The organism is Microbulbifer salipaludis (genome assembly GCF_017303155.1).
Classification (GTDB): Bacteria; Pseudomonadota; Gammaproteobacteria; order Pseudomonadales; family Cellvibrionaceae; genus Microbulbifer; species Microbulbifer salipaludis.
This window is the reverse complement of sequence record NZ_JAEKJR010000003.1, coordinates 1-57,671: the sequence shown is the minus strand read 5'-3', so window position 1 is coordinate 57,671 and position 57,671 is coordinate 1. Positions and strand designations below refer to the sequence as shown.

The window sequence follows — 57,671 nt, the reverse complement described above, 5'->3', positions numbered from 1 at the left end:
TTGGGGATCGTTCATGGGGGCTCCACGCGTCAGATAGCGGGATGTTACCAGCCGATGGCGCGCGGATACATTCTTCACCAGAATCCCCTGAATCCTGCTTGCAGGGGCCGTTGCAATCCATTTGAATGACTGGTGAGTATAAGAAGGTCTGAGCTGGATTGTTTTTACGTTTTAAGGTGGGGTGCCTTTTGTTGCCAAGGTGTGTGAATCGCGCGTTTTCTCTCGTTTTCGCCATGACAGTCCTGCTGGCTGCCGGGCTTGGCAGCACTGTGGTCTCGGCGCAGGAGACCGCCAGCGGCGATCACGTCAAGGTACGCTGGCTGGCGCCCGAGACTTTTGGGCCGGGACAGGAAACCATCGGGTTTTATTTCGAGGTGGATCCCGGCTGGCATGTCTATTGGCGCAATGCGGGAGATTCCGGCGCCGCGCCACGGTTTGACTTTGTGGGCGCCAGTGGCGAGGTGGGGGATATCCAGTGGCCGTTCCCGGTGCGGCTGCCTATCGAGCATCTCACCAATCTCGGCTACGAGGGTGATGTGGCCTATCTGTTCACGGTGACACCGGCGGCGTCACGCATGGAAATTGTGGTGAACCTGGAGTGGCTGGTGTGCAAGGTGGATTGCATTCCCGGCTACGGCAATATGACGCTGTCGCGCCCGGTGGGTGAGCGTGCACAGTGGCCGGCTCAGGACCGACAATTGCGCGATCGCTTTGCCGCGCGTGTGCCCCAGCCAGCCGCTGGGCAAAGCTTCCCCTGGGCGGTGAGCAACCTGTCCGCCGCCGCGCAAGGCGATTCCCTGCAACTGATTTTGCAAGCGGGCGAGGGCGCCAGTGAGCCGCCACCCCCGCAGGTATTTCCCCTGGATGGCGGTCTGCTTACCGCCAAGGCGCCGCAGCTCGAGCGTTCGGGCGACATCATTCGCTATACCTTCGAGCGTGTGCCGGGTGCCGCGCTAACCCCCAGCACCGGGTTCGTGGTCAGCGATGGGACACGCGCCTGGCAGCTGGATGACCTTGCCATCCAGCCTGCTTCCTCCAGCGCACCGGGTTCGCAGCCCCAGTCCGCGGGCGCTGGTCAGCCTCTGTGGCTTCTGGTGCTGGCCGCCATTGCCGGCGGTGCGATTCTCAACCTGATGCCCTGTGTGTTCCCGGTACTGTCGATCAAGCTGTTCGGGCTGATGGGCCCGGAAGCCGCAGCCGCCGGGCGGCTCAAGGAGGGCCTGCGGTATGCCGCCGGAGTACTGGTGACGTTTGCTGCACTGGGCGGGTTACTGCTGATATTGCGTGCCGGCGGTGCGGCCATTGGCTGGGGCTTCCAGTTGCAATCTGCGCCGGTGGTGCTTGGGCTGATTTTGCTGTTCTGGGTGATGGCGCTGTCCTTTAGTGGGCTGTATGAATTTGGCCACCGCCTGATGAATCTTGCGGGCAATAGCCGCGGTGGCGCCTTTGTGACAGGCATCCTTGCGGTGTTTGTCGCGGCACCGTGCACCGGGCCGTTTATGGGCGCTGCGCTGGGGGCGGCAACCCTGCTGCCGGCCTACGGTGCGATGGCGATTTTCCTCGGGCTCGGCTTTGGTCTGGCGCTGCCGTTTGTCTTGCTGTGCGCGTTTCCCGCCCTGCTCAACCGACTGCCGGCGCCCGGCCCGTGGATGGAAACTCTGCGCCAGTTCCTGGCGTTCCCGCTGTACGCCACCGTGATCTGGCTGTTGTGGGTATTGGGCCGGCTTGTGGGGGAGAGTGGATGGTTGATCGGCGCACTGTTGATGTTGGCGGTCGTGTTTGCGTTCTGGCTTGGGCGTCACCAGTTCCGCGGCAGCCGCTGGATTGCCTGGGGGTTAATGCTGGTTGCGCTGGTGGTGAGTTTTGGTGCGGCCAACCGCTTGCAGGATGCGGGCGTGAGCCCGGTCGCGGTGGAGTCGCAGACGGGTTGGCAACCCTATGATCGCAATGCGATCGGGCAGGCGCTGGCACGGGAGCAGGCGGTATTTATCGATTACACCGCGGCCTGGTGCATTACCTGTCAGGTGAACAAAAAACTGGTGCTGGAGTCGGATGAGGTTGAGGCCTTGTTCCGTCAGCACGATGTGTATCTGGTGCGCGCCGACTGGACGGACCAGAACCCGGAAATCACCCGCGCCCTGGGTGAGCTGGGTAGAAATTCGGTACCGGTATATGCATGGTATGCGCCCGGTGAGCGCACGCCGGTGCTGCTCCCGCAAATCCTGAAGGCGGATATGATCGAGGCCCTTTTTACGGACGACTAGTGGAACTTTCAACCAGAGAGGATGCGTAAACGTGAAGACTAAAACTCGAAGTGATAAAGATTCAATGCGTCAGTTGCTGGCGGGCATGCTGGGTGGCGCTGCGCTGTTGATACTGCCGAGCGTGTCGCTGGCCGCGGCGGTGCCGGGTGCCAAGGCCCCGGATTTCAGTGAAGTGGATGCCGCGGGCAAGACCCACAGCCTGGAGGACTATGCAGGCCAGTGGCTGGTGCTGGAGTGGTTCAACAAGGACTGCCCCTATGTGAAGAAACACTACGGCAGCGGCAATATGCAGGCGTTGCAGAAGAAGTACACGGACCAGGACATCAACTGGCTGACCGTGATTTCTTCTGCGCAAGGCAAGCAGGGTTATCTGGAGCCTGCGCAGGCAATGACGGTAGCTGAAGGTCACAACCTGAGTGCAACCGCGCCGTTCCTGCTGGACGCTGACGGCAGCATGGGGCGCGCCTATGGCGCCAAGACAACACCGCACATGTTTATCATCAATCCGGAAGGGCAGGTGGTGTACGCGGGGGCCATCGATGACAATGATTCGGCCAATCCGGCGGTAATCCCCAAGTCTTCGAATTATGTCGCCGCAGCACTGGATGCGTCCATGGCTGGCGAGGCGATCGCGGTTGCCTCGTCCCGCGCTTACGGATGCAGCGTTAAATACTGAGTGAGTGACGCGCCCGGTTTACGCCGGGCCGCCATTATTTTATGCGGGCGAGTGTAGTGGTCATGGCGCCAGTGAGCTGGCTCAGATCGCCGGTGTCGATGACGTAGGGTGGCATGGTGTACACCAGCTTGCCGAAGGGGCGCAACCAAACGCCCTGTTTGATCAGGCTCTCCTGCAGTGTCCTGTTGTCCACCGGCTGCTTCATCTCCACCACACCGATGGCGCCGAGAACGCGTACATCGGCCACACCGGCGGCGTCGTTCAGTGGCGCCAGCTCTTTCTTCAACTGTGTTTCGATTGCGCTGACCTGTTGGTGCCAGTTTTGCTGTAGCAGCAGATCGATACTGGCATTGGCTACGGCACAGGCCATCGGGTTGCCCATGAACGTGGGCCCGTGCATGAAAACGCCCGCCTCTCCGTTACAGATTCCATCGGCGACTTTATCGGTACACAGGGTTGCGGCCAGGGTCATGGTGCCACCGGTCAGTGCCTTGCCGAGGGTGAGAATGTCGGGCGATATTCCGGCGTGCTCGCAGGCAAACATTTTTCCGCTGCGGCCAAATCCGGTGGCGATTTCGTCGGCGATCAGCAGCAGGTCGTACTGGTCGCAGAGGGCCCGTACCCGCTTGAGATACTCGGGGGAATAAAAACGCATGCCGCCGGCACCCTGCACGATCGGCTCGAGGATGACTGCGGCGAGGTGCGCGTGGTTTTGTTCGATCAGTCGTGCAAGCTCAGTGGTGTGCTGTTCGTCGCAGGGCTCGCCGAATTTGGGTTCGGGCGCCGGGGCGAACAGGTGCTGGGTGAGCTGGCTGGCGAACAGGTGGTGCATGCCGGTGACCGGGTCACAGGTGGCCATGGCGCCGAAGGTGTCACCGTGGTAGCCGTTGCGCAGGGCCAGCAGTTTGTTTTTTTCGGGTTTGCCCTGGGAGTGCCAGTATTGCAGGGCCATTTTGATGGCGACTTCGACGGAGACGGAGCCGGAGTCGGCGAGGAAGACTTTCTGCAGTGGTTCCGGCGTGAGGGCGACGAGCTTTTTACAGAGTTCGATGGCGGGTTCGTGGGTGAGTCCGCCGAACATGACGTGACTCATTTTTTCCATCTGTGCCTGCATGGCGGCGTTCAGCTCGGGGACGTTGTAGCCGTGCAGGGTGCTCCACCAGGAACTCATGCCGTCGATCAGCCCGCGGCCGTCTTCCAGATAAATCCTGACCCCTTCCGCTCTGGTGATGGGGTAAACCGGCGGGGGATTGATCAGGGAGGAGTAGGGGTGCCAGATGTGGTTTTTATCGAACTCTAAATCCATCATTTGGGTGCTTTGGTCTTGTTTAGTGGCGGCAAAGCACCGGGGATGGGGTTTCAGGACCGAGCTAGGCGCCCCCCTGTGAATCCATCCCTGGGCGCTGCGGCGGCGACGTCCTGTCGCCGACGCCCCTGAAACCCCATCCCCGGCGCTCTGCCTTCGCGTTGTACTTTATTGCTTCGTAAGCTTTCTTCTACCGTCATTCCGGCGCAGGCCGGAATCCAGCACTATGAAGCCGGTAATCAAGCCAATTCCCGCAGAACTTTAAGCGGCGGCTGACTAACCGCGCTGCGACACGCCAGCGTACCCGCAGTGCCAACCAGCAATGCCCCAACCAGCGGCCCCAGCAGCCAGAGTCCCGGATGGAAGTTAAACGGCAGCTCAAACACCCGCTGCGAAAGCACCGCCAGCGTGGCCTCGGTGCCAAACGCCGCAAGTAAGCCGGCCGCAATGCCCAGTAATCCGAATTCGATCATCAGGCTGCGCACCAGCAGTTGCCTGCGGCCGCCCAGTGTGCGGATGACGGCGGCCTCCTGCAAGCGTTCGGCGATACTGGCGCGGACGCCGGCGATCAGTACCAGGACCCCGGCGATGAGCATGAGGGCGAGTACGGACTCGATGGCGATGGCGACCTGGCCGATGGTTTCGCGGATATTGTCGAGGATTTTGTCCAGTTCGATGATGCTGACACTGGGGAAGTTTTTCACCAGCTCGTTGACGAACAGTTTGTCCTCCGGCGGCAGGTAGAAGCTCTGGATGTAGGTGGCCGGGAAGTTTTCCAGGCTGCCGGGGGCGAACAGCATGAAGAAGTTGGGGCGCATGCTGTTCCAGTCGAGGGTGCGCAGGCTGGTGATGGTGGATTCGGTTTCCAGTCCGCCGATGGAGAAGCGCAGCACGTCGCCGAGGCTGAGGCCGAGGCGTGCGGCGACTTCGACTTCTACCGAGACACCCTCGGTCAGGTCTTCGCTCCACCATTCGCCGGCGACGATCTTGTTGTCGGCGGGGAGGGTGTTGGTCCAGCTGAGGTTGAGTTCGCGGCGGATAGCGCCGTCTTTGTTTTCACGTTCGGTCACCGGGGTGCCGTTTACGGCGATGAGGCGGCCACGCACCATGGGATAGAACTCGGTGCCCTCCAGGTTTTTGTCGGCGACGCGCTGCTTCACGCCGTCGAGTTCGTAGGGGGCGATGTTGACCAGGAAGTGGTTGGGCGCGTTTTCCGGCAGCTGCATTTTCCACTCGTCGATCAGCGCGGTGCGCGCGTAGAACATGGCGAGCATGGCGAGTAGACCGGTGCCAAAGGCGGCAATCAGCAGGGTGTTGAAGCCGGCCCGGCGTTGCAGGCTGCCCAGTGCAATGCGCCAGCTGCCGCCGAGGGCGGCGAGCCTGCCGCGTACCAGCAAGCGGTTGACCACCGCGCTGCCACCCACCAGCAGGCCGAGACCGGCGAGCAGGGCGAGGGTGGTGGCGAGGCTGCCGGAGAGCCACCAGATCAGCAGCAGCATGGATAGCGGGCCGGGAATCAGGCCGAACCACTCGCGCTTGTCGGGGTTGCTCCAGTCCTGGCGCAGGGTCTGCATGGGATCGGTCTGCGCCAGGCGGAACAGTGGCGGCAGGGCGAAGCCGATGACACAGGCGAGGCCGGTGGCGATGCCCACCAGCAGCGGTTGCCAGCTGCTGGGTGGCGGGGTGACGGGGAAGAAGCCGGCGAGCAGGTTGACCGCCTGGGATTGCACAATGGAGCCGACGGCGAGGCCGATCACCGTGGCGATGATGGCGAGCGCGCTCATCTGGCCGAGATAGATGCCGAGGATTTTGTGCTTGCCGGCACCGAGGCTTTTCATCACCGCGACGTAGTTGGCGTGGCGCAGCCCGTAGCGGCGCGCGGCGAGGCCGACGGCGACGCTGGCGAGCAGTACCGCGAGGCTGGCTGCCAGGTACAGGAAGCTTTCCGCGCGCTCCAGTGCCTTGGCGACCCGCGGCTGACCTTCCTTGAGGTCGGTGATGTGCTCGTGCAGGGTCAGTTTGGGCCGCAGCCACTTCAGGTAGGTTTCCAGCGCGGCATCGTCGCCGGCGAGCAGGTAGCGGTAGTTGACGCGACTGCCGGGCTGCAGGATGTTGGTGGCGGCGAGGTCGCTGGTGTGCATCATCACCCGCGCGCCCATGGAGAAGAGGTTGGCGCCGCGGTCCGGCTCGTGGTCGATGATGCCGCTGATGGTGAAACTGCCGTCGCCCAGCTGTAGCTGGTCGCCGATGTTGCGTTGCATCAGTGGCAGCAGGCGCGCTTCCAGCCAGACTTCGCCGGGTGCCGGGCCCTGCTGAACCACGCGGGGTTCGCTGTCGGCGGCGGGGCGCATTTCCAGGTGGCCCACCAGCGGGTAGTCATCGCTGACTGCCTTTACCGAGGCGAACTGGAATTCGTCGCCGGCGGAGAGCATCGAGGCGAAGGTGACCGTTTTGGCCCGTTCCAGTCCAAGTTCATCGGCCTTGTCGAGCCATGCCTGGGGGACTTCCTTGCTGCTTCTCAGCACCTGTTCGGCGGCGAGGAAGCTCTGCGACTGAATGTGCATGGCGCGGGTCAGGCGGTCGGAAAAGTGCGCGATGGCGGTGACACAGGCGACGGCGAGGACCAGCGCGCTGGCGATCAGTGCCAGCTCTCCCCCGCGCCAGTCACGGCTGAGTAGTCGAAGTGGCAGCATCAGGCAGACACCTCCGCCTGGTCGCCCAGGTACGAGTCGGGAATGTCGGCGGTGGTGATTTCACCAGCGGTCATGCGCAGGTGGGCGCCACAGCGTTCGGCAAGGCGCTGCTCGTGGGTGACCAGCACCAGGGTGGTGCCGTTTTCGGCATTGAGGTCGAACAGCAGGTCGATGACTTTTTCGCCGTTGTGGGCGTCGAGGCTGCCGGTGGGTTCATCGGCGAACAGAATGCCGTTGTTCGCGGTCGAAGTGGTACCCGCGGTGCCGCGTTCGCCGGCCGCAATACTGCAGAAGGCGCGGGCGATGGCCACTCGCTGCTGCTCGCCGCCCGACAACTGTCGTGGATAGTGGTGCAGGCGGTGACCCAGGCCCACCCGTTCGAGGAATTCCTCGGCGCGTTTGCCGGCGTTGCGCTCACCGCGCAACTCGCTCGGCAGCATCACGTTTTCCCGCGCGGTGAGGCCCGGCAGTAGCTGGAAGGTCTGGAATACGAAGCCCACGCAGCGTGCGCGCAGGGCGGCGCGCTGCTCTTCGTCCATGGCGGTGATTTCTTCGCCAGCGAGCCAGATTTTGCCTTCTGTGGGGCGGTCGAGCCCTGCCAGCAGGCCCAGCAGGGTGGATTTGCCGGAGCCTGACGCGCCGGTGATGGCGAGACTCTGGCCGGCGGGGAGCTGCAGGGAGATGTCGTTCAGTAGGGTCAGCGGGCCTTCGCTGGTGCTGACGCGGTGGTGGAGATTTTCGGCTTTGAGCATCACTGACATGGCAAGTCCCTGAAATTTCTGCAAAATGCGCTTTAGATTAGTTGTGGAGAGTATGACATGGCGGCGGTTTTTTTCCGGTATCTTGGGCCCGGTTTTATCTCGCGTGGCCTGCTGTTGATCGTGTTGTTTTACGTCGCGGGTGCCAAAGCGGATGAACGGGATACGCTGCTGGTGCTGGGCGACAGTATCAGCGCGGCCTACGGGATCGATGAGCGCGAGGGCTGGGTGCAGTTGCTGCGCGACCGCCTGGCGGAGCAGGGGCTGCCGGTGAAGGTGGTGAATGCGAGTATCAGCGGGGAGACCACGGCCGGTGGGCTGGCGCGTTTGCCGCGGCTGCTGAGCGAGCATTCGCCAGCGTGGCTGGTGCTGGAGCTGGGCGGTAATGATGGGCTGCGCGGCTACCCGCCGCGGGCGTTGCAGCAGAATCTGGTGCGGATGGTGCAGCTGGCGCGGGCGCAGGGTACGGAGGTGTTGTTGTTGGGGATGCAGATGCCGCCCAATTACGGTAAGGCGTACACCCGGGCGTTTGCGGCGGTGTTTCCGAAGGTGGCGGAGGCGGAGCAGGTGCCGCTGGTGCCGTTCTTCCTGGAGACGGTGGCGCTGGAGGAGGGTGCGATGCAGACCGATGGTATTCACCCGACGGCGAAGGCACAGCCGGCGCTGCTAGAGCATGTGTGGCCGTGCCTGGAAATCATATTAAAAGGCAATGAGGACGTGCGGTCCGATAGCCTGTGCACTTCTTGATCGGAAAGCGTACAATCGCGCCCTGATTTTTGCTGGCCCAGGGCTTCGTCGCTTGGGCTAGTGGCGGCGCTGCCGCCGGGTAAACCTTTGCGGGACACGCTACGAGTTCATCCATGAACGCTCGGCTGTGGCCATCCATGGCCACAGACGGTCCCGCAAAGGTTTACCCGGCGTCAGCGCCTTCGCATTCAACTGAATTACTTCGTAGCCGGCGCCAGCGAACCGTTGTCGCTCGGGAGTTTGAGATTTACCCCATGTCTGATCTGGAAAACCGCCGCGAGCGGCTGGAATTCAACAAGCTGCAAAAGCGCCTGCGTCGCAATGTGGGCAAGGCCATCGCCGACTTCAATATGATTGAAGAGGGCGACAAGGTGATGGTGTGCCTGTCCGGAGGTAAGGATTCCTACGCGATGCTGGAAATCCTGATGAACCTGCAGAAGACGGCGCCGGTGCACTTTGAGCTGGTGGCGGTGAATATGGATCAGAAGCAGCCGGGGTTCCCGGAGCACATTCTGCCGGAATACCTGCAGTCGATCGGGGTGCCTTACCACATCGTGAACAAGGACACGTACAGTGTGGTGAAAGAGGTGGTGCCGGAGGGTAAGACCACTTGTGGCCTCTGTTCGCGGCTGCGACGGGGTACGCTGTATGGTTTTGCCGAGGAGATTGGGGCAACCAAGGTGGCGCTGGGGCATCACAAGGATGACATCGTCGAGACGCTGTTTTTGAATATGTTTTACGGTGGCAGGCTGAAGGCCATGCCGCCGAAACTGCGCGCGGATGACGGGCGCAATATTGTGATTCGCCCGCTGGCTTATTGCCGCGAATCCGACCTGATTGATTTTGCCGAGCACAAGAATTTCCCGATTATTCCGTGCAACCTGTGCGGCAGTCAGGAGAATTTGCAGCGGCAGGCGATCAAGGGGATGCTGGCGGAGTGGGAGCGCAAGTTCCCGGGGCGCAGTGATAATATTTTTGCGGCGTTGACGCGGGTGTCGCCGTCACAGCTGGCGGATCGGGATCTATACGATTTCGAGAGCCTGGAGCTGGATCGCTCTAAACCCGCGCCTGAGTTGAACGGACGTGCGCTCGAGCAGTCGGTGGATTCTTGGATTCCCGATGACGCCCGGGAGGAGCCGGTTGAGCCGGCACCGCCGATGTATATCGAGGCGCGCAATCTCTAGTCGGTGACAGTTCACCTTCCTCGATCAATAGCGTATCGTGCGTTGCAGCCGTGGCCTTTGCCGCGGCTGTTTTGGTTGTCGGGGCGGTGTTTCTCTCGCTAATCAGTTTGCTGTAACTGTCGACGAAATCCCGCAGGCTGGCACTGGGCCCGTGGTGAAAATGTTTTTTCCACAGCTTTGCCATCTTCGGCAGGTTGTCGCTCTCCACTTTTTCGACACCGGCCGCGCGATAAATGAGCCAGGCGATGGCGGTGGCGTAGCGCAGGTTGGTGGCGAGTTCGACGTGGGGGTGCTGGAGAAAATCCCGCTGGCTGGCAAGGCCCCGTACTTTGGAGGCGAGCGCCGGGAAGTTGATCAGGTATTTATCCCAGATCTGCCGGTGTGTGGTGGGGAGTATCTGGAATATACCCATGCCGCGGCGGCCACCCAGTTTAAGGTGGAACCCGAGCTCGGATTCCTGTGCGGCGGTCCCCAGCAACAGGGATTCCATCCCCGGTGACCAGGCGCGCAGCTGTTTCAATGTGGGGCGAACCACGAGCAGGCGCAGCTCGTCTAAACAAATACCCATAGTGCTTTCGCGATTCCCTGACAGCAACTTGACTGCATTTGGTGAAATGGCCGTTCCGTGGCCATATCAACGGATTGTTTTCACGCAACTTACCCCCTTGGTTTAGTTTGTGGATTGAGCAAACGCCAGCAAATGGGTAGATTTACGCGCAATAAAGACCAATAACGACGGATTGAGCCTATTCTTCAGCAGAGAGTGGCTTTATCTGCCAATTCTGACGGGGAATCCCACATGTCCGGACAGTGGCTTGTCGCCTTAACGTTCATCGCCTATCTGGCCCTTATTCTCGCGATCGGTGTCTACGCCTACCAGCGCACGAAAAATGCCAGTGATTACTTTCTCGGCGGTCGTTCACTGCCGCCCGCGGTAGCCGCACTCAGTGCCGGTGCCTCGGATATGAGTGGCTGGTTGCTGCTTGGGTTGCCGGGGGCTGCCTATGCCAGTGGCCTGTCTTCCGGATGGATCGCCATTGGCCTGTTCAGCGGCATTGTGCTGAGCTGGACCACCATGGCCCGGCGCCTGCGGATTTACAGCTACGCGCTGGATGACTCCCTCACGGTGCCGGCCTACCTGCATCGTCGCTTCAATATGGGTCACCCTTACCTGCGCACCATCTGCGCATTTTTCATTCTGCTGTTCTTCTTGTTCTATGTGGCGTCGGGGCTGATTGCCGGTGGCAAGCTGTTTGAGACGGTGTTTGGCTGGGATTACCAGTGGGCGGTGGTAATTGGTGCGGTGGCGGTCATCTCCTACACCCTGTTCGGCGGATTTCTCGCGGTGAGCTGGACCGATGTGTTCCAGGGGCTGCTGATGAGTCTGGCGCTGGTGATCGTGCCCGTTATGGTGATTTCCGACCACGGTGGGCTGGGAGATGCGGTGGCTACCATGCGTGCGCAGCACCCCGAGTTGATGCACTGGATGACCGACAGCTCGGGAACGGCGCTTGGGGTGGCTGCGATCCTGAGTTCGCTGGCGTGGGGCCTGGGTTACTTTGGGCAGCCGCATATTCTCGCGCGCTTCAAGGCGCTGCGTCACCCGGACGATATGCCGGTGGCGGCTTCCGTAGCGGCGGTGTGGTCGCTGGCGGGCTTCCTTGGGGCCATGTGTGTCGGCCTGTTCGGCCACTTGGAACTTGCGCAGACGTTGCCCGACGGGGAGCGCATCTTTATGGCACTGGTGGAGGCGCTGTTCCATCCGCTGGTGGCCGGTGTGCTGCTGGCGGCGATCTTGTCCGCCATCATGAGTACCGCGGACTCCCAGTTACTGGTCTCGTCGGCGGCCCTGGCGGAAGACATCTACCACGTCTGGTTTGGCAAAAAAGTATCCTCGGAAAGTCTTGTGAAAGTCGGCCGCTGGGCGGTGGTGGCGCTGTCGCTGATTGCGGTGGCGGTGGCGATGGATCCCTATTCGAAAGTGCTGGATGTGGTGGCGTATGCCTGGGCGGGACTGGGTGCGGCGTTCGGCCCCACGATACTCATCAGCCTTTACTGGTCACGAATGACGGGCGCTGGCGCCATCGCGGGCGTGCTGGTAGGGGGTATAACCGTTGTTGTCTGGAAACATCTCTCGGGTGGCATCTTTGATATATACGAGCTGTTACCGGGTTTTGTGCTCTCCGCAGCTGCTATTGTTTTAGTAAGTGCTTTGACGCATTGCCCTGACGAAATATCAACGCGCCACCGTCAGTTGCTGGGGCAAAAGCGGTAACGATCATTGCACGTGCGCAGGGTTGCGCTTCTGACCGGTGGTGCCTGTGGTTGGAGTATAGGGAGTGATCGAAGTACACCTCGGTGATATCACTCGGTTGCACGTGGATGTAATCGTCAATGCAGCCAACCAGAGGCTCCAGGGAGGTGGCGGAGTCGATGGCGCAATACATCGCGCTGCAGGCCCCGAATTACTGGAAGCCTGCCGCCGTATCGGCGGTTGCCCGGTGGGAGACGTGCGCTCAACGCCGGGCTACCACCTGCCGGTCAAGCGTATCTATCACACGGTTGGCCCGGTGTGGCGTGGTGGAAACCTCGGAGAACCGGAACTGCTCGCCGCCTGCTATCGTCAGTGTCTTGCCATGGCACGTCGCGATAACGTCCATTCCATTGCCTTCCCCGCCATCAGTTGTGGTGTCTACGACTACCCGCCAGAACTGGCGGTAGAGGTAGCTGTGGAGCAGGTGCAAAATCACCTCGACAGAGACGGAGGGCCACGCCACGTTGTTTTCTGCTGTATTGATGATGACATGGCCGAGCTTTACCGGATGCAGCTGGATGCCTGTGTGCGGCGCTGATGCAGAGCGGCTGTTCAGTGCGTGACAGGTTCGCGGGTGTACCAGTTAGCGGTACAAATCAGCCCACAAGGAAGTTGCGCCGCGAGCGTTAATTGGGACCGCCGTAGCAGTCAGGAAAAATTGCAAAAATAATCGGCTTTTTTTCCATGGTTTTTAGCATTTCACTTAAAGCCCGGCTTTGCCGGGCCCCTTGCTTCTTTTAGAATTTCTCCCTAAAGGATTTACGTAATTGGCACTGCCGTTCCGGTTTTGCGACTGGTGTCGTTGCGTATGGAAAGGGAAATTTCATGCAGGTGTATATAGAAAATAAGTTTGGCCAGCGATTTCGGGCTGTTGAAGGTTGGCAAAGCCCCGGCACGATATTCGAGAACGATGCCTCCGCCGAGTTGCTGACGTCCTTCCCTCCCACGGCTCTGGATCAGATATTCGAGCAATTTCTGGCCCACAACCAGCAATGCATGGTCAGCGCGCTTTCGGTGGGCGAGACGTCTTCGCTACACGTCGCTCAGTTCCCCGGTATCCCCGCGCATTTTTCTGAAGAACACAAAGCCGTGTACACCGCCGTGCGCCGACATCAGATCCTGATTGAAGAGGCGCCACTGGGCGAGGCCATCCTGGAGGAGCGGCAGTCTCATATTCGGCAAAAAATTCGTCTGTCTTTGCAGAAGATTGTTGCGGAAGAGCGTATCGAAGCAGCGCATATCCAGGCCGTTCATGAGCAGCGCGGTGCACTTGAAAAAGTGGGGGCGCATCTTTCCCGGGGCGCACAGGGATTTGGTGACGCCGTGTGGGGGCTTGCGGTATGGGCAAAAGACCTCGCCGAAGTGGCGATGGTGATCAACCCCATTCGTATGCAAACCCAGGTGCTCGGTGCTACATACGATTATTTCGTCCATGAGAAACGCTTCGGGGAATCCGGTAGAGAATACCAGGGGGAAGTCAAAAAAGAAGTCGTGGATGTGCTTGGATTCGACCCTGCCACGATCACCGCAGAACAGCTAAAACAGGCCTTTGAAATAGCTCACCTGGTCTGCGACGACGCAGCACTACGCGGAGCCATCGGTCGCTTTGCCAAAGACTATGTAAAAGCCCAGCATAGTTTGGAAATATCAGAGTTCGCCGGTGCGGGTGTCTTTGAAATTGTGCTCACCATTGTTCTGGCTGCTTTTACCGGGGGTGTTGGCGCCGCCGCAGCGATGGCAAAAAACGCCCGCCTGATGTTTCGTTTCAAGGATGTAGGCGATCTTATGCTGGATTTTGCCAAGTATCAGAAGCAGCGCAAGCGGTTAATGAAAGCAAAAGGAGCGAAAAATGGGAGTCCTGATTACTCAGAATTTGAGTCGATAGATCCCTCAGGAGCACGTCTGAACCCTATTTCCTCTACACCAAAGTCTAAGCCTCGACGAAACAGTAGAGTTCCGATTCGTCAAGAAATAAATTTGGCTAAATCCAAAGGGCGCTCGCCGGAGCACATTGCTGCCAGATCGAAAGTGGCACGACACTACCTTGAAAGTAATGGATTCACTCAAAACCAAATTTCTGACGCTATTGGGGATCCTCTTGTGGGCAGTAAGGGGGGGGTTGACTTAAGGGAGCCTGTTTCAATAGTGGAATTTCCTCCACCTGATGTCATGCACCAGTATGTACGAGAGGGAGGGCGTGCTGGAAATTGGCTGGATCCAATTGGTGGTCAAACACCTGATAGTTTGGGTATTAATGGTGAAGGAAGAAATGTAGTTTCATTTAAGGTTCCTAATGGAACAGGCTTGCAAAGTGTCTCTAGGCCGATACTTGATACTTGGACTAATCGGAGTAATCCTGTGCAGACCAAAGGTGGCGGTACACAGTTATTTGTCAGTGATGCCGTGAAAGACAATCTTTTAATGCTTAATGGACATTAATTTATGAGTTTTCAATCGTTGTCGCTAGCGGCGGATCAAGCTCTTCATTCTGTGGAGGGTTTAATTAATGTTTATGGGACGTCATCCTCGTTGGAGGCTATCAGGAATCAAATGATTTTCATTAAGAGGATGGCTGACTCTAAAAAAAACCCGGTTTCTGAACTGGAAGATAACGACGAGTTCACTTATGGAGTAATTTCATCCCGAGAGTTCTCGACCGGGGCTGAACTGAACACAAAAAAACTGTTGGACAATGTAACCAATGAGCTTCGCAGTTTGTCGCGCGGATTTTAAAATGGAAGTGTAGTGGCACACTGAATTTGGCCATTAGTCAAAGAGAAGTTGAATCGTGTGGCCAGGTTGCTTTTTTGAAGTTGCCACCGAAGAAATACAGCTGCTGCCTCAATTTAATGAGATGCCGGCTCGTGACCGCTTGGTCTATTCTGGTTCTGCGGTAGTATTCCCGACAGCCAAACCCAAATAACAATCAAGGCGAGGGAAAACCATGCGCACAGCAGACCAGTGGCTTAATGAATACGGCGAGAGCCACCAAAACCCCACCAATAAAGCCATCCACTGGATGGCGGTGCCCCTGATTTACCTGACGGTAGTCGGCCTCTTCTGGTCCATTCCGCAGCCCCAGTGGATGGCGGAGCTGGTGTGGCTGAACTGGGCGGTGGTGGCCCTGATCCCAACGATGCTGTTTTACCTGGTGATGTCGTTCCCTCTCGCGCTGGGAATGGTCGCGCTTTCCTTGCTGTGTCTGGGTGCGTGCAGTGCGCTGGAGCGGAGTGGGCAGAGCGTATTATGGTGGTCCGTAGGGGTGTTTGTGGTGATGTGGGTGTTCCAGTTTATTGGGCACCATATCGAGGGTAAGAAGCCTTCTTTCTTCAAAGACCTGCAGTTTCTGCTGATCGGCCCGGCCTGGGTGATCGGTTTCCTGTATCGCAAGCTCGGTATTTCTTACTGAGTAAACCCGTGAGCGATGACTCACTTACTCTCGGGTGCCAGCGAATGCGACGTCGGCACCCGTATCCCAGTCTCTAAGTCCTCTGTGCTTTTTGCGAGCACCTCACTGGGCGTGGGAGGGTCGCTCCGGATCGCCTTCCGTTACTACCGGCTCCCCGGTCTCTCCGCCGTGCACCTTCTCGCGCAGACCCTGAACCGTCTTGAAGAAGATCGGCACCAGCAGCGTACCCACCACGCACGCCATCAGTGTGCCGCCCATCACCGCGGTGCCCAGGGACACCCGGCTCGCGGCCCCGGCGCCGGAGGCAATCACCAGTGGAATGGTGCCTACGACAAATGAGAGCGTGGTCATGATGACCGGACGAAAGCGCAGCCGGGCCGCCATCACGGTCGCATCGTGCAGGGAAAGCCTTTCCACCTCCCGCTGTGTTTTGCCGAATTCTACGATTAGAATCGCGGTCTTGGCCGCCAGCGCGATGAGAAGAACCAAGCCGATTTGCCCATAGAGGCTGAGTGGTTCGCGTGCGATCAGTAGTGCGAGGAGTGCGCCGATGATGGCAATCGGAACGGACAAGATAATTGCAAAGGGCGTCATGAACGATTCATACAGTGCCGCCAGAAACAGGAACACAAACACCAGTGAAAGCCCCATGGCGATGGCAGAAGCATTGCCCGCGCCACGTTCTTCGTAGCTGGAGTCGGACCACTCGTATTTGAATCCTGCGGGCAGGGTTTCATCGGCCACGCGCTCCAGCGCATTCATGGCATCACCCGAGCTGTATCCGCCTGCGATATTGGGGCCACCGCTGATTTTCGCCGCGTCGTAGGTGTTGTAGCGCTTGAGTGTGACGGCGCCGAGGGTGGGCTCCGTGCTGATAAGGCTGCTCAGCGGAACCTGCTCCCCCTTGTTGTTGGCGACATACAGCTTGGTCAGGTCCGCTTCCTGCTGGCGGAACCGGGAGTCGGCCTGCACCATGACACGGAAGGTCTTGTTGTACAGGTTGAAGTCGTTGACATAGATAGCGCCAAGCTGGGTTTGCAGTGTCATGAAGATATCGCTGATCCTCACGCCGAATGTTTTGGCCTTGACCCGATCAATATTGAGCCGGATTTGCGGCGAGCCTGCCTTGAAAACGGAGAACGCCCGGGCAATTTCCGGTTGCTCGGTGGCTGCGGCAGAAAATGCCTGCGCCACCTCAAATAGCGCCTGTGGGCCAACGCCCTGCGTGTCTTCCAGCATGAATGAAAACCCGGACATGGCGCCCAGCCCCGGAATGGCGGGCGCGCCGAAGACCAGCACCTGTGCCTCGGGCAGCTGTGCGAATTGCGCCTGATATTTCTTTTGCAGCGCTTGCTGGGAACTCGCTGGATCCTCGCGCTCATCCCAGGGTTTGAGCTTGGCGATCACCATGCCGGCATTGGACTGCAGGGCGACGTTTAACAGGCTGAAACCATTCACCGAGAGTACTTTGTCTATGGCGGGATCCTGCATGAGGGTCTCATTCACATGGTCAACCACCTCAGCGGTGCGCCCCAGTGCGGCGGCTTCCGGTAGCTGGATGTCGACCATGAAGAAGCCCTTGTCCTCGTCGGGAATAAAACTCCTGGGCACCTGCTGAAACAGCAAGAAGAGCGCGACGAAAAGCGCCGCAACCAGCAGTAGGCTCAGGAGGATATGTTCGGCGAGCCAACCCACCACACGCAGGTAACCCGCAGCAACGTGGGTGAATCCGCTGTTGAACCCGCGAATGATAAAGTTCGGTTTACTGTGGCCGGCCTTGAGAATGGTGGAACAGAGTGCCGGGCTGAGCGTCAGGGCGTTGACCATGGAGATCAGCACCGCCACGGTGATGGTGGTGCCAAATTGCCCGAACATTCTTCCGGTCATGCCCGGCAGCAGCATGGTCGGGCCAAAAACCGCGACCAGCACCATGGATGTGGCGACGATGGGCCCCGACACCTCCTTCATGGCCTTGGCGGTGGCGGCTCTCCGGTCGAGCCCATCATCGTGCATGATGCGCTCCACGTCCTCGACCACGATGATCGCATCGTCCACCACCACGCCGATGGCGAGAATCAGCCCGAACAGGGTGACCGTATTGATGGTCATGCCCAGCGCATACAACACGGCTACGGTGCCGATGATGGAAACCGGGACCGCGAGAGTGGGCACCAGGGCCGCACGTACGTTGCCGAGAAACAGGTAGGTAACCAGTATCACCAGAATGATGGTAATAATCAGCGTATAGACGGTTTCTTCCAACGAGACCGAGATGAACTCCGTGGTGTCGTGGCCAATCACAGCCTCCACGCCGTCCGGGAAGTATTCGGATAATTCGTTGACCTTCGCCTTTACGCTGTTGGCCACTTCCAGTGCATTGGCATCGGACAGTTTGTAAATTGCCAGCAGTACGCCCGGACCGTTGTTGTACTCACCAAACCCCTTATAGGTCTGCGCTCCCAGTTCGACCCGCGCAATATCCCGGATGCGCACCACAGCGCCTTCGTCATCGGCGCGCAATACGATATTGCCGAACTCTTCTTCCGAGCTGAGCCGCCCTTTGGTGCTGAGAATGTACTGAAACTGGGTGGAGTCCGGCGAAGGTGGTGCACCCAACTGGCCCACTGCCGCCTGTACGTTCTGCTCGCGGATGGCGGCGAGCACTTCCGGCACCGATATTTCGAGGCCGGCCATTTTGACCGGGTCCAGCCACACGCGCATACCGTAGTCCAGCGCGCCGATGATTCTTGCTTCACCGACCCCGGGCACCCGCGCCAGTTCGCTGAGCAGGTTAATGGAGGCGTAGTTGGACAGGAAAATGCCATCAAATGTATTTTCCGGTGAGAACAGGTTGACCACCATCAACATGTCGGAAGAGCGTTTGCGCACCTTGATGCCGCGTTTCAGCACCTCGGGGGGCAGGGAGGGTTCCGCCAGTGCTACCCGGTTCTGTACGTCGACCTGCGCCATGTCGGCGTCGACATCAATGCCGAAGGTGATAAACAGCGAGTAGGTGCCATCACTGCCCGCATTTGAAGCCATGTAGACCATGCCTTCTGCACCGTTGACCTGTTCTTCAATGGGGATGGCGACGGCATTCTTTACGGTTTCTGCGTCTGCACCGGGGTAGGCGGCAACCACCGCAATTTTCGGCGGTGCGATGTCTGGGTATTGATCCACCGGCATGACGATCGCGGCCAGAATGCCGGCAAAAGTAATCAGGATCGCGATGACAAAGGCAAAGCGGGGACGACGAATAAACAGGTTGGTATCACCACCCATCGAAGGAGCGCCTCTGGTTACTTGCCGATGTCATTCGGGTCATAGGGCTCGCCCGGCTGGTTTCTGTCCCTCTGCTCGCGTTGCAGGGACTCCAGCATCTGCGATTGGGCCTCCCGGTCTCGGGCCAGCTGTTCCTTGAGGGAGTGGGGCGGGGACTTCAGATTGAGGGGTGTCTGCTTCTTGAAGTCCTCAAGTTTGACTGGCACCACGGTTACCTGATCGCCCGGGCTGACTTTTTGCAGGCCCTCGACCAGAACCCGGTCGCCCGTTTTCAGGCCCTTGCGAATGGCCCAGTTGGGCCCGATTCGGACACCCACTTCCACATTGGCCCGTTTTACCTTGTTGTCTTTGTCGAGCAGGTAGACGTAAAACCCCTGCTGGTCCTGGGATACCGCTTTCTGCGGAATGACGATGCGTTCGATTTCCTCCAGCAGTTTCCCGTGCAGCGTGACATTCTCTTTGGGGATCAGCAGGCCGTCCGTATTTGGGAAAAGTACGCGCGCGGCGATGGTGCCACGGGTGGAGGCGGCGGTGGCATCCCAGGAGAAAAATTCCCCTTTAAAGGGATAGATGCTGCCGCCGGGAAGCTCCATATAGAGCTCCATATTGGGAATGGCGCGCCCCTGCTGCTTCAGTCTTTCCACCACGGCGTAAAAATCGTTGTAGGCCTTCTGGCCCACATTGGCCAGTACGTACACGGGGTCGAGCTTGACCATCTTGGTGATAGGGAGCGACGTCGGCAATATCACAATGTCGCCCGGCGCGTAGTTGGGGTGCCCGACACGCCCGGAAAACGGCGCCACAATGGACGTATGCGACAGGTCCTGCCGTGCCTGTATCAGTGCTGCATGGGCTTTATCCAGCTCTGCTTCGGCGGCCAGCTTGGCGGATTTCGCGGTATCGAAATCTTTTGCCGAGATGTAACCCTGGGGGCTTAACTCACGCGCCCGCCGAAAGTTGCCGTCGGCCTGCTCAAAGTTTGCGGTTGCTTCCGCCACCATGGATTCAGCGGTGGCAACCGCCGACTCGAACTTGTAGGGATCGAGTCGCACCAGCTCCTCACCCTGCTTGAAAAAGGCGCCGGGTGTGATGTTCTGATAGAGAATCCTGGATTGTACCAGCGGGAAAATCTGTGCCGTTTCCACCGCTTCAATAACCGCGGGCACCTCGAAACTGGGGCGGAATTTCAGGCGCTGGGCTTCCACCACTTCCACCTTTTTGGGGGGCGGGGTGGGTTTTTCTGGCGTCTTGTCCCCGCAGCCGGTGCTGAGCACACATACGAGAACGAAGACTTTCTGCCAGTGAACAGGGAAGAGGTTGGAATAAGACATCATTTCCGCGCACTTGAATTAGGAAACCTTTGCCTTTTAATCCTAGTCGTCGTTCACGGGGCGGGCGGCTCTCGCGAGCCGGTTGACGCGGAATGCAACCCTTGCGGTGGGGCGCGTGTGTGCCCGTTGCTCGAGGCGGTGCATTGAATGGACGGGAGGCCCTGGGTAGGCCTGTGGTATCAGCGGTTGTAGTGCACCGGTACTTCCAGGGTTTCCTTGACCTGCTCCATCACCACATAGCTGGTGCACTCCTGCACTTCCGGCAGGGTCAGTAAGGTTTCGCCATAAAATTTCCGGTAGGCGCTCATGTCGGCCACGCGGGCTTTGATCAGGTAATCAAAATTCCCCGACACCAGATAGCACTCCTGAACTTCCGGCAGGGCAGAGACCGCGGTGCGAAAATCCTCGAATGCATCCTGCGCAGAGCGGTTCAGGCGGATCTGTACAAAAACCACCAGCGCCGCGTCCAGATACTCGGGGTTGATCAGTGCGGTGTAGCCCTGGATAACCCCGTCGGACTCCATTTTTTTCACCCGCTCGACACAGGGGGTGGCGGTCAGTCCGACATGGCGGGCCAGTTCCGCGTAGCTGGTGCGCCCGTTTTTTTGCAGTACACGCAGGATGTTGCGATCAATGGTGCTGAGTTCGTTGGCGCGCCTTTTCATGTTTTTGACATGCTCTCGGATATCTGTTTTTGACCAAGTGGTCGAGCCTTTCTGGCCCGTCGGGAATACCACAGAAAAAAGGCGTGAAAGCCCGGCTTGACTTGTCTGTGGCGCGAATTCTGGTCTCGTTTGGCTAAAAAACGGTCATTTCAAAAAATAACCAGTGGATTCCACTAATGATATTGAAAAATTTGCAGAAATCCACTCGAACGAGGGTCTTATACTGCGGGAATCCAACAAAAGAACGGGGCGCGCGAAGTTGCGCTCACAGAGTGATTGAGGAGATTCGTTATGTTGATCGGTGTCCCAAAAGAAATTAAGAACCACGAGTATCGCATCGGCCTGACGCCGGCGAGTGTACGCGAGCTGATCGGCCATGGTCATGACGTGATCGTGCAGAAAGACGGCGGTTCAGCCATTGGCTTTACCGATGAAATGTACGAGCAGGCGGGTGCCAAGATCATCGACAGCGCTGAAGAAATCTTCGCCACTGCCGATATGATCGTGAAGGTAAAAGAACCCCAGCCGCACGAATGCGAAATGCTGCGCCCCGGCCAGCTGCTGTACACCTACCTCCACCTCGCGCCCGATCCCAAGCAGACCGAACTGCTGGTGAAATCCGGTGCGACCTGTATCGCTTATGAAACCGTGACCGACCGCTTCGGTGGCCTGCCGCTGCTGGCGCCTATGTCGGAAGTAGCCGGTCGTATGTCCGTGCAGTGCGGCGCGCATCACCTGGAAAAAGCTCAGGGCGGCCTCGGCGTACTGCTGGGCGGCGTACCGGGTGTAGCACCGGCCAAAGTGCTGATTATTGGCGGTGGTGTTGTAGGTACCCAGGCGGCCAAGATGGCGCTGGGTATGGGTGCCGACGTGACCATCCTGGATCGTTCCCTGCCGCGTCTGCGCCAGCTGGACGATATCTTCGGCGGCGCGGTGCGCACCGAATACTCCACCAACGATGCGATCGAGAAGCACGCGCTGGAAGCTGACCTGGTTGTCGGTGCGGTACTGATCCCGGGCGCGGCGGCACCGAAGCTGCTGACTCGCGACCATATCAGCCGTATGAAGAAAGGTGCGGTGGTTGTGGACGTTGCGATCGACCAGGGCGGTTGTTTCGAAACTTCCAAAGCGACCACGCACCAGGAGCCGACCTACGTGGTAGATGGCGTGGTGCACTACTGTGTTGCCAATATGCCGGGTGGTGTTGCCCGTACCTCCACCATGGCTCTGAACAATGCCACCCTGCCGTTCGCCGTATCGCTGGCCAACAAGGGTGCCAAGCAGGCACTGCTGGACGATGCCAACCTGCTGGAAGGTTTGAACGTGCACGCCGGTATGGTGACTTATAAAGCGGTAGCGGATGTGCTGGGTTACGAGTACGTAGATCCGAAACTCGCCCTGCAAAAGTCTGCAGTTGAGTCTGAAGTCGCTGCGTAACCCGCAGCCCGAGCAAAGAATTGAACAGGTAACTCCCGTTCTCTTTGGGGCAGCCCCATGCCCCGCTCTGTGAGACCCGGCAGTGTCTTGACTGCCATTGTGGCCGCGCTTTTTAGCGCGGCTTTTTTGTGCCCGTTCTTCAGGTGCGCTGTGTTATTTCGTTGTCGGTGCGATGGCGTGTGAGGTGATCTAGCGTCCGGGGAACAGTCGCGCTAGCAGGACGGGCAGGGCTGTTTCTACCCGCAGGATTCTGGGGCCCAGATGTACGGATTCAAATCCCGCCGCCTGTAGCTTTTCTACTTCGTACGGAATGAAGCCGCCCTCCGGCCCCACTGCCAGGGTGGTGTGCTCGGCAATATCTACCGGGCAGGGGGTGTCGGTGACGGGGTGTGCGACCAGCTTGCGCGAGGCGGCGGCGATATCCGGCAGCTCATCTTCGACAAACGGCTTGAAACGCTTGCGCAGAAATATCGCCGGCATGGTGGTGTCCACCGCCTGCTCCAGGCCCAGAAGGCACTGCTCGCGGAGTTTGTCTTCCGCCAGCCAGGGGCTTTGCCAGTAGGACTTCTCCACCCGGTAGGCATTGATCAGGTACAGCGTCTTTACCCCGAGCGCGGTGGCGTGCTGGATGGTGCGCTTGAGCATTTTCGGGCGCGGCAGGGCGAGGATCAGGTTCAGCGGCAGCGGCGGTGGCGGTGCGCGGTGCAGAGAAACGGCGAGCGCGATATGTTGTTCGCCGCGCTCGATGACCACGCCCTCGCCAATCTGCCCCTGCAGCGCGCCGACCTTGAGCGTGTCGCCCACCTCGGCTTTGTGCACGTCGACAATATGCTGGAAGCGGCGCCCGCGCAGCACGGCGACGTCGGCCGCCTCGGCAAAATCGCTGGGTTCAAGAAGGATCAGGTTCACGGTTGTTTAGCACTTTGCCGAGGCCACGGCGCCCTTGCCGATACCCTCGTAGGCGCGAACGCGGATGTCGTGTCCGGGATGCGCCTTGGCTAACTGGTCGGCCATGTACTGCGCCAGCTGTTCCACGGTGGTATCACAGTCGAGAATTTCACAGCGGTTGCCGGGGATACTCAGAGTGAACTCGCCCTGGCGGGCGCGGTAGGCAAAGTGCAGTTGCTGCGCAGATTCCTCGCGCAGGTCTTCGCGGGTGCCGAGGTAAATATCCGCCCAGCGCTTCGCCCATTCCGCTTCCAACTGTGGATGGCGTACCCCATCCATATCGATTTGGATACGCGAGCGGTGGCCGTGGGCAATGCGCTGGCAGTTACCGTCGTGTTTTTTCAGGCCGTGACTGTAGTGATAAAACGGGGTATCGATGGCCTCGGTGGTAAAGCGCAGGTCGAGCCGCTTCACGCTGGTGGGGAAGATGCCCTCCAGTTCGCCCACGCACCAGTGCGCCACGGATTCCGGCGAAATTGCGTTCACCGCGACCAGGGCGAACGCCTCTGCGGGGCCCCCTACCGTGATGACTTCGCCATCGTCGAGTGTCCACTGCAGGCGGATGCCGTCGTCGGTGCGCTCAAGTTCCAGCTCGGGTGCCAGAATAGGCACCAGCAAGCGGTGGTCCAGCTCGCTATCCAGCCAGTTACGCAGGGTCTTTTTGACGATCCCGAAGTCGCACACCATGCCCTGATGATCCAGCGCGCCATCGAGGGCGGCGTTGGCCAGCCAGGTTTCACCAACAATGCCGCGGCTGCGGTGGAGATAACTGAAATCCACGTTGGTAAGGCTGTCGACAAACAGGTGCATAGGTTTTCCGGCATGGCAAAGTGGCTGAAACGAAAGCGAAGGGCCCGGATTCGGGCGCGGCACAGTATAGCTTTTTTGCGGTCATGATTGGTGCCCTCGGCGGAGAGGATTTTACTGACCACAAGCGATAAGTCGCGCGCGGGAAAATTAGGGCTGGAACCTGGCGCCTCGAATCTCTATAATCGCGCCCTCTTCGAGCACAGGCCGCTTTTTTTCAGCAAGCGGTGCTAACCTGAGTGCTCAAGCGTGATGGCGGCCCTTCCGGTCTCCTCGCAATGATCAGCTGTGAACCCCGCCAGGCCCGGAAGGGAGCAACGGTAGCAGTGACATCATGTGCCGGGGATGTGCTGGTTGGGCTGCCTCCAGTTTTCTTCTCTCTATTCATTCCCTCTTTCTGTTGCAAAGTCTGCCTGTATTGGGCCCGCCTCCTGCGCCATTGGCTGATTCGCGGAAAAGCTCGTTGCCGAAATTTTTCTCCAAATATTCGCCCGTAGAAGGAATTTTGTGCCGATGTGGTTTGCGCACACTCGCCACCGTCCCGGTGGGGGTGGGGCCTGTGCTATAAAACCGCGACAGATTTTAGGATCTCCACCCCGGTGCCCGGGGGGGAATACCACGAATAACTTCCAATAATGACCAGAGGACGCCGATGAAAAAGCTTGCGTTGGTAATCGCCGCTGCCACCTTCACCCTTGCGGGGTGTGATCGAGAATCTACCGGAGGACAGCCTCCCGCTGCCGCCAATCCCCCCTCAAACCTGAATTACGCCGCCGATTCCACCGACGCTGGCACCGTGGCAAAGGCGGCGCAAAGCGGCGATCAATTGAATGCAGAGGGTGCCAAGGCATTCCTGGACGACGCGCAGCAGCGCCTGGCCAAAATGGCTGAAGAAGCGAGCCATGCCAGCTGGCTGGCGTCCACCTATATCAATCTCGACTCGCAGTTTGTCGAGGCGCTGGCGATGGAGCGTTACACATCCCTTGCGGTGGAGCTGGCACAGGAAGCTGCCAAGTTCGACAGCGTCGATCTGGATCCCGAAACCCGCCGCATGCTCACCATGCTCAAGCAGGGCCTGGTTTTCCCCGCCCCCAACGATCCCAAGCTGACGGCCGAGCTGGCGCAGATCGGTTCGAAGATGCAGGGCATGTACGGGGCCGGAAAATATTGCCCGGATAACAAGAACGATGGGGATCAGTCTGGTGAGGAAGGCGGCAAGTGTTACACCCTCACGGAAATGGGCCAGATGATGGCCAACAGCCGGGATCCCAAGCTACTGAAGGACCTGTGGGTTGGCTGGCGCAAGGTGTCGCCACCGATGAAGCCTCTGTACGAGCGCCAGGTGGAAATTGGCAATGCCGGTGCCAAGGAGCTGGGCTACGACAACCTGAGTGTGATGTGGCGTTCCAAATACGATATGCCTGCGGACGCCTTTGCGGCGGATATGGACAACCAGTGGAACAAGGTAAAGCCCTTGTACGAGGCATTGCACTGCCATGTGCGCGCAAAGCTCAACGAACACTATGGCGATGATGTGGCGCCGGCCAGTGGAAAAATCCCGGCGCACTTGCTCGGCAATATGTGGGCCCAGGAATGGGGCAACGTCTACGACGTGGTCAAAGACGATGACATGCAGGCGCCCTATGACCTGACTCAGCTGGTGGTGGACTCCGGCATGAGTGAAAAAGATATGGTGAAGGTGGGCGAAAAGTTCTTCACCTCACTCGGGTTCAAACCATTGCCGGAAACTTTCTGGGAGCGCTCGCAGTTTGTGCAGCCGCGGGATCGCGATGTGGTGTGCCACGCGAGTGCCTGGAACCTGGATGGTAAGGACGATATCCGCATCAAGATGTGCATCAATAAAACCGGTGAAGACCTGATCACCGTGCACCATGAGCTCGGGCACAACTTCTACCAGCGTATCTACAATGAGCAGCCGTTCCTGTACAAGGAAGGCGCCAACGATGGTTTCCATGAGGCCGTGGGTGACACCATTGCACTGTCCATTACGCCAAAGTACCTGAAAGAAATTGGATTGATGGATGAAATTCCCGGGGCCGACAAAGACATCGGCTACCTGATGCAGCAGGCACTGGACAAGATTGCGTTCCTGCCGTTTGGTCTGCTGGTGGACAAGTGGCGCTGGCAGGTATTCAACGGCGAAGTGCAGCCCGGTGATTACAACAAGGCCTGGTGGAAATTGCGGGAAGAGTATCAGGGTATCCAGGCGCCGGTAGAGCGCAGTGAGGCGAATTTCGATCCGGGCGCCAAGTATCATATTCCGGGCAATACCCCTTACGCGCGATACTTCCTCGCACGTATCCAGCAGTTCCAGTTCCACCGTGCCTTGTGTGAGGCCGCCGGCGAGACCGGGCCGCTGCACCGCTGTTCCATTTTCAAGAACAAGGCCGCCGGTGAAAAACTTCGCAACATGCTAGCCATGGGCGCGAGCAAACCGTGGCCGGATGCGATGGAAGCACTCACCGGGCAGCGGGAGCTGGATGCCTCCGCGATTGTGGATTACTTCCAGCCGCTGATGGGCTACCTCAAGGAGCAAAACGCGGATCGCCAGTGCGGCTGGTAACTGTTCGCCCCATTGCCTGACGCTATTGGCTACATATTTACAGTCAATGGCGTCCGGGGTTTGAAACGCGGTTTGTGACCATAGTATTAGGTATGAGCTGAAGTTGGTTGGCGGGAGTGCTTTTAATTGCAGTTCCGCCGGAATGGCTTCGCAGGGCCTGGCAGTCCGTTTTTCGGGCTGCAGGAAGTGGTAGTGACACTACCTGCTCCGCACACAGGCCCTGACATGGATTGAACTCAAACCAGAAAAGAGGTTGCTAATGAGCAATATTGATATCGGGATTGGTGAACAAGATCGTGAGAAGGTCGCGGAGGGTTTGAAGCGTCTGCTGGCGGACTCCTACACCCTGTATCTGCAGACCCACAATTTCCACTGGAATGTAACCGGTCGCCTGTTCCGTGAGTTGCACCTGATGTTCGAGGAACACTATACCGAACTGGCGGTCGCCGTTGATGATATTGCCGAGCGCATCCGTACCCTGGATGTTGTGGCGCCGGGAACTTATAAGGCATTTGCTGAGCTGAGCTCGGTGAAGGAAGTGGAAGATGTACCCGCTGCCGAAGAGATGGTGCGGATCCTGACCCAAGGCCACGAGCAGGTGGTGAAAACCTGTCGCGACGTATTGAAAGCTGCGCAGGACGCGGATGACGAATCCACCGCAGCACTGGTGGGCGACCGTATGCGTGTGCATGAGAAGACCGCTTGGATGTTGCGGGCCACCGCCCAGTAATCTGACCGCTCCCCTTCCGAAAAACCGGCCCTTGGCCGGTTTTTTTGTGCCTGCGATTTTTTCGTTTTACGTCAATCCACGGTCGTGTTTACTACTTGCACTTTATTACTGTGTAGTGCACAGTATTTACTGTGTGGCACACAGTATGGGCTAAAGCGGGATGACAGAAGCACCGGAAAGACTTCAGCGAATGGTGATGGAAGTACGCCGTGGGGCTCTCACGTTGGCGGTATTGCTTGCGCTGGCAGAGCCGCACTATGGCTACTCCCTGCGCAAAAAGCTGGCCCGGCAAGGGTTGGAGATCGACGAGGGCACCCTCTACCCACTGCTGCGCCGGCTGGAAGAGCAGGGCCTACTGTCCAGCTATTGGCAGCAGGAAGAGGGGCGCAAGCGGCGTTTTTACCAGATCGATAGCAGTGGCGAGATCGCGCTGGCAGCAATGCGCAGAGAGTGGCAAAGCCTCAACCTGGTGATCGGCCAGCTTGCGGAAAAGATTCAATAAGGAGACGGAATCAATGGCGAAAGAGACTGATTGGTTGCAGCGCTACGTGGACAATGTGCGCACCCATTTACCGGTGCGGCTGCGCGAGGATGTGGGCAACGAGCTGCTGTCTGACCTGCAGGATCAGTGCGATGACCTGCAAGAATCCCTGGCGCGGGCACCCACTGAGCAGGATATTCTCGACCTGCTAAAACAGAAGGGCCACCCCATGTCGGTGGCGGCCGCCTATCAGCCGCGCCGCGCACTGGTCAGTGAGCCGCTGTTTCCCCTGTACCTGCAGGTTCTGAAGTGGACATTTCTGGTGATTGCGGTGGTATCGGCGGTCGATGTGGTCGGTTCCCTGTATTTTGCTGAAGATCCGGACCTGCTTTCTGCCGCACTCGGCTGGTTTAGCGGTCTTTATGAAAGCGGTGTGCATTCTTTTGCTGCGGTCACTCTGGTGTTTTATCTCATCGGGGAGGGGTTGAGTAGTCGTCAGGTATTTGGCAACTGGAATCCCCGCTCGATGCCGAACGTGGTCGACAGTGGTCGGCGTATCAAGCGCTTCGACTCCTCGGTGGAATTTGTCGTGACCCTGTTGGCGATGGCGTGGCTAAACGATATCTGGTTGCTGCCGGGCACTGGCGGGCACACCGCGCTGGCGCTATCGCCGGAACTCGTGTCGCTGTTGCCGTGGATCAATATCGCACTCGGTGCCAGCGTGCTGATGTCGCTCCACAAACTGTTCTCCCCTTTCTGGACACGATCGCGCCTGCTGATTGATGGGGCGCTGAATATGTATTGGCTGACGTTACTGGCTTTTCTGTTGGGCCTGCAGGCGCCGTTTTCCATCGAGTGGCCAAGTGGTGAATTTTGGCAGCCGAGTCAGGGAGGTTGGCAGGTGGCCATCGGTGTTGTGGTCGCCATTACCGCGTGGGATCTGTTTGAAAATATTCGCCGGCTAGTGCGCTCGCCATCAGGTGTGCGCGTCTAACACGAGGGCAAGAAACGCCTGGGCTGGCGCCGACAGGGCGCCGGCTTCCCGCGCGAGAATTCCCACTGCGTGGGTCACCACAGGCTCCGCCAGTGGTTTGCACACCAGTCCATAGTCACGCATTTGTTCCGCACACAAGTTGGGAACCGCGCTGACCCCCAGGCCACTCTGTACCAGCCGGCCGATGGTGCTGAGCTGGCTTGCCTCACATAGTAGCCTCGGGGAGGCTTCCCCGGAGGTCGCGTTTTGGGCAAACGCGGCGTCGGTCCAGCGGCGCACCGCCGAGCCCCGGTTCATGGCAATAAACCGCTCCTGTGCCAGATCCTGCCAGCGCACCACTTTTTTGCCCTGTAACTTGTGGCCCTCGGGCAGTACTGCCACAAACCGGTCATCCCCGATGGGGGTGAAGCCCAGGTTGCCCAGATCGTCCGGGCGAAAACTGAACCCCAGTTCCGCGCGTCCCTCCTGCACCGCATTCACTACCCCCTCCATCACGATGTCTTCCAGCACGATATTGATATCCGGATGTTGCCGGTGAAACTGCTTGAGTAGGCCCGGTAACTGGTTCAGGGCAAAGGCGGGGATGGCGGCGATGGACAGTTGCCCCTGTTGCAGACGGAAGCGCTGTTGCACCGCATCGAGGGTATTGTCCCAGTTGTGCAGCAGTTGCTGGGCGCGTTCCACAAACCCAACGCCCTCGGGGGTGAGAACCAGTTGCCTGCCGTCGCGGCTGAACAGGGCACCCCCCAGGGACTCTTCCAGACTGCGAATGGCGATGGAGATGGCCGGCTGCGAAACGTGCAGCTGTGCGCTCGCCTCCGCCAGACTGCGGGTTCTGGCCACCGTGACAAAGGCGCGCAGCTGCTTGATGGTGGTGTTCATGCTCGGATTCAACGCCGCGCGGGCCCTCACTTTAGATTAAGGAAAATTTATGATTTGTTAATAAGTTTAAATTAGTCTTAAGTGTTAGACCAAGGCATGATTGTTCAAATGGCGAGACGGCCAATAATGGTCAACCATTCACAACACCGCTAACACCGCTGAAGCAAAAAAACGCTGTATAAAAAAATGAGAGAGCCCACCGAAATGAGCAATCCCGTAGCCCCCCTTTGGCAACCCACGCCCGAAGCCGTAGCCGCCACCCAGATGGATCAGTTCCGTCGCCGGGTGAACGACCACCACCAGCGGTCACTCCCCGACTATGCGGCCCTGTACCAGTGGTCTGTGGATAACCGCGAGTCTTTCTGGGGCGAGCTCTGGGACTATGGTGAGGTTGTGGCCAGTGCGCGCGGAGAGCGTGTATTGGGCAAAGACACCATGCCCGGTGCCGAGTGGTTTCCCGACGCGCGTTTGAACTTTGCGGAAAATCTGCTGCGGTTCCGCGACGACCGCGTGGCCCTGATCGAGCGCCTGGAAAATGGTGGGCGCCGCCAGCTCACCTACGCGCAGCTGTTCGAGAAGGTCGAGCGCCTCGCCGCTGCGCTGGTCAGTGCGGGTGTGGGCAATGGGGATCGGGTTGCGGGTTTTATGCCCAATATCATCGATACGGTGGTGGCCATGCTGGCTACGACAAGCCTCGGGGCTATCTGGACGTCCTGTTCCCCGGATTTCGGAATCAACGGGGTGCTGGATCGTTTCGGCCAGGTAGAGCCGAAAGTCCTGTTTGCCTGTGAAGGGTACTTTTACAACGGTAAAACCATCGATTCCCTGCCGCGTTTGGCACAGATCGTCGAGCAGATCGAATCTATTCAGCAGCTGGTAGTGGTGCCAGTGGCGCGCGACGCCTCGCAGACCGCTGACGCCATTGGCGGCCTGGACCGTGCTACTACGCTGGATGCCTTTACCGAAACGGCACCGGCGCGCCCGCTGAGCTTTGAACAGACGGCGTTCAATCACCCGCTATATATCATGTACTCCTCCGGCACCACTGGCGTGCCCAAGTGCATCGTCCACGGCGTCGGCGGTACGCTGCTGCAGCACATCAAGGAGCACCGGCTGCACACCGACATCTCCCGTGACGACACGCTGTTTTACTTCACCACCTGTGGCTGGATGATGTGGAACTGGCTGGTGAGCGGGCTGGCCTGTGGCGCGACCCTGGTGTTGTACGACGGCTCGCCGTTTTACCCCGCGGCCCAGTGCCTGTGGGATATGGCCGATGAGGAAAACATCAGCGTGTTTGGAACCAGTGCCAAATACATTGCCGCACTGGAAAAGGCCGGCTGCAAGCCCCGCGAGAGTCATCAGCTGGAGCGCCTGCGGGCGGTACTTTCCACCGGTTCGCCGCTTGCCCACGAGGGATTCCGCTATGTGTACCGGGATATCAAGGCCGATGTCTGCCTGTCGTCCATTTCCGGCGGCACCGACATTGTGTCCTGTTTTGCGTTAGGCAACCCGGCGCTGCCGGTTTACCCGGGCGAGCTGCAGTGCCGCGGCCTGGGCATGGCGGTGGAAGTCTGGAACGACGATGGCAAGCCGGTGCTCGAGGACAAGGGCGAGCTGGTGTGCGCACGATCCTTCCCCTGCATGCCGATCGGTTTCTGGAACGATCCGGATGGCAGCAAGTACCACGGCGCCTACTTCGATAGCTGGCCGGGTGTGTGGGCACACGGGGACTATGCGGAAATTACCGAGCATGGCGGCGTCATTATCTATGGTCGTTCAGACGCGGTCTTGAACCCCGGTGGTGTGCGCATCGGCACTGCGGAAATTTATCGGCAGGTGGAAAAGGTCGAGGAAGTACTCGACAGTATCTGCATCGGCCAGGAATGGCGGGATGACGTGCGGGTTGTGCTGTTCGTGGTGCTGCGCGAAGGCCTGACCCTGGACGACGAGCTGACCCAGAAGATCCGTACCACCATTCGCGCCAATACCACCCCCCGCCACGTGCCGGCGAAGGTGATTCAGGTGGCGGACATTCCCCGTACCATTAGTGGCAAAATCGTGGAGCTGGCGGTGCGCAATGTGGTGCACGGCAAGCCGGTGAAAAACCAGGAGGCGCTGGCCAATCCACAGGCGCTGAAGCTGTTTGAAAATCTTGCGGCGCTGGCGGGCGAATAACGGGCGGGCAAGTCACAGGCCGGGCGCTGGCAGCAGCGCCCGGCCTGGTGTTCTCTGAACTGCTGTTTCCTGATCTGCCGTCTTCTGAAACGGCAAAAATACCGGGTGCAGGCATCGCCTGACCCGGCTAACGGTTGGGGTAAATGTCCCGGCGGACTCTTCTCCGCGCAGTGCGCGCCGATGCAATGCGATCAGGCTGGCGCTGAACTGCCGGTCAGTGTGTGACGGGAGGCCGCCTGGAATTTCTGATCAGGCGGCTTTCATGTCCTGCATTTGCTGGCCCGCTTGCGTCTCGGCCAGCTGTGCCTGCTCTTCATTCATCTTGCGCAGCGCCAGTCGGGTGAAAAACCCGCCCATCACACATACAAAAGCGATAATTCCCAGGCTCAAAAGGCCGGAAAAGCTGGTGAAAAGGTCGATCATTGCGTCCATGATTGCCTCCAGGGTCAATTGGCGCTGGGCTTCTGAATTCGCCCGCGGCTTGTCTTTAACTGAGCCCAGTGTAAAGTTGCGCCAATTGGCCAGCTTGATTCAGATCAAGGCTGCCTGCGAATCTTTGCCGGTCTTGCGCTAAGCTGTTGGTAACTGATGGTAGTGACCAAAAAACGCCGATAATTCTGTCTATAAACCAATAAATTCACGGAAGATCAGTATGATTACCTACCTGTATTGGGCCGCCGTTATCGCCCTGGTTGTACTTGCGCTGTTTGCCGGTAGCCGTCTGGGCAGTCTGGGCAAAGGGGCAATTGTCGGCGCGATCATTTTTCTCGCCGGTTGGCTTGCCTACTACTTTCATTTCGAACAGGTTTTCGTCAAACGCTTTGGCGGTGTGATGCGTATTACCGTGCCCGAAGGGCATCGGCATCTGGGTGCCACCTGGAAGGAAGACAACCTGTGGGTGGAGAACTACAACCCCAAAACCAATGAGTGCATCTTCAGCGAGTATTCGAAGGGTAACCTGCTGGAAGGGCGGGTCATCATTCGCAATTGCAACCCGCTGATGGAACGCACCGGCTCGGTGCCGGCGCGTTGAGCTGAATCACCACCGGCCATCTGGATCCAGGCCCGTACCTCGCGGATGTAAAGAGCGGTAAAGTTTTGCTGACCGGGCAACTTTCGCCGGTGTTTGACGTCGCAGTGTAGGTAGTTGGCAAACGGAATTTTGTCTTGCGCGCATCTTGTTTCGCTTCCCGAGCTTCGGTTTTTTCTTTTGCAGTCGGTGTGCTGTTCGCATCGTTATTCCTGCTGTGGCCGCAGCAGGGCTTGGCGCTGCCGTTTTTCGATAGCCTGCCGAAATTCAAGGTTCGGGTTGCCGAAAACCGCGAGCTGCAGGAGTGGTTGAAAGACCAGCTGAACGAGCAGCGCAAATCCAGCAGCGTGCTCAAATCCTACGAAGACGCGCTGGATGTGGCGCGCTACGAGCGCGGTACGCTGGAAAAGTTATTGCGCTCCCGGGGCTATTACGATGGCCGCGTGCGCCAGTCCGTCAGCGACGGTGAGATTCTTTACCGGGTGGTGCCCGGGCGGATATATCGCGTCAGCAGTCTCGATGTACGTATGCCGCCAAGCCTGAAGTCGGGGTTTCCCGGTGTGGGGATCGGGGTTGGCGATCCGCTGGAAGCGGAGAAGGTGACCGAGGGCGTCCAGCAAATCGAGACCTACCTTGCCGAGAATGCCTGCCTGCTGAACGTGGATGTGAGTTATCAGGCCACGGTGGTGCACAGCGAACATGCCGCGCGTCTCGAATACCGCGTGGCCGACAGCCCGGAAGTGCGTATCGGGCAGATTCATGTGGAAGGCATCACCACCATCGACGAAGCCTTCCTGCGCAAGCGGCTGAAACTGGACGAGGGCGCTTGTTTTTCCCGCGGCAAGATGGATGCGGCGAAGTTGCGACTGTTGCGTACTAACCTGGTCGCCGGGGTGAACACCGAGGTCTCCGAGCCGGATGCGGGCATTGTGGATATCACCTTCCTGGTGATTGAGCGCAAGCATCGCACGGTCAGGTTGGGGGTGGGCTACACCTCCGATGAGGGGGGCGGCGTGTCGGCCGGGTGGGAGCACCGGAATATTCTGGGGCGCGGCGAAAAAATCGAGGTGGAAACCCGGGTCAATGAAGTCAAGCAGTCGCTCAAGGGGCAGCTGCTGGTGCCGCGCTTTTTTCGCGATGACCAGGAGTTTTCCGCCACCGCGGAGGCTTCCAACGAAGACCGGGACTCCTATCAGGCAGAATCCATCACAATCGGCGGCACCATTTCCCGCCGGCATACCAGGCACCGCACCTTCAGTGTGGGCAGCGAGCTGAAATTCAGCCGGGTGCAGGAAGAGGGGGAGGAGAGCGAGAACTACAACCTGTTGTCTTTCCCGCTGGGCCTGAAGATCGATACCACCGATAACCTGCTCGATGCCCGCCGCGGCGCCACGGTGGCGCTGGAGATCAAGCCCTACGTTGACCTGAGAGATAGCGGCACGCGCTTTGTTAAAAATACGCTGGTGGCTACCGGTTACCTGACCGGGGAAGAAATACGCTTTGACCCCACCCTGGCGGTGCGCATCAAGGCGGGCGTAATCAGTGGTATCGACAACCTGGACATTCCTGCAGACGAACGCTTCTACGCCGGTGGCGGTGGCTCGGTGCGCGGATACAGTTATCAGGCACTCGGACCCAGACGGTTGATGCCCTCGCCGGTGGCCGGGGAGCCCCCGGAGCTGTCGGACCCGATTGGTGGCCGCGCCCTCAGTGAAATCTCTCTGGAGGGGCGGTTTCGTTTCACCGAGTCGTGGGGGGGCGTGCTGTTTGTGGATGGCGGTAACGCCTACGCCGGCCCCGAGCCAAATTTTAGTGACCTCTACTGGGGCGCGGGCCTCGGGGTGCGCTACATGACGTCGTTCGCACCCTTGCGCTTTGATATCGCCTTCCCGCTGGATCGCAGAGACGGGCTCGGCGACAGCAGTTACCAGATCTACGTCAGTCTCGGGCAGGCGTTCTGAGCATGGTTACTGAGTCCAGGAGCAGATCGGACAAATTGCGGTTGCGAGCGCCGCGGCTGGTGGTGATGGTCGCCACGCTGGTTATGCCGCTGTTGATGGCCCTGTTTCTGGTGGGTTCGGAAACCGGTCGTGAGGCACTAACTCGCGGTGGCCTGGCCATCGCTCGCTACTATTTGCCGGATCTTGAAATCAACGCCGAGGGGCTGCGCAGCGAAGCGCTGGGCAGCTGGTACTTTGAACGACTGCAGGTGCGCTACCAAGAGCGCCCGATGGTGGACGCCCAGCAGCTGACCCTGCAGGTCGATATCTCCCGATTGTGGCGCAATCAGATCCACATCCCCCGCCTCAGCGCGCGCTCGCTGCTCTTCGACAATACCCTGCTCGGGGAATACCTGCAGAGCCACGTCAGTGAAGAAGACGTGGAGGAAACGGTCGAGGAAGTGGATCAGCTTACGGTGCCTCCCATCTGGCTGGAGCACCTTGCGGTAGAGAAGTTGATCATTATCGATGGCGCGCTGGAGGGCTTGCCGGTGGTGTCGGTAACCGGCCACGGCAGTTACCAGTGGCCCGATCGCGACTCGGCGCTGGCTTTGGACGTGGCTGAAATACAGGGCCAAGAAATGCGTCTGAACGTCGAGGGACAGATGCAAAGCGAAACGGTGTACGCACTATCGTTTTCCGCCGATGAGCAGGCCGGTGGCTTTTTGGGGCGCAAACTGCAGCTGCCGGAGGGGGAGTCGCTCGATGCCGATGGACGTTTGCTGTTGACTCTTGCCGGTGATGACCGGCTGGCAGTGACGATCGAGCGTTTCTCACTGCCGCTGTTACATCACCGCTTCGGCCTGGCCGGCAACGCCGATGTGGTCTTCACGCCCTGGTCAGTCTCCACGGACGATCTCGAACTGACCGTGGACGACACCCGGCACAGCGTGCGCGGGGTGGTGGATGGTAAAGCCGTGGACCTGAAGGTGCGCTTCAACCGCTTGCCCCTGGCCATTTCGCAGCCCTGGCAGGATTATCTACAGGGCGGCTGGCTATCAGCAGATCTCGTGGTGCGCGGCCCGCTCAAGCTGCCCAGTGCCGATGGCACACTCGAGCTGAGATCCCGCTATCAGAAACAACCGGTACATCTGACCGGTACCGTGGAAACCGTTGACGATGTGATCGAGCTGCGCGCCGCGAGGCTGAAATTCGCCGCGGCTGAGATGGCGGTGCGTGGCAAGGTGGACATCGGCGCACAATCACTGGATCTCCAGGGTGGGGTGAAGCAATTACCACTTGCGGATATTCGCCGCATTCTGGCGTCGCTTAAGGAGACCCGGGATGTGGAAATTCCGGCGGAGCTGGACGGTACGGTCGAACGCCTGCAGGTGACCGCGGTCGGCCCGTGGAGCAACCCGCAACTCACCGTGGATCTGGCCAGCGCGTTGAGTTTTAAAAACCTGCAGGCCGATGTGCACGGGCGCGCGGCAGGGAACCTGGAAAAATTTGCCGTCCGCGACTTGCTGGTGGAGGGCGACGGGCTGCGGGTGGGTGGCAGTGGCGAAGTCAATCTGCAAGGGAAGACCCTGCAGTTCCAACTGGATGTGGCCGCGCGCGGACTACAGCCGGCAGAACGCTTCGGGCTGCCGGTGGATCCGGGCACCGAGGTGGACCTGGATGCGGTGGTCTCGGTCTCGGGCCCGTTCGACAATCCGAAAATGTCCGCACGCCTGTCGTCGGACGGAGAGTATCGGGAATACCGCTATCGCCTGCGCGGTGGGGCCGCCGGGAATGCGGAGCAGTTGACTTTCGACCGCCTGCGTCTCGACCTCTACACCGGGGGGGCGGCGCCGGTGGTCGAGAATGGCGGCCAGTCGCTGGTGCCGCTCCCGGTGACGGAGCCGGGTGATGATTATCCGCTGCAGCAATCCCGCGAGCGGGTCAGCGGCACCGCTGCCCTGGCGGCGGACTCGGCGCAGGCGCGCCAGCGGGGCAATGCCTGGCTCGAACTGAATGGCGTAGTGGAACCGAAAGCACAGCGAGCCAGGGGCAGTGTGGCCGGGCGCAATATACCCCTCGGGCTGGCCCGCCTCGCGGGCGTGGACCTGCCCTCGTCGCTGCGCGGTGAGCTGAGTATCGACGGCCAGTTCTCCGGGCCGTTTAGCGCACCGGAGGCGACCGCCAATATCCTGGGGTTGGGCGAGTATCTCGGCGAACCCTGGCAGGTGCAGGGGGATGTGAGTTACGGCAAGGCCCAGGTGATGCTGTCGGATGTGAAACTGTTGTGGGCCGGCCGCAACCAGCTTACCGCTGATGGCAGCCTGAGTGCGCAGGCACTGGACCTGGAGGTACGCGCGCAGGCAGTGCTGATGGATTTCGAGGAGTGGATCAGTGCCGATATTGCCGACAGTGGCGAACTGTCACTGTTTGCCACCGCCAAGGGTACTCCGAAGGATCCGGACCTTACCGGCGAACTGAAAATCTCCGGGCGCGCGCCTGCATTGAGGGATGACGCACTGGTGCAGGCGCCACTCGCCCTGCTGCTGGAGTGGCAGACCCGCTCGGGCAACCTGGAAGTAACGCTGGACGCGCGTCACGGTAGTCGCAAGGCCGCCGATGCGGAGGCGACCCTGGCGATTGCCCCCATTCTCGAGCAGTGGTTCCGCGACACCCCCGCTGGCGAGTCGCCGCCCCTGCCGGTAGATTTTAGCGCAAGTGGGCAGGCGGACCTGGCGGCGCTGGGGGCATTTTTTGATCCCGAAATCCACACCATGCGCGGACAGCTCGACTTCAGCTTCAGCGCCGACGGCACCAGTGTGTCTCCCAACGCTCGGGGCAACATCAACCTGCAAGACGGCTACTACGAGCACCGCCCGAGCAACACCCGCCTGCGCCGTATCGTCTTCATTGCGGAAATGGACCCCGACACCTGGCGTATCGTGGAGGCAAGCGCGCGGGATGCCGACCGCGGCCGGGTAGACCTGCAGGGCGCGGCGCGTTTCAGTGGCGATGCGCCCCCATCGCTCAATTTTTCCCTCAACGCACGCAACGCTCATTTGCTGAATATGCCCGGCGCCAAGGGGGCGTTCAGCGGCGAACTGCGCCTCACCGGCACCACCGAAGATGCGCTGCTGGCGGGTACCCTCAACCTGCGGCCGCTGGCGGTACAGGTGGAGCACTTTATTGGCAGCAGTGTGCCGGAAATCGATGTGGTCGAAGTGGAAGTGTATGGCGGCGAAAGCGCCCAGCGCTCTGCACTAATGGAGAACATCACACTGGCACTGGAAGTGGTACTGGATCAGCAGTCCTATGTGCGCGGCCTGGGCCTCGATTCGGAACTCAAGGGCAAGGTGGATATTGCGGGTACCGCGGCGGACCCGCAGGCATCGGGCACCCTGACCATTGTGCGCGGCAAGTTTGATTTGCTGGGCAAGAAGTTTGAATTGCAGGAGGGCCAGGTACAGTTTGAGAACAATGTGGCCGCCGTCTATGTCAAAGGGGTGTATTCGTACCCGGAGGGAGAGATTACCGCGGTCATCTCCGGCACCACCGATGACCCCAAAATTGAGTTCAGTTCGAGCCCGGCGGCCGCGCAGGATGAAATTTTCGCCCAGCTGCTGTTCGGCAAGTCGCTGACGGATATCTCGCCGCTACAGGCGGTACGGCTGGTGGGGGTAGTGCGCAGCCTGCAGACGGGGACCGCCGGTTTTGACCCGCTTGCCAGTACTCGCGACCTGGTGGGGCTCGACACGCTGGACTTCGAGTCCGAGGCCACAGACGACGGCGACCAGTACTCCCTCAGCCTCGGCAAGTACATCACCAGCCGTATTTATCTTGAACTCCAGCGCAGTACCGACCCGCTGAACCCCTGGCAGGCGGAAATGCAGATCGAGCTTCGCAGAAATCTACGGCTTGACATCAAATCCGCCGACAGTGAGGAAAGCGGCGGCGGAAGTGTGGAACTGCAGTGGAAGAAGGATTACTAAACAACTATAAAAATTGAACCGAATTAAAAGCGATGGAAAAAAACGAAATGGAATATTCAATCGTCGTATTGGCCGCCGGATACTCTCATCGCTTTGGCAGTGACAAGCGCCTTGCCAGCATTCAGGGCGAGCCCATGTTGCTGCGTACTCTCGAAGTGGCGCAGGAAGCCGCGCAGTCAATGGACGATGCCGCGGTGCAGGTGGTACTGCGCGCCCGCGACCCGGTGATTGCCAACGGCCTCAAGAAAATGCCGGTGCAGGTACTGCACGCACCGGTATGGCCGGTTAGTATCGGCGCCAGTCTCGCTTCCGCCGTGGAAAACCTGCAGCGTACCGGCGCCAATCCTAAGGCTGTGCTGGTGTGTATGGGCGACATGCCGTTCGTTGAGCCGGAAACCCTCGTTACCATTCTCAAGGCCGCACGCGAAGACCGTATCCATGTTCCCGTTTGTGCCGGTACCCGAGGTTACCCGATCGCCATTGGCCGCAAGTATCTGTCCGCCTTGCCCCGCTTGCGCAATACCGGCATGGAAAAGGTCCTGCGTATCTTTGCGGATGCGGTGGTGGATATCGAGGTCAGCGACCCGGCGATCAATTGTGATATCAATCGCCCTGATGACTTCCATGCAGCAGTGCGGCAGGATCTGTTCGGTAAAATTTTTGCATCTCCCGATACAGTCGCGGATGAGCCGCTGCCATCGCCTTCGGAATAACAAAGTAGGCTTCCGTCGCTACGGCAAAAAACTCGGCCGGGGATTGCGCACCGTAGGTGTCCAGTACAGAGACCGGTTGCGCTGCATCGGGCTCACGGTCATTCGCGCTTGCCGACTCTACCTCTTGATGCTCTTGATGCAAAGCGTGCAGGCGCTGGCGCAATGCCGCGAATGCCTCGTGCATCACCGGTGCCCAGTCTTTGCCGTCCTCACTGCGCGCAAATGGCGGCCGCCCATCCACATGGCCGTCCTCCTCATCCAGTTTGTGTGCAAACTCGTGAATGGCCATATTGTGCCCCTGCCCGGGGTGCGCCAGTCCTTGCTGTAGATCGTCCCAGGAAAGCACCACCGGTCCGCGGTAATGGGCTTCCCCCGCACGGGCGCTCAAGCGGGTGGACTGCACATGGCCATGATGGTGGGTTTCCTTCGCCACGTAAGCGTCCGGGTACAGCAAAATCGTGCACAGGTTCGGGTAGCAGCTGTTCTCCCGGCCCAGTAGCAGCAGGCAGGCATGTGCGGCGATGACCACGCACATTTCCTCGGTAACCTGCAATCCATTACAGCCGACAAATTCCTTATCGCGCAGAAACAGGCTGACGTTCTGTTTCAGCTCTAGTTGCGTGTCTGCTGGCAGCACCGGGTAGAGTGCCAGTCGGCTGTGCAGAATGCTTTCCTGCTTTTTGCTCAAAGGGCGTGAGCGCAGGTAGCGCCGTCGGCTGTGTTGCCATGCCATCGGCACAACCCACACCAATACCGCAAAAACAACAATTCCCAGAAACGTGGTCAACGGGTGGTCCCCTGCCTGTGTGCATTTCCCCGGAGTGTATCGCACCGATGGGTAATATTGACCTCTGGTGAAATTCTGCGACCATGGCTGCCCCTTCCCTCGAGCAGGCGCTTCGGGTAAATAACAGAAGAATGCGGAAATAAAGGCAGGATTGTCAGGGTAATGGATGCAGTGCAAATCGCAGAGCCAGTGACGGAGTCGCTGCGCAGGCCGGGTGGAACTGAAGAGGAGGGGCGCTTTTTACTGGTCCCCCACGGTTATGCCGGCGAAGGGCGCACGCGCGTCTGGGTTGGTGATATTGGTGGTGCGCAGCCGGTAGCGACCGCTGAGCGCCTGTGGCTGCGCTGTGAACCGGTGGCCAGCGAGGGGGCTGCGGTGCCTTTGTTTGAGAGCCGTTGCCGTGACATTCCCATGCATCTGGATCGAAAGGCTGAAGGGCTGCGTTATACGCTGCTGTCTGTTCCCACGGCGGCTGGCTGCAGTTATCGGCTGTCGCTCTGGCAGTTCTGTGATACCGGCGCGCCCGTTCTGCTGGCACGGGGTCGGTGCGAGGGCCAGCCCGCGTCGTTGACGCAGCGTTTCAATCTCTGGTTCGGCACCTGTTTCTATCGCCACACCGATCACGGGGCGCTGGCCGAGGCCTTCACTGGCTTGCCGGAAGCCTATCGTCCCAATGTGTCGGTACTGGGAGGCGATCAGGTGTATCTGGACACCGCCTACGCCAATCGGGGCTGGGTATTGACCCCCGGCTTCGGTTCGGCCAACTTCTCGCCGCTGGCACTGCGCTCGGAAACCAACATTCGCCGCAAGCTGCGCCGAATTTTTTCCCGCGAATATCGCAAAACCTGGCGCGGTGGTTTGCGGCAGCTGTTGAGTGCGGGCCAACACTATTTTCTCGCCGGCGATCATGAATTCTGGAACGATTACCCCAACCCGCCGGGGTTCCTGCCCACGCTCTGGTCGGCCAAAGTGCGTCACATCTGGCGCGACTGCGCGCGACAACTGTTTGATGCCTACCAGTTACCGGATATCCAAACCTGCAGTCGCTTCGATATTGGCGATGACCTCAGTTTCTTCGTGCTGGATACACGGTTGCAGCGGGGTCGCGGTCGCGATGGCCAGTTTACCGACGCGGCCACCCTGGAACGATTGCAGCAGTGGCTGACCGGGCTGCGCTGTCCGGGTGTGCTGGTATTGCCGGCGCCTGTACTCACGCGCTGGCAGTCCAGCGGCAAGCGTTCCCTGATGGTGAAGCTGGGTTTGGGCGATCACACCCTCGCCGATACCGGCCAATACGAAACCCTGGTGCGTGCACTGAATGCCTGCCCGCAGGATGTACTGATTGTGGCGGGGGATGTGCACTTTAGCCGGTTGGCCCGCTTCGAGCTGAATGGCAAGAAGGTGCTGGAAGTGGTTTCGTCGCCGTTGTCCTGTTTGCCCAGCGCTCCCGCGGCCGCCAACCAGCACCCGGACGTTTTCCCCGATCGGCCGATTGAAGGGATTCGCGCGGAGGTCGAGTACCTGAAGGCGGGAACCACGCGGCCGCACAAGCGTTCGGTCATTAGTAACAATAACTTTGTCACTCTCAGTTTTACCCGGGCCTGTGCCGGCGTGTCGGTGGATGTCGTGTGCTGGAATGTCAATGCTCGCAACGGGCAGGGGGAGCCGGCGATTGACTGGGAGTGCCGCGAGATACTGTTGCGGACGCATAAAAACGAACAAGCACTATGAACAAACATCTATTCATTCCACTCGGCCCGGTTCTCGCGGCCGGATTCTTTTTCCTGCTGGAAACGCTGGGGATGCCTTATTTGCCCGCGGTGACCGCGGCCATCACTCTGTTGACCGTGATCTGGTGGGTGACGGAAGCCCTGCCGATTCCGGCAACCTCCATCGTACCGTTTGTGCTGCTGCCGCTGTTTGGTGTGGCCGACCACAAACTAGTGGCATCGTCTCTGGGCAGCCATGTGATCCTGCTGTTGATGGGCGCGTTCATGCTGTCCAAAGCGCTGGAAAAAAGTGGCGCTCACGAACGGCTGGCCCTGTACATGCTGAAGGTGGTCGGTATCTCCAGTGGCCGCCGGGTGGTGCTCGGCTTCATGCTGGCGGCCGGGCTGTTGAGTATGTGGATTTCCAATACCGCCACCACCCTGATGATGTTGCCCATCGCGCTGGCGATACTGGCGCGGGCCGACAACCACCGGCTGACGGTGGCGCTGATTCTGGGGATCGCCTACGCGGCGAGCCTGGGCGGCGTCGGCAGCCCGCTGGGAACCCCGCCCAACGTGATCTTCATGGGTATTTATGAAGAAGTGACCGGACGGGAATTCAGTTTCGCGAGCTGGATGAAAATTGGCTTGCCGGTGGTACTGATCACCCTGCCGATTATGGCCCTGTGGCTGACCCGGGGTATCAAGTTACACAAGGCACTGGAGGCGCCGGCGGTGGGTGCCTGGCGGGCCGAAGAGGTACGTACCCTGCTGGTGTTTGCGGTGGCCATTCTGTTCTGGGTCACGCGCAATGAGCCGTTTGGCGGCTGGAGCGAGTGGCTCGGGGTTGACGAGGCCGGTGACAGCACCGTGGCACTGGGCGCGGTGGTGCTGATGTTCCTGGTGCCCAACGGCAAGGGCGGGCGCCTGCTGGACTGGAAAACCGCGGAGAGTATTCCGTGGGGGATGTTACTGCTGTTTGCCGGCGGTATTGCCATTGCCAAGGGCTTCACCGCGTCGGGCCTCAGCGACATGATGGGGCAGGCACTCAACTTCCTGACTGCCATGCCGTTGTGGCTCATGCTGGTCCTGTTGTGCCTTTCCGTCACTTTCCTGACGGAAATTACCAGCAACACCGCGACCGCAACTTTACTGATGCCCATTCTGGCAGTGGTTGCCAGCAGTGCCGGCTTTGACCCCATGGTGCTGATGATCCCGGCAGCCATGTGCGCCAGCTGTGCATTCATGCTGCCGGTGGCCACCGCGCCCAATGCCATTGCCTACGGCACCGGCAAGTTGCGGATTCAGGAGATGGTGCGCGAGGGCGCGGTGTTGAGTGTACTGGCGTCCCTGATCATTGCCGGGGTGTGCTGGGTCATGCTGGTATAGTGATTGGGCTGGCACTGTGCATGCTGTATATGGTTTCCTGTGCAGGTGTTTGTTCTGGCATTTTTTGCTTTATTGAAATAATGCTCGGCAAATCCCTCTTGCGCCTCAAGCGCTTGATCTGAAAGGGTGAATTGGGTTTCCTAGACGGTTTCAGACCAACCCGTGGAGGAACCCCCGATAATGAAAAAACTATCCATACTTGCAGTAGCCGGCGTACTTGCCGCGTGCTCGGGTGAGTCTCCAGAGGGAACGCAGACGATGGGCGACGCGCAGGCGGAAACACAGAAAGTCGCTGCGGAAAAGACGGCGCTGGCCTATCCGCAAACGCGCAAGGACGATGTGGTCGATAGCTATTTCGGTACCGAGGTTGCGGATCCCTATCGCTGGCTGGAAGACGACCGCAGTGAAGAAACGGAAGCCTGGGTGCAGGCCCAGAATCAGGTGACCTTCAGCTATCTCGAGCAGATTCCCTTCCGCGACAGCCTCAAGCAGCGTCTGGAAAAACTCTGGAATTACGAGAAGGTGGGATCCCCGTTCAAAGAAGGGGACTACACGTATTTCTATCGCAACAACGGCCTGCAAGACCAGTATGTGGTGTGGCGCAAGAAAGGCGACGGCGAAGCCGAAATTTTCCTCGACCCCAATACGTTCAGCGAAGATGGCACGACTTCGCTGGCTACCCTGAAGTTCTCCAAAGACGGTTCCATCGCCGCTTACGCGGTTTCTGAAGGTGGCAGCGACTGGCGCAAGATCTACATCATTGATGCCGCAAGCAAAAAGCTGCTGGAGGAACCGCTGGTTGACGTGAAGTTCTCCGGTATTTCCTGGAAGGGTAATGAGGGTTTCTATTACTCCAGTTACGACAAGCCAGAAGGTAGCGAACTTTCGGCGAAAACCGACCAGCACAAGCTCTATTACCACAAGCTGGGGCAGCCTCAGTCAAAAGATGCGCTGGTATTTGGCGGCACGGACGAAGAGAAGCGCCGCTACGTCTCCGGTTATGTCACCGAAGACGATCAGTATCTTGTCATCTCCGGTGCTAACTCCACATCCGGTAATGATCTCTTTATCCGTGATCTCTCCCGGAAAGACGCGCCGCTGGTGCAGGTGTTGAGCGACTTTGATTCCGATACCTATGTAATCGATAACCAGGGCAGCCAGCTGTTTCTAGTCACCAACCGCGGTGCGCCGAATAAAAAAGTGGTCACGGTAGACGCATCAAATCCGGCTCCGGAAAACTGGCAGGATTTCATTGCAGAAACCGACCACGTGCTGACCGCGTCGACCGGCGGGGGCTACTTCTTCGCCGAGTACATGGTGGACGCGCTGTCCCGCGTGTACCAGTACGACTACAATGGCAAGCGCGTGCGCGAAATTTCCTTGCCGGGCCCGGGCAGTGTGTCCTCTCCCAGTGGCAAGCGTGAAGATAAAACCCTGTACTACTCCTTCACCAACTACAAAACGCCGTCGACCATTTTTGCGTTCGACGTGGAGAAGGGTGCTTCCGATATTTACCGTGAGTCTGGCGCGGAGTTTGATCCGGCGGGCTACGAGTCCAAGCAGGTGTTCTTCACTTCCAAAGACGGTACCAAGGTGCCGATGATGATCACCTACAAAAAGGGGCTCGAGCTGAACGGCAAGAACCCGACCATCCTGTATGGTTACGGTGGTTTTAATGTCAGCCTGACGCCATCGTTCAATATTGCCAATGCGGTGTGGCTGGAGCTGGGCGGCGTGTACGCGGTACCGAACCTGCGCGGCGGTGGTGAGTACGGTAAGCGCTGGCACGATGCGGGTACCAAGTTGCAGAAGCAGAACGTGTTCGACGACTTTATCGCCGCAGGCGAGTACCTGATCGATAATGGCTATACCTCGAGCGATTACCTGGCCATTCGCGGCGGCTCCAACGGTGGCCTGCTGGTGGGTGCAGTGATGACCCAGCGCCCTGAGCTGGTGAAGGTCGCGTTGCCTGCGGTGGGCGTGATGGACATGCTGCGCTACCACACCTTTACCGCCGGTGCGGGTTGGGCCTATGACTACGGTACCGCCGAGCAAAGTGAAGAGATGTTCCAGTACCTGAAAGGTTACTCCCCGGTACACAACGTGAAGAAGGGTGTGAACTACCCGGCGACACTGGTCACAACCGCCGATCACGATGATCGTGTGGTGCCGGCACATTCGTTCAAGTTTGCGGCCGAGCTGCAGGACAAGCAGCAGGGTGTGGCCCCGACACTGATCCGCATTGAAACCAATGCCGGTCACGGTGCGGGCACCCCGGTCTCGAAAACCATCGAGCAGTACGCCGACATCTTTGGATTTACCCTGTACAACATGGGTATCACCGAGCTTCCCGGCAGCTGAACAACTCCGGTCTGACACAAGCTACAAAACCCGGCGCTCGCCGGGTTTTGTCGTTTTCACCGTGCCATTTTTTGGGGAACACCGGCAGGGGGGGGTACCTCTTCAGCCCGGATTCGCACTATGATGCGCAGTCAATCCTGGTGATGACCAGATTTACCATCGCGCCTGACGCACAAAGCAATTTCATGCCATTACAGATTCAACTCAACACCCGCCCATCGGTACTGCCTCTGTATTTTCGCGCGCTGACCGCACGTAAACCCGGCCAGCCGAGCGGGAACCGCGATGGGGTACTCGCGACGGTCAGCCTCCCGCGCCAGCGTCTCGAGCCCGCGCACCTGAATGATTATCGCGCCGTCTGCGGATTTACACCGGATTCAGCGGTGCCGGCGACCTATCCCTTTGTGCTGGCGATGCCCCTGCAGTTGAACCTGCTGGTGTCTGATGCCTTTCCGTTTCCCGTGCTGGGGGTGGTGCACCTGCGCAACCGAATCCGTCAGTACCGTTGTCTTGTCGAAAGCGACCGGCTGGATATCCAGTGTGACCTGATGGCCCCCGTGCCGGTCAAGCGGGGCTACGAATTTGACCTGGTTACCCGGGTGCAGGTGGCTGGTGAGCTGGTATGGGAGTGCGTGAGCACCCTGCTCAGCCGCACGAAGCCTCGTGCGTCCGGTACCGGTGGCGGCGCGCATTCCCGAGCCCCGGCACCGGAGGAAGGTATGGATATGCGCGGCGTTCGAACGCTGCCATGGGTGCTGTCCGCGGATATCGGCCGTCGCTACGCGAGAGTGTCTGGCGACAGAAACCCGATTCATCTCTATGGGTCTACGGCCCGGCTGTTTGGGTTTCCGCGGGCGATTGCCCACGGCATGTGGCTGAAGGCGCACTGTCTCGCTGCACTGGCGGAGGCGGCAGCGGATGTCGTAGCGGGGCCTTTTGAGCTCAGTGTGGCGTTTAACAAGCCGGTATTGTTGCCCTCGGAGGTCAATCTTCAGTTCTGTGGCGTTGAATCCGGGGTACGCTTCAGCCTCGTCGATGGTACAGGCAAGCGCGCCCACCTGAGCGGGCGGATCGAGCGCATCTAGCCCCCGGGTCTGGTTGCTTCGTGTCAATCTGTGTATCTATGGTTATCTGGTTCATTTGATCATTCTGAGGAAAGCTGGTGGATTTACAGACCCGACAGTTGGCGGAGAAGCTCGGCGAGGTGCTCGCGGATCTCGGCTGGAAGGTAACGGCGGCGGAGTCGTGCACCGGAGGTGCCATCGCGGCCGCGATCACTTCGGTTGCCGGTGCGTCTGGCTGGTTTGAGGGCTCCGTGGTTTCCTATGCCGACCGTATCAAACGCGAGTTTCTGGGGGTGGATGCCGGGGACCTGGTGGAGCTTGGCGCCGTGAGTGAGACGGTGGTGCGCCAGATGGCGGTGGGTGTGCTCAGCCGCCTCGACGCGAATCTCGCGGTGGCCGTGAGCGGTGTCGCCGGGCCGGACGGCGGCAGTGCCGAAAAGCCGGTCGGCACCGTGTGGATCGGCTGGGCCCACGGCCAGGGGCAGGAGCCGTTGCAGGCCGACGCGCGTCTGCTGCACTTTGATGGTGACCGTCAACAGATTCAGGCGCAGACCGTTATTGCGGCACTGAACGGATTGCTCGAGATTGCCGAGTCCCATCGCCAGCGCTGACCCGCGCACCGTTCCGGCGGGCTCTGAAACCGCCGTTGCCCGGCTCGCCTGTGCGGCGACCATCAATTCCAGATTACTGGTTGCTTATACAGTAATTTTTCTCTAAGCTCCCTCCCATAAGTAATCTTCAAGTACATGGGAAGGGTCATGGATTCCAACAAAGACAAGGCTTTACAGGCGGCGCTGTCACAGATTGAGCGTCAGTTCGGCAAGGGCACCGTCATGCGCATGGGGGATAAAGAGCGCGTGCGCATCCCCGCGATTTCCACCGGTTCCCTGGGCCTGGATGTGGCACTGGGCATTGGCGGCCTGCCCCGTGGGCGTATTGTGGAAATCTATGGCCCGGAATCCTCCGGTAAAACCACCCTGACCCTGCAGGTGATCGCGGAAGCCCAGCGCAAGGGCGGCACCTGTGCGTTTGTCGATGCCGAGCACGCGCTGGACCCGATCTACGCCGAGAAGCTGGGCGTCAATGTTGACGAACTGATCGTATCGCAGCCGGATACCGGCGAACAGGCGCTGGAAGTGGCGGATATGCTGGTGCGCTCCGGTGCGGTGGATGTGCTGGTGGTCGACTCCGTGGCGGCGCTGACGCCACGCGCTGAAATCGAAGGTGAGATGGGAGATTCCCATGTGGGCCTGCAGGCTCGTCTCATGTCCCAGGCGCTGCGCAAGCTCACCGGTAACATCAAGAATACCAATACGCTGTGCGTATTCATCAACCAGATTCGTATGAAGATTGGCGTGATGTTCGGTTCCCCGGAGACTACCACCGGTGGTAACGCCCTCAAGTTCTACTCTTCTGTGCGCCTGGATATTCGCCGCATCGGCGCGGTGAAAGAGGGCGACGAGGTGGTCGGTAACGAGACGCGGGTCAAGGTCGTCAAGAACAAGGTGGCGCCCCCGTTCAAGCAGACCGAATTCCAGATCATGTACGGCCAGGGGATCAACCTGCTTGGCGAGATTATCGACTACGGCGTGAAGATGGGGCTGATCGATAAGGCGGGTGCCTGGTACAGCTACAAGGGTGACAAGATTGGCCAGGGCAAGGCCAATGCGGTGAAATTCCTGAAGGAAAACACCGATATTCGGGATGAAATCGAAGCCCAGTTGCGCGCCCAGTTGCTGGGTGACGTGGTGGAGGCTAAGCCGGAAGCGCTGGAAGCTGCGGAAGACTGATCTTGTCTTTGCCCGACGACAATTCCGGCGGCCAGCCCTCCTGGCCGCCGGTTGCCTTATCGCAAACTGCCTCATCCTCCCCCGCCGACGCTAGCGCGGCTACCGGGGAGTCTACCGACACCTTCCAGACCCTGTTTAATCACGCGCTTGAGTTGCTGTCGCGTCGCGAACATTCCTGCCACGAACTCCGCCAGAAGCTTGCTAAAAAGCATCCACTCGATGACTTTGACGCGGTACTGCTGCGCCTGCAAGAACTCAACTACCAGTCTGACCAGCGCTTTGCCGAGGTATTCTGCCGCTCCCGGGTACAGCGCGGACAGGGCCCCATCAGAATTCGCCAGGAGCTGCAGTTGCGTGGTATTCACAGTGCGCTGGCGCAAGCGGTCATGGAGCAGTTGCAGGAGGGCGTGGATTGGTTCGAGCTGGCCCTCGAGCAATTACAGCGCAAGTTCCGTCGCCCAATTTCCCCCTCGCTGGATCGCCAGCAGCAGGCCAAGGAGCGTGCCCGCCGGCAGCGCTATCTAGCCTATCGGGGTTTTCCCAGCGACGCGATTCAGTACGCCATCGCCGAGCTGGATGCCGTCGAGCCAGAAGAATATCCGTACTCGGGTTTCTAGGCTCGCGGCGGAGGCTGGACGTAGTGGATGTGGTAAACGAGGCGTATATACTGGCTAGGGAGTAACGGTCTGCACAACGAATAATGAACAGTGAGCCGCGATGATTCTCTCCATTGACCAGGGTACAACGGGTACCACTGCGCTTGTCTTTGATGCTGATGGCCGCCTGCGTGGGCGCAGCTATTCCGAGTTTCCCCAGTATTACCCCCGACCTGGCTGGGTGGAGCACGATGCCGAAGAAATCTGGCAGGTAACGCTCAGGGTTTGTTCGGCTGCGTTGCAGCGGGCCGGCGTGGCAGCCAGTGAGCTCCGCGCGCTGGGGATTACCAACCAGCGGGAGACCACGGTGCTTTGGGATCGCCATACCGGCAAGCCGGTACACCGGGCCATTGTCTGGCAGTGCCGCCGCTCGGCGGGCATCTGCAGCGAGCTGCGCGAGGCAGGCGCCGAGTCAATGATCCGGGCGAAAACCGGGTTGCTGCTGGATGCGTATTTCTCCGCCAGCAAGTTGCGCTGGATTTTCCAGCAATCGCCGAAGCTGTTGCGCCGCGCAGAAGCGGGAGACCTGTGTTTTGGCACCATCGACAGCTGGCTGATCTGGCGGCTGACCGGCGGCAAATCCCACCTGACCGACCACACCAATGCCAGCCGCACCCTGTTATACGATCTGGATCGCCGCCAGTGGGATGGCGAACTGTTGAACCTGTTCGGCTGCCCTCCCGCCATTCTTCCCGAAATCAGTCACTCCGCGGGCGAGTTTGCGACCACCGATGCTTCGGCATTTCTCGGCGCCGAGGTTCCTATCAGTGGCGTAGCGGGGGACCAGCAGGCCGCGCTGTTCGGCCAGGGGTGTGTGGAACCCGGCAGCCTGAAAAATACCTACGGAACGGGGTGCTTTATGCTCGCCTGTGCCGGGGCTGTGCGCCCGCTGGTGCCCGATGGGCTGCTCACCACCATTGCCTGTGATGCGGCCGGGCAACCGCAATTTGCCATTGAGGGCTCCGTATTCAACGGTGGCGCGGCGGTGCAGTGGTTGCGAGATGACCTCGGGGTCATCCAGCAGGCTGCGGAAACGGAGCAGATTGCGCAGGGGATTCCGGATACGCGGGGTGTGTATCTGGTGCCGGCCTTCAGCGGCCTTGGGGCGCCGCACTGGGACGCGGGCGCCCGCGGCGCCATATTTGGCCTCACCCGCGGCGCGGGCCGGGCGGAAATTGTGCGCGCTACCCTCGAGTCCATTGCATTCCAGAGTCACGAACTGGCGCAGCTGATGGCGCAGGCCCTGGGTGTCGAGCTGCAATGCTTGCGGGTCGATGGTGGTGCCAGTGCCAATAACTTCCTGATGCAGTTCCAGGCGGATATTTCCCGGCTTTGTGTGGAGCGCCCCCGGCAGATAGAAACCACCGCGGTCGGCGCTGCGTTGTTGGCCGGTATCGGTGCCGGCGTGTGGTCTCCCGGCGGCCTTCCGGAGTCGCTGGTGGATGTCGAGCAAGATTTCCTGCCACAGATGGGGGAGCTGCAACGTCGGGACCTGTTGAACGGTTGGGCAAGGGCCGTCGCCTCCTGCCGCACGTTCCGCGCAGAATAATCGCTGGCGAAGGGGCGCTATTCGTTGTACAAAAACGGATAGCGACAGGCCTGTTATCGTTCAACCCGCTTGCAGCGCCTGAATCCTCGGATAAGTATAAAAACAGGAGGGGCCCATGTTCCTGGAATCTCGTGGTGTCCGGTTGCACTATCGGCGGTGGTGGGTGGAGCACGCATTGGGTGCGGTGGTGATTGCCCATGGGCTTGGTGAACACAGTGGTCGTTACCGGCACCTTGCGCGCGTGCTCAATGCGCACGGTTACAGTGTCTATGCCCTGGACCATGCAGGCCATGGACAGTCCGAAGGACGACGCGGCGATATCAAAGATTTTTCAGCCTACGCCGAGGACCTCGCCCGCTGTATTCGCTTGGTGCGCCACGAAAACCCGGACCAGCGGATTCACTTGCTTGGTCACAGTATGGGCGGAGTGATTGCCTGTGCCACGGTGGCTCGCGCGGTTGAAGGCGCTCAGGTCGATAGTCTGATTTTGTCCGCCCCCGCATTTGCCGGGAAGAGCGAGCCGGGCAAGCTCGAGCTGGGCCTGATACGCCTGCTGGCGAGCGTCTGCCCCGGGTTGTCCCTCCCCAATCGGCTGAATCCTTCCTATATAAGCCGCGACCCGGAAATCGTTCAGGAGTACTGCAGTGACGACCTGGTACACGACAGGGTGACGCCGCGCTGGTTTCTGGCCTACCGCAAGACCCGCGATCAGTTGCTCGCGCAGCCCGAGGCGATCGCGATCCCGACATTGACCCTGCTGCCGGAGGGCGACCAACTGGTGGCGCCCGAGGTTACGCGGGACTGGCAGCGGCGGCTCCAAGGTGCGCAGCACCGGTTGTGTGCCTTCAGGGGCGCTTATCATGAGATCTTTAACGAGCCCGATGGGGCGGAGCAGGCACTCGCGGCGGTACTCGAACATCTCGCCGAGCATGCGCCGTCAGGCCAGCGCGGGGGCTTGTCCGAGCCACAGCGGGCCGCCACCTGAGAGGGGGCTGTCCACCAGCCCGCATGGGCCCCCAGGCCCCTTTCTCCCTCCGTACCCGGAAATCTTCCGGCGGCCGTGAAAACCCCCTGAAAGCGTTGTACCATACGCGGTCATTTTTGACCGGTAGCCCAGTCATGGCGGGCTGTTGGCACAAGCGGGGTACATCATGGACAAAAAATTACTGAGTTTGCTGGTCTGCCCGGTCAGCAAGGCACCGCTGGAGTATCGCGAGGAGTCTCAGGAGCTGATCTGCAAGGCCAGTGGCCTGGCGTATCCGGTGCGCGATGGTATTCCCGTGATGCTGGAGTCAGAGGCAAGGCCACTGACCACCGACGAGAAACTCGACAAATAGCCTGCTTGACGCAGGCGGTTTTGGCCCGGGACGGCGCAGGAGACCAGTGTGGCTGAGCGCAGTGTGTTCACGCGAATCATCGAGGGCGAGCTTCCTGCTCGACGCCTTTATGAGGACGATCAGTGTATTGTCATTGAAGATCGCGCGCCGCAAGCGCCGACCCACCTGCTGGTCATCCCCCGCAAACCTTTGGTCAATCTGGCGGATGTGGCGGCGGAGGATGGCCCATTGCTGGGGCACTTGATGTGGGTTGCCTCGACGATGGCGCGGCGCCTGAATCTGGAAAAGGGCTTTCGCCTGGTGGTCAACAATGGCCGCGAAGCGGGGCAAACCGTATTTCACCTGCATATCCATTTGCTGGCCCAGCGCAAAATGCCTGAGGCCGGCCTTGCCGACGACCTGCGGGACTGAACACTGGCGACGCGATGCACGCGTCGGAACAAAATTTACTGATGATGTGGAAGTTGCCTGAATGAAGAGCGCACAGATACGCGAAGCATTTCTTAACTATTTTGCCGAGCAGGGACACACCCGTGTTGCGTCCAGTTCTCTGGTGCCCGGGAATGACCCTACGCTGTTGTTCACCAACGCCGGCATGGTGCAGTTCAAAGACACTTTTCTGGGGCAGGAATCGCGTCCGTACGTGCGTGCTACCAGTTCCCAGCGCTGCGTGCGTGCCGGTGGCAAGCACAATGACCTGGAAAACGTCGGCTACACCGCTCGCCACCATACGTTTTTTGAAATGCTGGGCAACTTCAGCTTTGGCGACTACTTCAAGCGTGAAGCGATTCAGTTTGCCTGGCAGTTCCTGACCGAAGTCCTGCAACTGCCGCCAGAGCGTTTGTGGGTAACGGTGCATATCAGTGACGACGAAGCTGCCGATATCTGGCTCAAGGAGATCGGAGTCAGTGCCGACCGTTTCTCACGGCTGGATGAAGACAATTTCTGGCAAATGGGTGATACCGGTCCGTGTGGTCCGAGTTCAGAAATTTTCTATGACCACGGTGCGGATGTGCCGGGTGGCCCTCCGGGTTCCGAGAACGATGACCTGGATCGGTATATCGAGATCTGGAATCTGGTGTTCATGCAGTTCGAGCGCGCAGCCGATGGCGAGCTGCATCCACTGCCCAAGCCCTCCGTCGACACGGGAATGGGGCTCGAGCGTATTGCCGCCGTGATGCAGGGCGTGCACTCCAACTACGAAATCGACCTGTTCCAGGCGTTGCTGGATGCGGCAGGAAAAATTGTTGGCTGTGAAAACACCGAAGAGAAATCCCTGCGGGTTATTGCGGACCATATCCGCTCCTGTTCCTTCCTTATCGCGGATGGCGTCATGCCGTCGAATGAAGGGCGTGGTTTTGTACTGCGACGGATCATTCGCCGTGCGGTGCGTCATGGAAACAAGCTGGGCCAAAAGGAAATCTTCTTCTACAAGCTGGTGCCGGCGCTGGTGGAGCAGATGGGCGAGGCCTATCCCGAGCTGCGGGAGAAGCAGTCCGTCATTGAAACAGCCCTGCGCAAAGAAGAAGAACAATTTGCAAAAACACTCGACAAGGGGATGGCGCTACTCGACGACGCGCTGGCTTCGCTCGAGGGAAGCGAGGTCCCGGGAGAGCTGGTGTTCACCCTGCATGATACCTACGGCTTCCCCACTGACCTGACCCAGGATATTGCCCGCGAGCGCGGCCTCACCCTGGATATGCCGGGCTATGAAGACGCCATGAATGCCCAGCGCGAGCGCGCCCGTGCAGCGGGCAAGTTCAAGCAGGACTACACAGGCAATCTCGAGCTTGAGGGTGTTACGGAATTTCTAGGCTACGGCAGTACTGAGGCCACCGGCAAGGTGGTTGCCATTGTTAAAGACGGCGAGCAGGTAGACACCTTGCAAGAGGGTGAGGCCGGTGCGGTGGTGCTCGATCGCACGCCGTTTTACGCCGAGTCTGGCGGTCAGGTAGGGGACAGTGGCTACCTGCAGTCGGCCGACGGTCGTTTTGAGGTGGCTGATTGTGTGAAGCTGGGCAGTCATCACGTGCACCAGGGGAAACTTTTGTCTGGCCGTGTCGCCGTTGGCGACGAGGTGACTGCAGAGGTGGCTGATGACGTGCGTCAATCCACTGCGTTGAACCATTCCGCCACTCACTTGCTGCATGCGGCGCTGCGTAAGGTTCTCGGTGAACATGTGACCCAGAAGGGTTCTCTGGTGGACTCCGAACGCCTGCGTTTTGACTTCTCGCACCCGGAGGCGGTGACTTCGAAGCAGTTGCGTGCCATCGAGTCACTGGTGAACAGCCAGATCCGCGCCAATACACCGGTGGAAACCGAGGTGACGGATATTGAATCGGCAAAAGCCAAAGGGGCCATGGCCCTGTTTGGTGAGAAATATGGTGATTCCGTGCGCGTCCTGTCTATGGGAGAGCAGGCCGATGGCGGTGCCTTCTCGGTAGAGTTGTGTGGCGGCACCCATGTGAAGCGCACCGGTGATATCGGCTTGCTGCGTATCGTGGGCGAGAGCGGTATCGCTTCGGGGCAGCGTCGAATCGAAGCAGTGACAGGCGCGCATGCACTGGCATTGTTCGATGAAGCCCAGCAGCGCCTGGACCATGCCGCGGCGGTGCTCAAGGCTCGTCCCGACACGCTGGCTGACAAAGTGGAGCAATTGCTCGCCAGTAACCGCAAGCTGGAGAAGGAAGTTGCGCAACTGAAGACGCGCCTCGCCAGCGGTGCTGGTGGTGATCTGGCGAGCCAGGCGATAGAGATCGACGGGGTAAAAGTTCTGGCTGCGGCGATTGAAGGGGCGGATGCCAAGTCCCTGCGCGACCTGGCAGACCAGATGAAGAACAAATTGGGCAGCGGCATTGTTTTCCTGGCGGCGCCGGGAGACGACAAAGTGGCCCTGATTGCTGCGGTGACCAAGGATCTGACCAAGCGCCTGGCTGCTGGCGACCTGATGCGTTTTGCCGCCGGCGAGCTGGGTGGCAAGGGCGGTGGTCGCCCGGACATGGCGCAAGGCGGCGGTACCGATGTCGCATCTCTGCCGGGTGTGCTGAAGGCCGTCCCCGATTGGGTGAAAAATAATATCAAGTGAAACCATCAGACAAAAACTCCGGAAAAAGTTGATCTGACGGTTTCTACCCGGAAAAAAATGCACCTTTGCAGTTGATTTGCCCGGGTTTTGGTGATTAAGTGCGCGACGCGCGCGCGGCAGGTGCCGCGGTGCATTTGGGCAGCAAGGAACACTAGAGCGATGAGTTTGTTCGTGCAGAAATACGGTGGCACTTCGGTGGGCTCTATCGAGCGCATCGAAGCGGTGGCCGACAAGGTGGCGGGCTTTCGAGCCAAGGGCCACGACATGGTGGTGGTGCTTTCCGCAATGAGTGGCGAAACCAATCGCCTGATCGACCTGGCACGGCAGATTCAGGAGCACCCGGATCCCCGTGAGATGGACGTACTGGTGTCCACCGGGGAGCAGGTGACGATTGCGCTGCTCAGTATGGCGCTGAAAAAGCGTGGCTACGACGCATGCTCCTACACCGGCGGCCAGGTGAAGATTCTCACGGATAATGCCCATACCAAGGCGCGTATCCAGCGCATTGATGTGGAGCGTATGCGTCGGGACCTAGATGCAGGCAAAGTGGTTGTGGTTGCCGGTTTCCAGGGGGTTGACGACGACGGCAACATTACCACCCTCGGTCGCGGTGGCTCAGACACCACCGGTGTCGCCCTGGCGGCGGCCCTGGATGCAACTGAATGCCAGATTTACACCGACGTTGATGGCGTCTACACCACCGACCCGCGTGTGGTGGACAGTGCCCGCCGCCTGGATCGCATCACCTTCGAAGAGATGCTTGAAATGGCGAGCCTGGGCTCCAAGGTTCTGCAAATTCGGGCAGTAGAGTTTGCCGGGAAGTACAAGGTGCCGCTGCGTGTGCTCTCTACATTCGAAGAGGGTAACGGCACACTGATTAGTCTGGATGAGGAAGACAACGAGATGGAACAGCCTGTAGTCTCTGGCATTGCATTCAACCGCGACGAGGCAAAACTGACCATTCGCGGCGTACCCGACACCCCGGGGGTTGCCTGCCGCATTCTGGCGCCGGTGGGTGCGGAAAATATTGAGGTTGATGTCATTGTCCAGAACATCAGCGCGGTGGATGGCACTACTGACTTCACATTCACCGTTCACCGCAATGACCTGAGCAAGGCGCGCGGTGTGCTGGAGCGAGTGGCGAACGAGCTGGGTGCCCGGGAAGTGGTGTCCGATGACAAGATCGCCAAGGTGTCCATTGTGGGTGTGGGTATGCGCTCTCACGCTAATGTGGCGTCGAAGATGTTCGAGGCGCTGGGCGAAGACAATATCAACATCCAGATGATCACCACCTCTGAAATCAAGATTTCCGTGATTATCGATGAGCGGTACCTGGAGCTGGCCGTGCGTGCGCTACACAGTGCTTTTGAGCTCTCCGAGCCGAAAAACGTGGAATAACTATAACCAGAGTGATGGATCCCGCGGGCAACCATAGCAATTCTGTTGTCTGGCGTGCGGTGCGACCTGTTGAGATTTTCAGCGACTGGGCGATACTGAATAAAGTGACGGACAAGATTCCCGGTTCAACGCCTTCTCGGGTTATGATGACCTAAGGCGCTGGCCAGGGATAACCGGTCGTGCCAAATCACAGGATGATCAAGGAGAAGTAGGTAATGTTGATTTTAACCCGCCGTATCGGTGAAACACTGATGGTTGGTGATAATGTGACGGTTACCGTATTGGGTGTAAAAGGCAACCAGGTACGAATCGGGGTCAATGCACCGAAAGAAGTCGCGGTTCACCGTGAGGAGATCTATCAGCGCATCCAGCGCGAGAAGCAGACCTCCGATGACGGAAGTGCAGACTGACGAGTAGCCGATCAGAAAGGGCCGCCCAGCGGCCTTTTTTTATGTCTGTATACTTTGTAGCCGACCTTTAAGAAAACGCAAAAAGTTATTGATTCCCCATTGATTTTTACATTGCCGTTGGTATGATGCCGCTCACTTTCAGCAGCCAAGACCCAGTGTCTCAAGCTGCTGTTGCCCGGCTCAAACAGACGAGTGAGGGCAGAAGAAGTTACGGTGAGGTGGCCGAGTGGCTGAAGGCGCGCCCCTGCTAAGGGCGTATGGGGTTAAACTCATCGAGGGTTCGAATCCCTCCCTCACCGCCATCTAAAAAACACTCTCAATTGAGGGTGTTTTTTTATGGGTAGAGGTCGGTGTTTTGACCTCTGCTTGTGCGGCAGCGAAGCGCTACCGAGGCTGGTAAAAAGTTTGAAAAAACAGCTTGCCAGTCGCCAGGATGCTCCGTATAGTTCGCGCCCTCGCTGCTTGAGCGGCAACGCAAAACGCGGCGAGGTGGCAAGTTAACCTTTTGATTTTCAACGAGTTTTCTCGGAAAAAGAATTTCAAAAAAAGAGCTTGCCAAACGAGATTGGCGCCATATAATGCGCGTCCTTCTCGGGGTCACCGAGCAGGTGATCGAAGCTTCGGACGATGTTGATTTTCAACGGATTCGAGCTTCAAAAAAGTCTGCAAAAAGCACTTGCTTCAGCAGATTGGATGTGTAAAATGCGCATCCCACAGTGAGGGCCGAGCGCCACGCTGAGTTGTTTAAAAATTCGATCAAGCAATATGTGTGGGTGCTTGCGGAGCGACGGATC

45 protein-coding genes, 1 tRNA gene and 1 other RNA gene (1 of these 47 running past the window's edge) are annotated in these 57,671 nt (G+C 59.3%); 35 read left to right on the top strand and 12 right to left on the bottom strand.

Features of this window, described 5'->3' with window-relative positions:
• Positions 1-15 carry the 5' portion of a selenide, water dikinase SelD gene (gene selD, locus JF535_RS15510; RefSeq protein WP_207003976.1) on the bottom strand. Its footprint begins 1,071 nt before the window's first position, so 15 of the gene's 1,086 nt are visible here — the first part of the coding sequence; the start codon lies at positions 13-15; its stop codon lies off the left edge, out of view.
• Positions 16-233: 218 nt separating this feature from the next.
• On the opposite strand from selD, the gene JF535_RS15505 reads away from it, so the two are divergent.
• Both JF535_RS15505 and JF535_RS15500 read left to right on the top strand, forming a co-directional pair.
• Positions 234-2,264: a protein-disulfide reductase DsbD family protein gene (locus JF535_RS15505; RefSeq protein ID WP_207003975.1), complete on the top strand. Its 2,031-nt coding sequence runs from the start codon at positions 234-236 to the stop codon at positions 2,262-2,264.
• A gap of 64 nt (positions 2,265-2,328) precedes the next feature.
• On the top strand, positions 2,329-2,940 hold the full coding sequence (locus JF535_RS15500) for a thioredoxin family protein (protein ID WP_207003974.1): 612 nt from the start codon (positions 2,329-2,331) through the stop codon (positions 2,938-2,940).
• A gap of 34 nt (positions 2,941-2,974) precedes the next feature.
• Here the strand turns inward: JF535_RS15500 and bioA are convergent, their stop codons facing one another.
• From bioA to JF535_RS15485, 3 genes are all read right to left on the bottom strand, one after another.
• Entirely contained in the window at positions 2,975-4,249 is a 1,275-nt protein-coding gene (gene bioA, locus JF535_RS15495) for an adenosylmethionine--8-amino-7-oxononanoate transaminase (RefSeq protein ID WP_207003973.1), read from the bottom strand.
• 236 nt (positions 4,250-4,485) lie between these two features.
• Positions 4,486-6,939: an ABC transporter permease gene (locus JF535_RS15490; protein ID WP_207003972.1), complete on the bottom strand. Its 2,454-nt coding sequence runs from the start codon at positions 6,937-6,939 to the stop codon at positions 4,486-4,488.
• Positions 6,939-7,700 (bottom strand): ABC transporter ATP-binding protein, encoded by a 762-nt coding sequence (locus tag JF535_RS15485; protein ID WP_207003970.1) that lies wholly within the window; start codon positions 7,698-7,700, stop codon positions 6,939-6,941. Before JF535_RS15485 ends, JF535_RS15490 begins: the two co-directional genes overlap by 1 nt.
• A gap of 57 nt (positions 7,701-7,757) precedes the next feature.
• Between JF535_RS15485 and JF535_RS15480 the strand changes: the two genes are divergently transcribed.
• From JF535_RS15480 to JF535_RS15450, 7 genes are all read left to right on the top strand, one after another.
• Positions 7,758-8,444: an arylesterase gene (locus JF535_RS15480; RefSeq protein WP_207003969.1), complete on the top strand. Its 687-nt coding sequence runs from the start codon at positions 7,758-7,760 to the stop codon at positions 8,442-8,444.
• A gap of 254 nt (positions 8,445-8,698) precedes the next feature.
• Positions 8,699-9,628, top strand: a complete 930-nt coding sequence (gene ttcA, locus JF535_RS15475; RefSeq protein WP_207003968.1) for a tRNA 2-thiocytidine(32) synthetase TtcA — start codon at positions 8,699-8,701, stop codon at positions 9,626-9,628.
• Between the two features lie 160 nt (positions 9,629-9,788).
• Positions 9,789-10,127 carry a hypothetical protein gene (locus JF535_RS15470; RefSeq protein WP_207003967.1) on the top strand — a complete coding sequence of 113 codons (339 nt, stop codon included), beginning with the start codon at positions 9,789-9,791 and terminating at the stop codon, positions 10,125-10,127.
• Between the two features lie 300 nt (positions 10,128-10,427).
• Positions 10,428-11,903, top strand: a complete 1,476-nt coding sequence (gene putP / locus JF535_RS15465; RefSeq protein ID WP_207003966.1) for a sodium/proline symporter PutP — start codon at positions 10,428-10,430, stop codon at positions 11,901-11,903.
• Positions 11,904-11,967: 64 nt separating this feature from the next.
• Positions 11,968-12,480, top strand: a complete 513-nt coding sequence (locus JF535_RS15460) for a macro domain-containing protein (RefSeq protein ID WP_207003965.1) — start codon at positions 11,968-11,970, stop codon at positions 12,478-12,480.
• A 287-nt stretch (positions 12,481-12,767) separates the two neighbouring features.
• Positions 12,768-14,381: a polymorphic toxin type 46 domain-containing protein gene (locus tag JF535_RS15455; protein WP_207003964.1), complete on the top strand. Its 1,614-nt coding sequence runs from the start codon at positions 12,768-12,770 to the stop codon at positions 14,379-14,381.
• A gap of 505 nt (positions 14,382-14,886) precedes the next feature.
• Positions 14,887-15,351, top strand: coding sequence for an Mpo1 family 2-hydroxy fatty acid dioxygenase (locus JF535_RS15450; RefSeq protein ID WP_066962878.1), 465 nt, complete (start codon positions 14,887-14,889; stop codon positions 15,349-15,351).
• A 102-nt stretch (positions 15,352-15,453) separates the two neighbouring features.
• Here the strand turns inward: JF535_RS15450 and JF535_RS15445 are convergent, their stop codons facing one another.
• The 3 genes from JF535_RS15445 to JF535_RS15435 all read right to left on the bottom strand — a co-directional run bounded on the left by JF535_RS15445 (position 15,454) and on the right by JF535_RS15435 (position 20,629).
• Positions 15,454-18,633 carry an efflux RND transporter permease subunit gene (locus tag JF535_RS15445; RefSeq protein ID WP_207003963.1) on the bottom strand — a complete coding sequence of 1,060 codons (3,180 nt, stop codon included), beginning with the start codon at positions 18,631-18,633 and terminating at the stop codon, positions 15,454-15,456.
• A gap of 17 nt (positions 18,634-18,650) precedes the next feature.
• A complete protein-coding gene (locus JF535_RS15440; RefSeq protein WP_207003962.1) occupies positions 18,651-19,967 on the bottom strand; it encodes an efflux RND transporter periplasmic adaptor subunit in 1,317 nt (438 codons plus the stop codon).
• A gap of 176 nt (positions 19,968-20,143) precedes the next feature.
• Positions 20,144-20,629, bottom strand: coding sequence for an Lrp/AsnC ligand binding domain-containing protein (locus JF535_RS15435; RefSeq protein WP_207003961.1), 486 nt, complete (start codon positions 20,627-20,629; stop codon positions 20,144-20,146).
• Positions 20,630-20,920: 291 nt separating this feature from the next.
• Between JF535_RS15435 and ald the strand changes: the two genes are divergently transcribed.
• Positions 20,921-22,066: an alanine dehydrogenase gene (ald, locus tag JF535_RS15430; RefSeq protein WP_207003958.1), complete on the top strand. Its 1,146-nt coding sequence runs from the start codon at positions 20,921-20,923 to the stop codon at positions 22,064-22,066.
• Positions 22,067-22,255: 189 nt separating this feature from the next.
• On the opposite strand, the gene JF535_RS15425 is transcribed toward ald, so the two are convergent.
• The gene (locus JF535_RS15425) at positions 22,256-22,975 is read right to left on the bottom strand and encodes a 16S rRNA (uracil(1498)-N(3))-methyltransferase (protein ID WP_207003957.1); all 720 of its coding nucleotides are present in this window, start codon (positions 22,973-22,975) and stop codon (positions 22,256-22,258) included.
• 6 nt (positions 22,976-22,981) lie between these two features.
• Positions 22,982-23,824, bottom strand: coding sequence for a 6-carboxytetrahydropterin synthase (locus tag JF535_RS15420; RefSeq protein ID WP_207003955.1), 843 nt, complete (start codon positions 23,822-23,824; stop codon positions 22,982-22,984).
• A 259-nt stretch (positions 23,825-24,083) separates the two neighbouring features.
• Between JF535_RS15420 and ffs the strand changes: the two genes are divergently transcribed.
• The 5 genes from ffs to JF535_RS15395 all read left to right on the top strand — a co-directional run bounded on the left by ffs (position 24,084) and on the right by JF535_RS15395 (position 28,610).
• An RNA gene (gene ffs / locus JF535_RS15415) (signal recognition particle sRNA small type) lies at positions 24,084-24,180 on the top strand.
• A 293-nt stretch (positions 24,181-24,473) separates the two neighbouring features.
• Positions 24,474-26,405 (top strand): M2 family metallopeptidase, encoded by a 1,932-nt coding sequence (locus JF535_RS15410; protein ID WP_207003953.1) that lies wholly within the window; start codon positions 24,474-24,476, stop codon positions 26,403-26,405.
• Between the two features lie 259 nt (positions 26,406-26,664).
• Positions 26,665-27,135 (top strand): Dps family protein, encoded by a 471-nt coding sequence (locus tag JF535_RS15405; protein WP_207003951.1) that lies wholly within the window; start codon positions 26,665-26,667, stop codon positions 27,133-27,135.
• A gap of 160 nt (positions 27,136-27,295) precedes the next feature.
• Positions 27,296-27,637: a PadR family transcriptional regulator gene (locus tag JF535_RS15400; protein ID WP_207003949.1), complete on the top strand. Its 342-nt coding sequence runs from the start codon at positions 27,296-27,298 to the stop codon at positions 27,635-27,637.
• Between the two features lie 13 nt (positions 27,638-27,650).
• Positions 27,651-28,610 carry a hypothetical protein gene (locus JF535_RS15395; RefSeq protein WP_207003947.1) on the top strand — a complete coding sequence of 320 codons (960 nt, stop codon included), beginning with the start codon at positions 27,651-27,653 and terminating at the stop codon, positions 28,608-28,610.
• Here JF535_RS15395 and JF535_RS15390 read toward each other — a convergent pair.
• On the bottom strand, positions 28,593-29,492 hold the full coding sequence (locus JF535_RS15390; RefSeq protein ID WP_207003945.1) for a LysR family transcriptional regulator: 900 nt from the start codon (positions 29,490-29,492) through the stop codon (positions 28,593-28,595). The two genes, JF535_RS15395 and JF535_RS15390, sit on opposite strands and share 18 nt — an antisense overlap.
• 204 nt (positions 29,493-29,696) lie before the next feature.
• Between JF535_RS15390 and JF535_RS15385 the strand changes: the two genes are divergently transcribed.
• A complete protein-coding gene (locus tag JF535_RS15385; RefSeq protein ID WP_207003943.1) occupies positions 29,697-31,670 on the top strand; it encodes an acetoacetate--CoA ligase in 1,974 nt (657 codons plus the stop codon).
• Positions 31,671-31,919: 249 nt separating this feature from the next.
• Here JF535_RS15385 and JF535_RS15380 read toward each other — a convergent pair whose 3' ends face one another.
• Positions 31,920-32,102 carry a DUF3149 domain-containing protein gene (locus tag JF535_RS15380; RefSeq protein ID WP_207003941.1) on the bottom strand — a complete coding sequence of 61 codons (183 nt, stop codon included), beginning with the start codon at positions 32,100-32,102 and terminating at the stop codon, positions 31,920-31,922.
• 220 nt (positions 32,103-32,322) lie between these two features.
• On the opposite strand from JF535_RS15380, the gene JF535_RS15375 reads away from it, so the two are divergent.
• From JF535_RS15375 to JF535_RS15360, 4 genes are all read left to right on the top strand, one after another.
• On the top strand, positions 32,323-32,703 hold the full coding sequence (locus JF535_RS15375) for a hypothetical protein (RefSeq protein ID WP_207003939.1): 381 nt from the start codon (positions 32,323-32,325) through the stop codon (positions 32,701-32,703).
• 188 nt (positions 32,704-32,891) lie between these two features.
• Entirely contained in the window at positions 32,892-34,661 is a 1,770-nt protein-coding gene (locus JF535_RS15370; RefSeq protein ID WP_207003937.1) for a BamA/TamA family outer membrane protein, read from the top strand.
• A gap of 35 nt (positions 34,662-34,696) precedes the next feature.
• The gene (locus JF535_RS15365) at positions 34,697-38,629 is read left to right on the top strand and encodes a translocation/assembly module TamB domain-containing protein (protein WP_207003935.1); all 3,933 of its coding nucleotides are present in this window, start codon (positions 34,697-34,699) and stop codon (positions 38,627-38,629) included.
• A 47-nt stretch (positions 38,630-38,676) separates the two neighbouring features.
• The gene (locus JF535_RS15360) at positions 38,677-39,342 is read left to right on the top strand and encodes a nucleotidyltransferase family protein (RefSeq protein WP_207003926.1); all 666 of its coding nucleotides are present in this window, start codon (positions 38,677-38,679) and stop codon (positions 39,340-39,342) included.
• Here the strand turns inward: JF535_RS15360 and JF535_RS15355 are convergent.
• Positions 39,233-40,075, bottom strand: a complete 843-nt coding sequence (locus JF535_RS15355; protein ID WP_242524049.1) for a M90 family metallopeptidase — start codon at positions 40,073-40,075, stop codon at positions 39,233-39,235. The genes JF535_RS15360 and JF535_RS15355 overlap by 110 nt on opposite strands.
• 216 nt (positions 40,076-40,291) lie before the next feature.
• Here JF535_RS15355 and JF535_RS15350 point away from each other — a divergent pair, with 216 nt between their 5' ends.
• The 15 genes from JF535_RS15350 to JF535_RS15280 all read left to right on the top strand — a co-directional run bounded on the left by JF535_RS15350 (position 40,292) and on the right by JF535_RS15280 (position 57,179).
• Entirely contained in the window at positions 40,292-41,860 is a 1,569-nt protein-coding gene (locus JF535_RS15350) for a metallophosphoesterase family protein (protein WP_207003922.1), read from the top strand.
• Positions 41,857-43,227 (top strand): SLC13 family permease, encoded by a 1,371-nt coding sequence (locus tag JF535_RS15345; RefSeq protein WP_207003920.1) that lies wholly within the window; start codon positions 41,857-41,859, stop codon positions 43,225-43,227. The genes JF535_RS15350 and JF535_RS15345 overlap by 4 nt, the downstream gene beginning before the upstream one ends.
• A 180-nt stretch (positions 43,228-43,407) precedes the next feature.
• Entirely contained in the window at positions 43,408-45,588 is a 2,181-nt protein-coding gene (locus JF535_RS15340) for a prolyl oligopeptidase family serine peptidase (protein ID WP_242524048.1), read from the top strand.
• A 185-nt stretch (positions 45,589-45,773) separates the two neighbouring features.
• Positions 45,774-46,673, top strand: coding sequence for a MaoC/PaaZ C-terminal domain-containing protein (locus tag JF535_RS15335; RefSeq protein ID WP_207003918.1), 900 nt, complete (start codon positions 45,774-45,776; stop codon positions 46,671-46,673).
• Between the two features lie 77 nt (positions 46,674-46,750).
• A complete protein-coding gene (locus JF535_RS15330; protein WP_340674202.1) occupies positions 46,751-47,263 on the top strand; it encodes a CinA family protein in 513 nt (170 codons plus the stop codon).
• Positions 47,264-47,410: 147 nt separating this feature from the next.
• Entirely contained in the window at positions 47,411-48,442 is a 1,032-nt protein-coding gene (recA, locus tag JF535_RS15325) for a recombinase RecA (protein ID WP_207003916.1), read from the top strand.
• A 2-nt stretch (positions 48,443-48,444) separates the two neighbouring features.
• The gene (locus JF535_RS15320) at positions 48,445-49,059 is read left to right on the top strand and encodes a regulatory protein RecX (protein ID WP_242524047.1); all 615 of its coding nucleotides are present in this window, start codon (positions 48,445-48,447) and stop codon (positions 49,057-49,059) included.
• 100 nt (positions 49,060-49,159) lie between these two features.
• The gene (gene glpK, locus JF535_RS15315) at positions 49,160-50,647 is read left to right on the top strand and encodes a glycerol kinase GlpK (RefSeq protein ID WP_207003914.1); all 1,488 of its coding nucleotides are present in this window, start codon (positions 49,160-49,162) and stop codon (positions 50,645-50,647) included.
• Positions 50,648-50,762: 115 nt separating this feature from the next.
• The gene (locus JF535_RS15310) at positions 50,763-51,632 is read left to right on the top strand and encodes an alpha/beta hydrolase (protein ID WP_207003912.1); all 870 of its coding nucleotides are present in this window, start codon (positions 50,763-50,765) and stop codon (positions 51,630-51,632) included.
• Positions 51,633-51,795: 163 nt separating this feature from the next.
• Positions 51,796-51,984, top strand: coding sequence for a Trm112 family protein (locus JF535_RS15305; protein WP_066967665.1), 189 nt, complete (start codon positions 51,796-51,798; stop codon positions 51,982-51,984).
• A gap of 48 nt (positions 51,985-52,032) precedes the next feature.
• On the top strand, positions 52,033-52,395 hold the full coding sequence (locus JF535_RS15300) for an HIT domain-containing protein (RefSeq protein ID WP_207003910.1): 363 nt from the start codon (positions 52,033-52,035) through the stop codon (positions 52,393-52,395).
• A 61-nt stretch (positions 52,396-52,456) separates the two neighbouring features.
• Positions 52,457-55,069, top strand: a complete 2,613-nt coding sequence (gene alaS / locus JF535_RS15295) for an alanine--tRNA ligase (RefSeq protein ID WP_207003908.1) — start codon at positions 52,457-52,459, stop codon at positions 55,067-55,069.
• A 159-nt stretch (positions 55,070-55,228) separates the two neighbouring features.
• Positions 55,229-56,467, top strand: a complete 1,239-nt coding sequence (locus JF535_RS15290) for an aspartate kinase (RefSeq protein ID WP_207003906.1) — start codon at positions 55,229-55,231, stop codon at positions 56,465-56,467.
• A 215-nt stretch (positions 56,468-56,682) separates the two neighbouring features.
• On the top strand, positions 56,683-56,877 hold the full coding sequence (csrA, locus tag JF535_RS15285) for a carbon storage regulator CsrA (RefSeq protein ID WP_066962957.1): 195 nt from the start codon (positions 56,683-56,685) through the stop codon (positions 56,875-56,877).
• A gap of 212 nt (positions 56,878-57,089) precedes the next feature.
• Positions 57,090-57,179 (top strand) — tRNA-Ser (locus JF535_RS15280).
• Positions 57,180-57,671: the final 492 nt, after the last annotated feature.

Excerpts from the sequence above, each read along its gene's own strand:
- JF535_RS15505 (WP_207003975.1), top strand. The coding sequence starts at position 234 with ATGACAGTCCTGCTGGCTGCCGGGCTTGGCAGCACTGTGGTCTCGGCG.
- JF535_RS15500 (WP_207003974.1), top strand. The coding sequence starts at position 2,329 with ATGCGTCAGTTGCTGGCGGGCATGCTGGGTGGCGCTGCGCTGTTGATA.
- bioA (WP_207003973.1), bottom strand. The coding sequence starts at position 4,249 with ATGATGGATTTAGAGTTCGATAAAAACCACATCTGGCACCCCTACTCC.
- JF535_RS15490 (WP_207003972.1), bottom strand. The coding sequence starts at position 6,939 with ATGCTGCCACTTCGACTACTCAGCCGTGACTGGCGCGGGGGAGAGCTG.
- JF535_RS15485 (WP_207003970.1), bottom strand. The coding sequence starts at position 7,700 with ATGTCAGTGATGCTCAAAGCCGAAAATCTCCACCACCGCGTCAGCACC.
- JF535_RS15480 (WP_207003969.1), top strand. The coding sequence starts at position 7,758 with ATGGCGGCGGTTTTTTTCCGGTATCTTGGGCCCGGTTTTATCTCGCGT.
- ttcA (WP_207003968.1), top strand. The coding sequence starts at position 8,699 with ATGTCTGATCTGGAAAACCGCCGCGAGCGGCTGGAATTCAACAAGCTG.
- JF535_RS15470 (WP_207003967.1), top strand. The coding sequence starts at position 9,789 with ATGTTTTTTCCACAGCTTTGCCATCTTCGGCAGGTTGTCGCTCTCCAC.
- putP (WP_207003966.1), top strand. The coding sequence starts at position 10,428 with ATGTCCGGACAGTGGCTTGTCGCCTTAACGTTCATCGCCTATCTGGCC.
- JF535_RS15455 (WP_207003964.1), top strand. The coding sequence starts at position 12,768 with ATGCAGGTGTATATAGAAAATAAGTTTGGCCAGCGATTTCGGGCTGTT.
- JF535_RS15450 (WP_066962878.1), top strand. The coding sequence starts at position 14,887 with ATGCGCACAGCAGACCAGTGGCTTAATGAATACGGCGAGAGCCACCAA.
- JF535_RS15445 (WP_207003963.1), bottom strand. The coding sequence starts at position 18,633 with ATGGGTGGTGATACCAACCTGTTTATTCGTCGTCCCCGCTTTGCCTTT.
- JF535_RS15440 (WP_207003962.1), bottom strand. The coding sequence starts at position 19,967 with ATGATGTCTTATTCCAACCTCTTCCCTGTTCACTGGCAGAAAGTCTTC.
- JF535_RS15435 (WP_207003961.1), bottom strand. The coding sequence starts at position 20,629 with ATGAAAAGGCGCGCCAACGAACTCAGCACCATTGATCGCAACATCCTG.
- ald (WP_207003958.1), top strand. The coding sequence starts at position 20,921 with ATGTTGATCGGTGTCCCAAAAGAAATTAAGAACCACGAGTATCGCATC.
- JF535_RS15420 (WP_207003955.1), bottom strand. The coding sequence starts at position 23,824 with ATGCACCTGTTTGTCGACAGCCTTACCAACGTGGATTTCAGTTATCTC.
- JF535_RS15410 (WP_207003953.1), top strand. The coding sequence starts at position 24,474 with ATGAAAAAGCTTGCGTTGGTAATCGCCGCTGCCACCTTCACCCTTGCG.
- JF535_RS15405 (WP_207003951.1), top strand. The coding sequence starts at position 26,665 with ATGAGCAATATTGATATCGGGATTGGTGAACAAGATCGTGAGAAGGTC.
- JF535_RS15400 (WP_207003949.1), top strand. The coding sequence starts at position 27,296 with ATGACAGAAGCACCGGAAAGACTTCAGCGAATGGTGATGGAAGTACGC.
- JF535_RS15395 (WP_207003947.1), top strand. The coding sequence starts at position 27,651 with ATGGCGAAAGAGACTGATTGGTTGCAGCGCTACGTGGACAATGTGCGC.
- JF535_RS15390 (WP_207003945.1), bottom strand. The coding sequence starts at position 29,492 with ATGAACACCACCATCAAGCAGCTGCGCGCCTTTGTCACGGTGGCCAGA.
- JF535_RS15385 (WP_207003943.1), top strand. The coding sequence starts at position 29,697 with ATGAGCAATCCCGTAGCCCCCCTTTGGCAACCCACGCCCGAAGCCGTA.
- JF535_RS15380 (WP_207003941.1), bottom strand. The coding sequence starts at position 32,102 with ATGGACGCAATGATCGACCTTTTCACCAGCTTTTCCGGCCTTTTGAGC.
- JF535_RS15375 (WP_207003939.1), top strand. The coding sequence starts at position 32,323 with ATGATTACCTACCTGTATTGGGCCGCCGTTATCGCCCTGGTTGTACTT.
- JF535_RS15360 (WP_207003926.1), top strand. The coding sequence starts at position 38,677 with ATGGAATATTCAATCGTCGTATTGGCCGCCGGATACTCTCATCGCTTT.
- JF535_RS15355 (WP_242524049.1), bottom strand. The coding sequence starts at position 40,075 with ATGGCATGGCAACACAGCCGACGGCGCTACCTGCGCTCACGCCCTTTG.
- JF535_RS15350 (WP_207003922.1), top strand. The coding sequence starts at position 40,292 with ATGGATGCAGTGCAAATCGCAGAGCCAGTGACGGAGTCGCTGCGCAGG.
- JF535_RS15345 (WP_207003920.1), top strand. The coding sequence starts at position 41,857 with ATGAACAAACATCTATTCATTCCACTCGGCCCGGTTCTCGCGGCCGGA.
- JF535_RS15340 (WP_242524048.1), top strand. The coding sequence starts at position 43,408 with ATGAAAAAACTATCCATACTTGCAGTAGCCGGCGTACTTGCCGCGTGC.
- JF535_RS15335 (WP_207003918.1), top strand. The coding sequence starts at position 45,774 with ATGCCATTACAGATTCAACTCAACACCCGCCCATCGGTACTGCCTCTG.
- recA (WP_207003916.1), top strand. The coding sequence starts at position 47,411 with ATGGATTCCAACAAAGACAAGGCTTTACAGGCGGCGCTGTCACAGATT.
- glpK (WP_207003914.1), top strand. The coding sequence starts at position 49,160 with ATGATTCTCTCCATTGACCAGGGTACAACGGGTACCACTGCGCTTGTC.
- JF535_RS15310 (WP_207003912.1), top strand. The coding sequence starts at position 50,763 with ATGTTCCTGGAATCTCGTGGTGTCCGGTTGCACTATCGGCGGTGGTGG.
- alaS (WP_207003908.1), top strand. The coding sequence starts at position 52,457 with ATGAAGAGCGCACAGATACGCGAAGCATTTCTTAACTATTTTGCCGAG.
- JF535_RS15290 (WP_207003906.1), top strand. The coding sequence starts at position 55,229 with ATGAGTTTGTTCGTGCAGAAATACGGTGGCACTTCGGTGGGCTCTATC.
- csrA (WP_066962957.1), top strand. The coding sequence starts at position 56,683 with ATGTTGATTTTAACCCGCCGTATCGGTGAAACACTGATGGTTGGTGAT.